The sequence below is a fragment of the Candidatus Nitrosotalea sinensis genome (genome assembly GCF_900143675.1).
Lineage (GTDB): Archaea > Thermoproteota > Nitrososphaeria > Nitrososphaerales > Nitrosopumilaceae > Nitrosotalea > Nitrosotalea sinensis.
Genome location: NZ_FRFC01000003.1, coordinates 57,672 through 114,278, shown reverse-complemented (window position 1 = coordinate 114,278; position 56,607 = coordinate 57,672). Strand labels below are relative to the sequence as shown.

Below are 56,607 nucleotides of genomic sequence, written 5' to 3'. Positions count from 1 at the left end.
AAATATGGAATATCCATCATATCAGTCAATGTGCCATTCACATACTATCCAACAGAGCAGGAAGCCAGAGAATTTATACACGGTTCCTAAAAGCAGCAAAGTATGCTTACAGTATTTGGTTCAATAGCATACGATACAATAAGAACTCCTAGGAAGGTTATCAAAAATGCATTAGGAGGAGCTGCAACATATGCTGCAATATCTGCAAGTTTCTTTGTCAAGCCTGGACTTATCGGAGTTGTAGGGCAAGACTTTCCAAAAAACTATCAAAAAATCCTCAATAATTTTGTTGACACCAAGGGAGTAGTTCATGCAAAAGGCAAGACTTTTCATTATGACGGAAGCTATGATGCAACTTTGAGCATACGTACAACAAACAAAACAGAACTGAATGTGTTAAAGGATTTCAAACCAACTGTTCCAGAAGAATATCGCAAGTCAGAGTTTGTATATCTTGCAAATAACGATCCAGTCCAAAATACAAAAATCTTGAAGGAATTTGGCAATGCCAAGTTCTCTATGTGTGATACGATAGAATTTTGGATATCAAGTAAGCGAAGCGATGTTATCAAAATGATGGGGGCAGTAGATTCTGTTGTTATCAATGATGAGGAAGCAAAATTGCTTACAAAGACCCACAACCTGATCAAGGCTGCAAAAAAGATCATGGAATGGGGCACGAGGTATGTAATAATAAAAAAAGGCGAACATGGTTCTTTGCTATTTTATGATGATGTTATATTTCCGTCACCTGCATTTTCAATGGAAGATATTGTAGATCCAACAGGTGCAGGAGATTCCTTTGCTGGAGGAATGATAGGATATCTAGCTAGTAAAAACAGTACAAAGATGTCGACTATTAGAGAAGCTGCAGTATATGGAAACATCATGGGTTCGTTTGCAGTAGAAAAATACGGGGTATACGGAATAACCGGATTAAAGAGATTAGACATTAAGAAAAGATTTGATAAATACAAGACCATGGTGCATTTCTGACAAAGGTTATAGATATCCAAATTAAAAAACAAGTCAATGGATGACAAGCTAGATACAATTTTCAGCATGCAGAAAAGTCTTGAAAAGATGATGAATCTTGAACGTTATCCAAAAGATACACAAGGAAAGATCTCTGCCTTGTGTACTGCAATAATTCATGAGGCGGTTGAACTTCAAATGAATACAAATTGGAAGTGGTGGAAAAAACCTACTCCATTTAATGAGGCAGCAGCACGTGAAGAACTGATAGATATTTGGCACTTTGTAGTTCAAGCATCTCTTGAGCTAAACATGACTCCAGAGGATATTTTAAAAGAATATCAAAAAAAGAATCAGATAAACAAGCAGAGACAGTTAGATGGTTACTGAGTTTTCTTTAAGGATTCAACAATGCCTGTCAATTTTGAGATACTAGTTTCACCTATTTTGTTGATAATTTTTACTTGGTTTTGAAATTCTAATACTTGTTTTTTTGTAAGTGTTAAAATTGGATGTGGACTTGATGAACCCATGATTCTGTGATTTTCATCAATACCATTTTTATGAAGACAGATAAGTGAGTCTCCAGATTTGTGTCCAAGTACTTCTTTGCCATAAAGTATCAATGTATCAATTTTTTTGTTTGACAACATAGATCTTACAAGTGCATCAATTCCCTTATTCTCAGATAATAATCTTCCAACTATTGCAACATCATTTATGATAGGGGATTTGGAAATGTCTTGCAACAATGTGATGCTGGATAGAGTACAAATGGCAATGTTAGATTTAGAATTACCAAAAAATACTTCTTCCTCTATTGGAAGTATAATTTTGCATATTTCTCCTGCAATTTCCTCAATCAGATTCATTTGATGATTTTATGTAGCACCTTAGATATATGATGCAAGTTATTTTCTGTAACAAGCGGATTTACTGGCAGACTAAGAACTGATTTGGCAGCCCATTCTGTGAGAGGAAGTTTGATGTCTTTTTTGTAAAAGGGAGTCTCGTGAACAGGTATTGGATAGTATGCAGTTGCACCTATTCCTTGTGAGTTTAGTTGTTTTATCAGCTTATTACGATTTTTTGTTGCAATTGTATAGAGATACCAATTTACTTCAACGTTGTCTCTCTCTTGAGGCAGAATTATGTTAAGATCAGATAAGAGCTCATTGAGAATGGTAGCATTTCTTTTTCTCTTTTCTAAGAATTTTGGAAGTTTTTTCATCTGTACTTTGGCTATAGCTGCACAGATTTCAGGCAGTCGGAGATTCAATCCAAGTATTCTTGTGTCATAACCATGAAGCATTCCGTGATTTCGTATCTTGCGCAATTTTTCAAAGATGTTTTTATCATCTGTAACAATTGCACCTCCTTCTCCAGAAGTCATAACTTTGGCAGCATACATGCTAAAACATCCCATTTTTGAAAATGTTCCTGATTGTTTCTTCTTATAGGTGGTTCCCAGAGATTGGCATGCATCTTCAACTATCTCTAGATTATGCTTGTCTGCGATTTCAGAAATTTCATCCATGTATGAAAAATTTCCGTACAAGTGTACTGGCATTATTACTTTAGATTTTTTTGTGATCTTCTTTTTGAGATCAATGGGGTCCATGGTATAGTTTTCTGGCCGGATGTCAACAAACACAGGCTTTGCTCCAACTGATAAAATCGAGTTGGCAGTTGCTACAAATGTAAAAGATGGTATCAAGACTTCATCTCCCTGCTTTACATCAAGAGCATAGAGTGCAGCTTGTAATGCGGCAGTTCCTGAATTTACCGCAATAGCATACTTTGACTTGACATATGAAGCTAAAAGATTTTCAAATTCTTGCACTCGTTTTCCGCCAGCATTTGCTGCAGATGTAAGAGATTTTTCAGTCAATACAGAACTTACTTCATTTATCTCATCTTTCTCGATGATTGGTGCATTTATTGGAATTTTCAATAATACAATAGAAAATTTTATACTATAATTAAACTTCCTGAATCAAAACCAATTTTTATATTTTAGAGTGCTCCACCGGTGATCAAATGAAGATTCACCTGCAAGAAAGCGATCCAAGTTACAAGATATTCTTGTATGTTTTCTATGTTAGCGCATTCATAATGTGCTCTATCACCATATTTGGATTCTATGCAATGATCCAGGAATGGCTAACCAAGGGCACGTATGTAATGGGTGAAGTCCTAGTTAAAACGGAATTTCCTACTCCACACTTTGCCAAGTTGATAACATGGTTATTTTTCTCGGCAATTATCAGTTGGTATTGTGTTTCACGAATAGGCTGGAAGAGAACGGTTACAGTATCCAAATGGAAGCTTGCCACTGTACAGCTTATGCTTTTAGGACTTGCAATAGTAACACTCTATGAAACAATTTACAATTTTATTTTATTAAACTCACAAATCACTGCAGGTCTAATCAGCGGAGGTACTCCAGATATTGACTCGCTTACAATTGCATACCCAGATCCACACAGACCCTGGAATTTGGTATTTGCTGCAAAGATGTTTCTTGCCGCCTTTTTGATAAGTGCACACGCATTTTATCTCAGTACACGCCCGAGAAAATCGATTCAAGAGCTTGATGCTTAAACTTATAGGAATACAGGTTGGAATCTTACTAGAATGGATGTTACAGAAAAAATCAGACTGGTAACTAGAGAACCTACAGAAGAAGTTGTAACCCAAGAAGAATTGTTGAATCTATTTAATACAAATTCTCATCCAAGGCACTACATTGGACTTGAGATTTCTGGTTTTATGCACCTTGGAAGTCTTATACTTACAGGATTTAAGATAAATGACTTTATCAAAGCTGGAGTACATTGTATTGTATTTCTAGCAGATTGGCATACATATCTTAACAACAAACTAGGAGGAGACTGGGAAAAAATCAGGATGGTGTCCAAGTACTATGCTGATGCATTCAAGATGTTTTGTCCTGGGGTTGAGATTATTGAAGGTTCACAACTTTATGAATCAAAAAAAGACTATTGGATGGATCTTGTCAAGTTTTCAAAAAATATGTCGCTTGAAAGAACAATGCGTTCACTTACAATAATGGGAAGAAGTACTGATAAAGACAAAATTGATCTGGGTCAACTTTTCTATCCTCCAATGCAAGCTGTAGATATTCATACAATGGATTTGGATATAGTTCATGCAGGAATGGATCAGAGAAAGATCCACATGCTTGTAAGAGAGATCTTTCCAAAGATGAAATGGAAGGTTCCAGTTGCTGTTCATCATCACATACTTGCAGGCCTTGGAGAACCAGAAGCTGTAGGTTCAGACCCCGATGCAGTATCAAGCAAGATGAGTAAATCAAAATCTGCCTCGGGAATATTTGTACATGATACAGATGAAGAGATTAATTCAAAATTCAAAAAAGCTTGGTGCCCAGAGGGGATTGTAGAGAAGAACCCTGTGCTTGAGATATCAAAACATATTGTTTTTCATGAGTTCAATGAGATGACAGTGGAACGCCCAGCCAAATTTGGTGGTAATGTGACATATACAAGCTATCAAGATTTAGAAAGTGATTTTGCACAGAAAAAATTGCATCCATCAGACCTAAAGTCCACAGTTTCCAGATATGTCACGGACATAATAAGGCCTATCAGGCAGAAAATTGTGTTAACAGAAGAGCTTTCAGAGGCAATAAAGAGAACTACTTGAGAGTCGGTCTTACATTTTTAGAAAAGAGATGCAACATCTCAAGCGATTTTGACACGCCTATAAAATTGACAATAAAGTAATTTATTCCAATTTTCATATATTGATGTAGATAGCTGCTAACTTCATCAGGGGTACCTAATGCAATGCTATCCTTTGAGCGTACAACAAATTCTGCAATTGATTCGTTTTTCTTTTTTAGCTTAGATACAATATCTTTTACATCATCTTTGTCTTTTCCAATCAATATTCTCAACAATACAGAATTCTCTATTTCTGCAGGATTTCTTTTTATCAATTTACAATTTTCTTGTAATAGTTTTATTTTTTCTTCTAAAATATCTGGAGTGCCAAAAGGATGATTGTATCTAGTAGCATGCCTTGCTGCAACTTTCATGAGCCTTTTTCCTGCACCACCTATCATGATTGGAGGATGAGGTTTCTGCATGGGTTTTGGTTGGCAAATTGCATTTTTTATTGAATAGTGTTTGCCTTTGAAGGTTGATTTTTGATTTTGCCACATTGTTTTGATTATGGTAATGGATTCGTCTAGTTGTTCTATTCTAGTAATTGGATCGTTAAAATCATAGCCGTATGCATTGTATTCATATTCAAACCATCCTGCTCCAATGCCGAATTCTAATCTGCCATTACTTATTGCGTCAAGTGTAGAAGTCATTTTTGCTAGCAATGATGGGTGTCGATAAGAATTGCAGGTAACTACCTGACCTATTCTAAGCTTTGATGTTATTGTGGATATTGCGGAGAGAAGTGTATAGGCCTCAAAAAAAGTCTCAGTACGGTTATCTATTGGATGAGGTACAAAGTGATCATATACATATCCTGCATCAAATCCAAGTTTTTCTGCAGTCAATGCAACATTTTTTGAGAATGAGAATTGTTCATGAGGATTTGTGGTAGGAAACTCATCTAGCCATCCTTGTGGTAATGTAAGTCCTATCTGGACTGATGCCATGTTATTTTCTTGTCTGCTGTGGCTCTGCTATATTGTATTTGGATGTATAACCACGTGGGTTTATCATTAGGTCTTTGTATCTGAAAGTAGAAGAATTTCCAACTATCACAGTGGTTATCATACCAAGCTTGTCACTATGTTCTTCCATATTCTCAAGATCTGTTAGAACAATTTCTTCAGATTCTCTAAATGCACCCTTGACAATTGCAACTGGAGTATTTGGAGACCTGTGTTTTAGAAGTAGTTTTCTAGTATCCTGTAATTGATGTATTCTTTTCTTACTTGCCGGATTGTATATGACAATAACAAAATCTCCTTGAGCTGCAGCTTCCACTCTTTTTGTTATAATTTCCCAAGGAACAAGAAGGTCACTCATGCTAACTACTGCAAAATCTGTCATAAGCGGTGAGCCAACTAGTGCAGCACATGAATTAAGAGATGAAACTCCTGGAACAATTTCTACACTTAGACCAGCTTTTCTATCCCATCCTTCTTCTGCCAAAATTTCATAGATTAGCCCTGCCATTCCATAGATTCCAGGATCCCCACTTGATACAAGAGAGACTATTTTTCCAGATTTGGCAAGATCAATACATTGATGAGCTCGTTCTACTTCTTGTGTCATTGCATACCTATGTACTTCTTTTCCTTCAATTAGATCTTCAACCAAATTGACATATGTCTCATATCCTACAATGGTATTACTTTCCTCAATTGCTTGTTTTGCTCGAAAAGTCATATGATCATGGTGTCCCGGTCCTACACCAACGATAAACAGCTTGCCGGTCATTCATTTTTGAAGGCTTTTAAAGTAAATTTATCCCTTTTGATAATTCTATGGACTTTTTACAATAGGACAATCAAGCATGTAATTCTTGCCTGAGGTTATTGCTTCTTGGATATCAATTGCGCCATTTGCTTTTTCAAAATCAATGTCATTTTTGGTCTCCAAGACTTCGGCAGTTTTAGGATCTTTCCATGTTATTATTGAAATTTTACAGAGAGGGCTATAATCAGAGTCTCCAAGTTGTGTACTAGAAATTCCCTCTTGGTATCCAAATGGTCCTGCACCTTGAATACCATTGGCAAAATGATAGACATCTCTTGCATATGAATCAAGAAAAGAGAGCACAGACACATTTGGAATCTTCATCGTTTGCGCAGGTCCTTGTGGAGTTCCAGAGGTGATAATATAGTAGATGGTCTTTCCATCTGGTCCCCATCCTCTATGCCCTACAAATGTAGCAGTCATGTTGTTTGTATTTACATCAAGTAATTGTCCTCCAACATATGCAACCTGATCTGACAATATTTTGTTGGATCTTATACCTAGATTACCTCCATCCCAAGATATTGCAGGAGTGTTAAGAATTGTATCAGTTGTAGTTAGTTTTACTTTTCCAGTCGTATTTGCATCAAGTATTGCCTTTGTAGAATTCAAAATAAATGGTCCTCGTCCTACATTCCAAGATACTTCAATTACTTTATTCAGTGGGCTGTATTGGTTATCAGATGGAATAGAGGACAAGACATCATCTTGATACCCACGTGTTCCATTTCCAGTGATTCCGTTGGTAAATATGAAAATATTACCAAATGACATTATAGGAACATGTGCAAGTGTGGGAGATAGTTGAACTTGCCAATTTTGTTTCTCTGAAATGTTATTTGCCACAAGAATATTGCTTGAATCAGTTATTACATAATACATGGTTTTACCATTAACTAGTCCTTCATGAAGCGGTATCTTTATTGGAGTTGTACTTTCTGCCATCTTGAGAGTATTATTTGCGGTAGGCATAATGGTAGACACTGGAATAACATCAGGAGTGGTTGTTCGTATCCACCCATCTACACTTGCAGTTACTGTAAATTGACTAGAGTTTACAGAATGAAGTCCAATTGCAGATCCTGTAAAATCTAAACTACCTCCACTAGAATTTTGATCAATTGTAGTAACAGCATATAGTGTATTACCATCTACAGTCCAGGTTGGTTGACCTGCAGAGTCAGTCTTGTCAATCTGATGTAAAATTACAACTTGGACTGGCATACTTGAGCTGTATGTAATGGAACCATGATAGATAGAACCTTTGTTAGGAGGCAATATTATTGCCATTTGTTCATTACCGTGTCCAACTCCTGGATCTTGTGAGGACGTTATTGTCTTAGTGAATTGAATTTTTTTTGTAGATCCGGCATTGGCAAGTTGATCATTGAATAATGATATTGAAGCGATCAAACCTCCAATGATAACAACAATAGATAAAAGTAAAATTCGATTCATAAGATATGATTATCTAATTTAGATAAATATGCTTTTAGAAATAATTCAGGTTTTATTTTCCAAGATTAAATTCGTCATGTAGTGCTTGAACTGCAGCATTACAGTCAGAGTCCTTTACTACAAATGCAATATTAAGTTCAGAAGAACCTTGCGCAATCATTATAACATTTACACCTTTTTTTGCTACCGCTGTAAAGACTTTGGAGGCAACTCCAGCAATTCCTCTCATTCCGGATCCTATAAGAGCAATTATTGAGACATCTACAGTAACATCAACTTTCTTGATGATTTTTCCTAGCAGATTCATTTCAAGTGCATTTACTGCTTTGTCTAAATCATTTTTCTTTACTATTATTGATATAGAAGACTCTGATGGACTTTGAGATATCATCATTATATTGACGCCTTCCTTTGCAAGTATGGAAAATATCGTGGCAGCAGTTCCTGGTGCACCAACCATACTTCCTCCTCTTACATCAATTAATCCAGTATGTCTTATGGTACTAACACACTTGACTGTCTTTTGAGTATCAGGTTGTGGGGTTGCAGTTACTAGGGTACCTGGATTGTCAACATTAAACGTATTTCGTATACGTAAAGGAATTTTTTTTGCAACTAGGGGTTCAAGTGCTCTTGGATGAATATACTTGGCACCAAATAATGCCATCTCCATTGCTTCAATGTATGATACTTCCTTGATCAGTTTTGCATTTTTTACAATTTTCGGATCTGTTGTCATTAGTCCATCTACATCACTCATTAACCAAACTTCATCTGCCTTGATACTTGATGCAATAATTGTAGCTGTATAATCAGATCCGCCCCTTCCAAATGTAGTTATGTTACCATGTTGATCTGCACCCGCAAATCCTCCAATTATTGCCATGATTTTCTTTTGTTGTAGATCATCTATTGTATGAGATACATGTAATCTAGTAGTATCCATCAGAGGTTTTGCTCCTCCAAAATGAGAATCAGTAACTATTCCAACATCTTTTCCTGTGAGTGGAACTGCCTTTATTCCAATTTCATTTAATGTAAAAGCTACCAAATTGATGGATAGTCTTTCTCCAAAAGAAATCATATAATCAGAAGAACGTGGAGTAACTTCTCCAAGTAGTAACATCCCATGTAACAGATCTTGGAATTCATCAAGATCTGTTTTCATCTTATTCATCAAATCTTTTTTTATTTTGGAGTTCTGGATACATTGATCTGCAACATCAGTATGCATTTTGATAATTTTCTTTGCTAATGAATTTGCGGCATCTTTGTTTCTGTTTTGAATCAAATTAGTAACTCGGATTAGGTCATCAGTAACTCCGCTAATTGCAGAAAACACTGGAATAATTTTATGTTCCTTGCTTAGTTTTTTTATTAAATTTGCCACATTTCGTATGTTTTGTGGAGAAGAGACGGATGTTCCACCAAATTTTAAAATGAGTTTCAAATCAGTATAACCTCGACTTGATATCCTTAAAATCTTTTATAGGCTTACTTTAGGCCTAATTTCTCTTAGATCATATAACAAGACTAGGCCAAACTATGCCATTTTTCTTACGAAGGTACTGTACAGTACTGTAATATACCATAAATTTTATTAGGTAAGAATGCAAATAACAACTGAAGATTTGGAATTACCTGTTGTTGATGCTGAATTTATTGAAGAAAATAAGAAACAAGTATCTAAAACAAGATCAAAAAATGGTGGACCTTATTCTAAATTTGAACGGGACAAAAGAAGACAGGAAGTATACAAGCTACATTTTGAGTATGGTTATTCTGCAAGAAAAATTTCAGAGTTGATGAAAATAAACAGAAATACAGTAAACGGTTACATTGATTATTGGTATACTAAAATATACAACAAAAGTAATATTCTGAATCCTGAAAATGTAATAATTTTCAATATGCAGCGACTGGAAGTTCAAAGAACTAGATTACGTGAACAACTAGACAAGGCAGAATCCTTTCAGGAGAGGCTTGCGCTGGAACGTTTGATATATGAAATTGATTGTAAGATTTTGCATATACATAATAAGTTAGGAGAATCTTCAAAACGAATAGTTGATCTTTCTGTAGGAGTAATTAACAAATGGCTGAAAGATAATAAGAAAGATAATCGGTTGTTGACGTTATTTGATAAAATATCGGTTTCAGACAAGGCAAAGGAAAAAATTACAAAGATAATAAAAGAAGACAAGATTAGACCAAGTATTTGAATACAGTTTTAAGATTACAAGCATTAAGATTTCATTTTTTGATTGAAAATGATTTCTAGATTAGCAATCTTACTGATATGTTAATGGAATTATTCATCGTTTTAATTCCATCTAACTAACTCGCTAAATAGCATTTTCCAATTTTTATTATAAACCATTAATATTTAAAAGAATTCTATAATATGAGAGAGTATGTTTGGAAAAAAAGATCAAAAAGGTAAAAAATCGATAGAAAAGAAACATGCAAACAATTTCTGGCACATCGTAGAGCGTAAATTAGAGGATCATGAGAAACGCGAGATGGAACTTTTCGGATATTGGTTTTTAATCCAGAATTCAATTAATAATGGAGGTATCAAAATTGTCAGAAGTTAGGATAAGAACAGAATTTGGTGAAGTTGTTATACCATACAATGAAGTATCAGATTTAGAAAAAGGCCTTGCAAACATAGATAAAGTTATAGAAATTGTAAATTCTAAAGTTGGTCACCTAAAGGGTAAAGAAAAACCAAAAGTAAAATTTGGCTTTGAAGATATTTACACAATTAATGATGATGGCTCTATCTCAATACTAAGACCAGGAACTAAAACTGAAAATATTGGAATAGTTTTGTATGCATACGATCCTAAACCTCTAAAGACAGATCTCATTACTCTGTTTAGCGGTGTGAAACAATCACAGGATTATATGAGAAATTCAAAATATTTCGATAAACTTGAACGTGGCTATTACAAACTCAATGCGGCTGGCCTTTCATGGATTATCAATGAGGTAGTTCCAAAATTGAAAAAACTAAACAATGGTAGTTAGATTATGGATTTATGGATTAAAGAAATAATTGAGCAGATTACTCTTGGAATTGCCCTCAAAGAAAGCACTTTAGATTCTAGCAATAGATTGGCATTGATTGTAATAGATAATGCTGTTGAATTCGGTTTAAAGTTTTATGCTAAAACTAATAGTCTCTTACAAAAGAAAGAATTAAGCTCAAATGATGCACTTTACAAGATTCTGGGAATTTTGGAAGGTAATAGAAAAGTTCCTTCTGATTTGAGCCAAAGAATAAAACAATTTCATGATACGAGAAATAATCTCTACCATGGTGCTGATATTACAACAGTTCTAGACAAAGTGATCAATGAGTATGTGAAAGATGCCAAGGAATTGTTTAGAATTCTCTTTAACATACAGATGACAGAATCTGAGTGGCAGAAATCTGTTCATAACGTAAGAAAAGAGCTTGCCAAGACTAATGTGTCATTAAAGGAACCTGTTTCATTCGACCCGGTAGAAATAGAAGGAAAACATCTTGTAAGAATAACAACTCCAGCAGAACCGAAAAATACCGAACAAATTATGCTTGTAATTTTTGGATATCAAGTTACTCGTGCCAGGACTCCATTAGATGATGAATTAAGACAATCTCTCATGTTAAGCGGATTTAGCATACCAGAGAATGTTTTAGCTGCGCGCTTATCGGAATTAAGGGGTAATGGTCATATTGAGAGAGGTGAATTAAGATTAAAAGGTAAAGGTGAATCCAAACTACGTAAAAAGTTTCTAGTCTGATTTATTATTCTGCCTTAATTTTGGAATTATCTTTTCTAGCACATCTTTTCGAGCTTCTGTTTCTAAGGTAAAAGAATCTCCATTCTCTATGAAATCTTTTTTATTCATGTAAGCCTTTGGGTTTGAAATCCCTGTAGAAGTTTTTACTTCGTTAGTTGAAAGACCTTTTTCAGAAAGGAAGACAGCCAGTTTTATCGCATCGCCTTTTTTCTTCGGAATTTTATTCAGGTGAACATTGCCAGAAGAATCTAATCTGTAAAGATCTTTGAATTCTTCAATCACTGTTGTTTCTACACGTAATATGTTAGGTACGCTTTTCGCTACAATATTTTCCAAGTCCTTAAAATCAATTTTAGATAATTGATTTTCAAGATCTTTGTTATCACTAAAATCTATTGCAACTTCTCCAACTTTTGTTTTAATTCTAATTTGTGCCATTATTTCCACCTTTCAACTCAGGTAAAATTTCATCCGTAACAAAGGATATCCCCTTATCACTTAATGCGTATCTTCCTTGCACTAGTCTTCTGAAATATTTTTTATTAGCTGTATTGTTTATGACATTTCTTGAGGGGTTTGTAACTCCACTGCTTAGGGTAATTTCTTCCAAAGTTGCCCCAGAAGGGCCATATGCATGTAAAACTAGACACACCTTCTTTACTTTCGAAGATGGAGATTTAATGAGCACGATATGGTTATTCTCAAAATCGCATATGCCTTCTAGATCTTTTCTTATTGCTTTCTTAGATTCAAATGAAACACCTAATCTTTCTTCAACAATCTTCGAAATCTCTTCATAATCCTCTAATCGTTCTTTTAGCTGGTCTTTGGTATCGAAATGTATGGCAAGTTCTACATCGCCTTTTTTGATCCGAAGCTCTTTCGACATGAATAATTCTCTGAATTGTTATTTACTTTAGCTTTTCTACAGACGTTCTGTTAATATCAAATTGGCAATGTATTTCTGCAATTTGAACTAGCTCTCCACTCTAGGAGCAAGATAGAAGTGGATTCTCCCTATGTTTGCTACTTTAAACTCTAGTCTAAGAGGCATTTTACTTGAATATTCACAGACTATTGTGCCTGCAACAGTGCCAACTGCCTTTACAATACTATTAAGATATTCTAAGCTATATGTTGCATTGCTGTCTTCTTTTACATCAATCTCTGGCATCTCAGGCATTCCTTTTTCAAGTGTTATTGTTGCCTCACCAGAATCACCTCTTCCTGAAAACTCTGCCTTTGTTGAACTAGCATTAATGGACAAATATTCAGAAACCACCTGAACGTCTCCAAGTATTTTGTCAAATTCAGCAGCCGTTACACCCACCTTGGCATTGTAAGTAATTTTTGGAAGTGGGGTATCAGTTGCAGAACTTTCAATCAATCTCATTTTGTATTTTTTATTTTTACCAATTGTAACAAGTAAAAGATTATCTTCAGATATGCTGATTTCTATATTGTCTTTTTTATCTGCCCTTTTGATGAGTTTTGAAAATTCATCTATTCTTACTCCGAATTTGACATCTGCATCACAAACATATTTTTCAAATGCAGAGTTAGGCCAAGCAATATCAATTAATGCTACATGTGACGGATCCATTCCTCTAAAAGCAATTCCTTCACCAGTGGCTTCGAATGTAGCTTCTTCAACAAGTGTAGATATAGCAGATATTACTGCCTTCCATTCTTCAGAACCCCCAGTCTTTGCAGAAAATACCAAACTTAATCACATCTCAAGAATGTCCAAGTTAAATCTTTATGCGTAATTGCGCCAGGTATAGCTGCATTTTATGCATCTGTAAAATTGTGTAGTTGGTTCATCAGCACTTCTTGTCTGAAGCATCCACCACACAGCTTCTCCATGTCCACATTTTTCACAATCAATCTTAATTGTAGGCAATGCTTCCTTTTTTTCTTCCTCATCTAAGACATTGATATTTGAAACACTTTCACTTTTTACTGCCTTAGTAGTCTTGCTTCCTTTTTCGCTGTACCCACACTTTGGACATACAAATTCAGAGTCAGAACTATCTATCTTTAATCTAGCCTGACACTTGGGACAGAATTTCATCTACTCACCTTTAATTTTAGAAAAAATTGCTTTTTTTAGTTCTTCAGTGTATTCCATGGCAGCCTTTGTTGCCTTTTCGATCTCTTTGACTGGATTGCCTTTTGAGGTGTTTACTCTCATTGCCAGTTGTTTTGTCAATGGGTGTTTCAATACTACACCTGCAAACTCTACAGTAGGATCCTTGAGCATCTCATATTGTACTATATAGAGAGTGCTGATATCGGATTTTCTTATGTCCAATTGAACTTCTTTTGGCGAAGATTTTTTCAGCTGAACATCCATGTTAGTCAAAAAAATACTTATTGAGGATATAAACCATCCCCAATCATTGACAAGCGATAAAAATTCAATAAGTGAAGTTTCTCTTGAGAAATCTTCAGACAAACCAAGAATAGAAGACAGTATTACACTAAACGTCAAGTTTTCTGTCACAGGAGCACTCAGAGAGGCCTTTACTGAGAAAAACTGGGAAAAAGCTTACAATAATCACGACAATACTTTCAAGCTAAGATACGGTGTCAAACTTCACACAAGCGGGCTAAGAAAGAAGGAAGTTGGAAAGCCATTAGACACATACAAGAAAGTTGCACTTTTTTGGACACGCAACCCAAAGCTTACTCAGATGGGCGAGAAGAAAATTTGGGTACAAATATCCAAAAATTTTGAACCATTGATTCCAAGTAGTCAATCTGAAGCTCAGCAGATGTTTCTTGATTTTGATGAAAAAATACAATTTAATGCATCAGAATTAGGAGTTGGAAAACACAAGATTGGGGCAGAGGTATATGTCTCCTGGTTCAAACATGATTATGCAGAGCCCTTTGATCAAACTGCACATTCTAAGGATATTGAGATAGAAGTTACCAAGTAGAGATCAAGGAATTCAAGTTTTTCAACTTGTGTTGCATATATGAAACAAGTAGCTTTTCTACTTGATGTATAAATGCAACTTGAGCCATTCTAGACTCAAATGGTGACAATAGAATGCTGTTGAAACTACTGGCATTTGTGTTTGTAGCTCTAGTATTTTTGGGTCTAGGTACAAGTGGAACCATTAATGCTGCGTTTGCAGGATATCACAAAGTAGAACAAAATCCAGCACTTCAACAAGTACAAAATAAAGCATTAAGCATAGAAAATTCAATACAAACTCAATTTGAAAATACAATCAAGTCAGATCTGCCAAGAAACTAGGGTCTGCCAGTCAAGTTTTTCATTTTTGTAAGCAATTATCCGTATTTTAAGAGATATAAATGGAAATTATGAGGGTATCAGTATGGCAAAATTTGACGGAATTAGAGGACAAGAATTACTTGAAGTTGAAGACAAATCAGAGAAAGAAAATGAAATAACCTTGATTTTCAAAGACAACAGGTATCTTTTCATCAAACTAGAAAACGGCAAGATGGTTACCACATCAATTCCAGAGTAGAATTACTTTTTTAGGAATTTATAGTATAGACCAATTGCTATCTCTTGAGATTCAGACTGGATTGAACCCGGTCTTTCTTTTCGTACTTTTTGTATAGCATCTTTTGCTGAGATTTTATGATATTTTACAAGATAACAAGCAAGAATTGTTCCAGTTCTTCCTATTCCTGCAGCACAGTGAACCATCACAGGTTCATTGTTAACAATTCTAGTTTGAATAAATTCAACTGCCTCATCAATTTGTTGCATATCAGGTGCTGAGAAATCTTCTGTTGGAACATGAAGATATTTTACATCTTTTACCCATTGTTCAGGAAGTGAGTCCTCGGTCATTGTGACAATAGATCGTACCCCTTGTTTTATTATCCAGTCAATTTCAGAAACAGAAGTAGGCATTCCACTTCCAGCAAGTTTGTCATCAATTAACCAGCTGAAATTGGTAGGTTTCTTGGCGATTTTGCCATGTACCTTTCTCCACAGATTTCCTGGTTTACTCACGGCGTGTTATAGTGTTATACCATATATGTAGAAAACGAAGTTTTGAATTAAAAATAATAAAAAGAGAAATTTTATGCGGACTTAATCGATTAACTCAGTCCAGCCCTTTACGAATACAGAGTTTCTGTAGAGTGGTACTGGTTGACCTGGAGTAAAGTCCATTGGTCTCATCCAGAAGATTGCCTTTGTTGGGCATACACCTATGCATGCACCATCTGAAATGCATCTTTCTGGATAAAATACAAATGCTTTACCTCTCTTCCAGCCTTCTACTGGTTTTACTCTTAATACGTCTGGGCCTAGTGATGTACAAATCTCTACACAGAGTGCACATCCTATGCACATTTGTTCGCCTATATCTGGAATAATTCCAACTGGCATGTGAGTACTTCTAGAAAAGATCTTAATATAACTTGCTGAAAAATGGCGTGTTATAACGGCGTTTGGGAATTTTATAACACCGTTAATTGTAGATCGACTCATTCTAAATCTTTAGAATATCAACTTCAGGATCGAGATGTTTTTTTATAATTTATTATTAATTCAAAGATCATGGGAAGTAAAATTCACTGTGCACATATTTTAGTCGAGAAGCTTAGTGTAGCACAAGATCTAAAGGCAAGAATTTCAAAAGGTGAAAGCTTTGCCAATCTTGCCAAAGAATTTTCAATCGATGTTTCAAAAAAAAGGGGCGGAGATTTGGGATTTTTTTCAAGAGGTGCAATGGTATCAGAATTTGAAAAAGCAGCTTTTGCTTTACAAAAAGGACAAGTCTCGGACATTGTAAAGACTCAATTTGGATATCACATAATAAAACGACTAGACTAGTGGGATCAGATTTGAAGGAATAACAAGTTTACACGAGTCACTTGGCATATTCAGAATTATTCCATCTTTACCATGCTCAAGAAGAATTTTCTTGTTATTTTTTGTTTCAACAAGACGTTTACCTGTAGGAGATAAGATCCATCCCTCCTCCTTTTTGTATCGGACCATACTTGCAACAACCAAATATGATTTAGTCATCTTTGCTATACTTGCAAGAAGCATGATGATGGACATGACGGTCTTGCCAACATTCTTGTTTTTGTTTAGCATATTGAATAAGCCATTAATGGAATCAACTATGATCATAGTCTGAGACAGACTAGCTTTGACCAGTATCTCATTGAGTATTTTATTCAGAGTCTCATCAGTGGGTTGAAACAAAGTCACGTTTTTTTGTGTCCCAAGTATCCCAGATACTACATATCCACTGTATAGCAAATCAAGGTCTAGATACAGAACATCGAGTTTTGTATCTTGAACCAGTTTTGAGATAAATCCAGCTTTTAAGAATGGATCAGAGTAAAATATCGAATTGATAAGATTTTGTTCCAGTATTGTTTGTAGGTTTAACCCAGATTGTAAGCCATCGCTAGGATTTTTAAACAATATAGAGACTAGTAGATTGTAATATAATAATGAATTTAGATTATTCCGAGGACTTTCCATACAAAGAAAGGATCTACCTAAACAATGCATCTACTTCCAGAATGCCAAGATCAAGTATTACTGCAATGAGTGATTTTCTCACAAAATATAGCGAGCTTGGACCAGATTCTGAGGCTTCAGATAGTTACGTAAGGGAAAGACTTGCTAGTCTTCGTAAAGAAATTTCTGAATTGATAAAATGTAGGCCAGAAGAAGTAGTTCTCACTCAAAGTGTAACGGATGGAATAAATTTTGTTGCAAACGGATTAAAACTAGATTCAAATTCTAATGTAGTCATACGTGGTTCTACTCATGAGCATCCTGCTAATCATTATCCATGGGTGCGGATGGGACAAAAAATTGATCTTAGAAATTTACCCATAGATGAAACTGGTTATTTTGAGTCGGATTCCTTTGTAAAAACTATTGATAAGAATACGGGCCTTGTGGTTCTCAGTCATGCATTGTTTAACACAGGAGCAATAATTTCGATTGAGGAGATTGGTAAAACACTTTCAGAGAGAGGCATACCCTATTTTGTTGATGCAGCACAAACTGTAGGATGTCTTACCGATGTTGATGTAAATAAAATAAAATGTAATTTTATGTCATTTAATGGTTCAAAATGGCTATGTGGACCAATGGGAATGGGTATCTTTTATTGTAAAAAAGATTCAGCAGATCTTATTGAACCGTTGCAAGTTGGTGGAGAATCTGCATTGTTTCATGAAAACAAAATAGTGCATAAAGAAATGCCTGCTAGATTTCAGGCTGGTTTTCGTAATTGGTCAGGCGTGGCTGGTCTGGAGGCATCAATAATTTATCTAAAAAAGATAGGAATATCGAAAATAAGAGAGAGTAACATAAAGCTGGCAAATCTACTACGAGATGAGCTTTCAAAAATAAGAGGTGCTACCTTGTATGGTCCAGAGGAACCAGAAAAACGTACTAGCATAGTGTCATTTTCAATTCAAGATCAAGATTCAAAGACATTAGTTGCACGGCTTGAAAAAATGAACATGATTCTTGCTGTAAGAGATATTTTTACCAAAAAGATTGTAAGAGCTTCTCCACATTTTTACAATACAGAATCAGAGATTCACAAGGTTATAGATGCTATAAAAAAGAACTAGAATTTCTCTTGTTCTTCAATTACCATCATAGTTAAGGTAGAGTAAACCTTGTCGATTTTTCTAATTTTATTTGTGATAATACTTCGTAAAAGATCCATTGAATCAGCGCTAATTTTGACTATAATATCATAAACTCCATACACGCCCTGAATCTCATATTTGATACCGCTTTCACTGCTAAGAATTTGTTTTATTTTTTGTATGATTTCAACATCAGAGCCTAGATCTGAATTAATCAGTATGTAAGTTGTTGGCATGTTCTAATTCTAGTTATACGATATTTAACCTTTGATTAAAAATTAGAGAAATGTGTTTTCTTTATTTTTAGAAAAAACACTCTAAATAACAAATTGAAATCTATTTTGTTTGTAATTCTTAGATAGACTGCCCGTAATTGCTATTTTAGCACCACAGAAGCTACAATTATTATTGTTATCAAGATGCCACCCTTGGATATCAAATCCATATCTTTTAACAACAATTTCTTTGCATTGAGGACAGTATGTGTTTTCAAGACGATGACCTGGAACATTTCCCAAGTAGGCATAATTGAGCCCAACTTCCTTGGCCACATCATAGTGTTTCTCAAGAGTGAGTATAGGTGTTGATTCAAATTCCATCATCTTGTAATCTGGATGGAATCTAAGAAAATGTATTGGCATATCAGGGCCAAATTCATCATAAATGAACCTGCAAAGTCTTTTGGCATATTCTATATTATCACCAACTCTCGGTACAATCAAGTCAGTTATTTCTACATGGATCTTTGTTTTCTTGTGAATTTCTTTTAGCGTATCAAATATTGGCCCTGGATCAGGAATTCCAATATATCTTCGTGAAAATTGAGGTTCTGCATTTCCTTTAAAATCAATTGTTATGCAATCTAGAAACTCATTCATCATGTTTACTGTTTCTGGAGTATCATAACCGTTTGAGACAAAGATATTGAATAATCCATTTTTTCTTGCAACTACTCCACAATCATGTGCAAATTCAATGAATATCGATGGTTGATTATACGTATATGCAATGCCATCAGATCCTGACTGTTTGGCTAGGTCAACTACCTGTTGCGGAGTCATATCAGTTCCTTCTATCTTTCGTCTCTGACTGATGTCATAGTTTTGGCAATATTTACAGAGCCAGTTACAACCAGTGGTAGCAATAGAAAATATGCTTGTTCCAGGCCTATAGTGAGTTACTGGTTTTTTTTCAATAGGATCCACATGACCTGTTATCACTTTGCCGTATGCAAGAAGGTCAAGTTTGCCATTATTGTTTGCTCTGATTCCACATAAACCAATTTGATCTCTTCCTATTTCGCAATACCTAGCACATGCTGTACATCTAACCTTGTCATTAGGTAACTTTTGATATAGAATTGCTTCCTTTGTCGTCAATGTACACCAGCTATTTTATCATATAATTGCTGATGTTATCTGTTTTTTAGATTTGTTTGGTCGCATTTTTTCTATCGCGTTTTCGAAATCTTCTTGAGTTACCTTGATTAGTTTGACGTCCTTTTCCTTCTTGTCTACATATCTTCGTATGGCTCTCATTGCTGCTCTGTTGCATATTCCTTCTATTTCTGCACCACTAAAGCCATCAGTCAACTTGACAAGTTTTGCAAAATCAATTTTCTCGGCAAGTGGTTTCTTTCTTGTGTGTATCTGAAATATGTTCTCACGTCCTTTTGCATCTGGTACTGGTACTTCAATGATCTTGTCAAATCTACCAGGACGCAATAATGCACTATCAATTAGATCAACCCTATTGGTAGCTCCAATTATCAACACATCATGCAATTCCTCAAGACCATCAATCTCAGTTAGAAGTTGTGATACTACTCTCTCTGTTACATTAGAGTCAGAGCTTCCAGAGCTTCTACTTGGAGCTAGCGAATCAAGCTCGTCTAGGAATATTATGCATGGTGCAGCTTGTCGTGCTTTTCTAAATACTTCACGAACTCCTTTTTCAGATTCTCCTACCCATTTTGAAAGCAATTCAGGGCCCTTGATACTTATGAAATTAGACTCTGATGTGTGTGCTACTGCCTTTGCAATCAATGTCTTTCCTGTTCCAGGAGGTCCATAGAGTAAGATTCCTTTAGGAGCTGCAACATCTGTATGTTCAAATGCCTCTCGGTGTTTTAATGGCCATTCTACTGCCTCATGAAGTTCCTCTTTTAGAGACTCCAGTCCACCTATATCATCCCATGATACATTTGGTACCTGAACTAGTACTTCTCTTAATGCAGATGGTCGTACTTCTTTTAGTGCATCTCTAAAATCATTTTCAGTAATGATAATTTTTTGAAGGATTTCAGCGGGAATTTTTTCTGCTTCTAGATCTAGATCAGGTAAAATTCTTCTAAGAGATCTCATTGCAGCTTCTTTTGCAAGAACTTCTAGATCTGCTCCAACAAAGCCATGAGTTACTTTAGCAATTTGTTCCAAGTTTACTTTATCTTCAATTGGCATTCCACGTGTATGTATGTGAAGGACTTCGGTTCTTCCCTCCTGATCTGGAATTCCAATCTCAATTTCTCTATCAAATCTGCCTGGCCTTCTTAATGCTGGATCTATAGAGTCTGGCCTGTTAGTTGCTGCAATTACAACTACCTTGCCTCTTGATTTCATTCCATCCATCAAGGTGAGAAGTTGTGATACAATTCTTTTTTCTACTTCGCCTGTTACTTCCTCTCTCTTTGGAGCAATTGAATCAATTTCATCAATGAATATTATACTTGGAGAATTTTCTTCAGCTTGTTTGAATATCTCACGTAGTCTTTCTTCACTTTCTCCATAGAATTTACCAATAATTTCTGGGCCGCTAATAGAAGTGAAATGTGAATTTGTTTCTCCTGCTACTGCTTTTGCCAATAATGTCTTTCCTGTTCCAGGAGGTCCATAGAGTAACACTCCCTTTGGTGCTTCTACCCCAAGTTTTTCAAATAATTCAGGATGTCTCATAGGAAGTTCTACCATTTCCCGTATTTTCTGAACCTCGTTCTTTAGGCCACCCAAGTCATCATATGTAATTCTTGGAATAGAGTTGTCAATTGCCTTGGTCATTGAGCCTAGTTTGAACTCGGTTTCTTCTGAAATGATGACTGGTTTTGAGCTAGGTGTAGTCCCACTTACAACAAGTTGTGTTTTTCCTCCCAACTGTGTAGTTACAATTAATGTATCGCCTGCAGTCAATACGTGACCTGTATAGTATGCCTGCATGTATTCTTGTAATCCCTCCTCACTTAGCTTTTCTATAGGTGAGAGTACAACCTGTTGTGCCTCCGCTGCATCCACCTTTCTTATTGTAATTTTTTCTCCTATGCCTGAACCGATATTGTGACGTGTAATTCCATCTATCTTTATAATTCCGGTACCATAATCGGGTGCATATCCAGACCATAGTTTTACATGGCTTTTTCTATTACCAACAAGTTCGAGAATTTGGCCTGTTTCCCATCCATTTTCTTCCACAATTTTAGGGTCCACTACGGCAATTCCTTTTCCAACGTGCCTTTGTGCGGCTTCTGCAATTTTTAATGTAATTTCATTCATAATTTGATCACCAAAAAATAGAGTTTATTCGACCGTTACCGTCCTTCCTTGCGGTCGATCCTCTTTAAGTTGGAACTTTACTTCTAAAATTCCATTAGAGTACGTTGCTTTGACAGAATCTTCGTCAACCTTTTGTTTAATCGGGATCTTGGTGTGATATTTTTTATCACCATTTTCTGCATCAAGATTTACTGTTCGTCCTACAACTTCGATCTTGATGTCTTTTTTTTCTACACCCGGCATCTCTGCAACAATTTTTAGAACTTTTTCTTTTTCATCTACGATGACGTCTACAAAAGGTTCTCGTACTTCTGATTTTTGACTAAGACCAGGTTTGACGTTACCATATTCTTTGACTACAGGTTTTCCATCAGGTCCCACTGTTAGGGAATATCCATAGTAGTAAGGACCAAATGTCTGCAAGTCATCAGACATCTTCATGTCATTCCAAATCTTGTCCAAACCCTTGAAGGGTCGCATCATTTTCTGGAAGAGTTGGTCAAACTCATCCCATTCATTCATGTCATAGTTATGCATACTATGTAATACATATGACATTATATAAAGATTATTGATTAACTAACTATTTCATTACATAAATTAATATAATTATGAATATAAATTACTCTCATGAGAGCTCCGAGTGTTTCAGTCCCTGACGCGGTCAGAGAGATAATTACAAGAAATAGATCCATTTATGACTGCATCAAGATGGGTTTGATAAATTACACATCACTTGCAATCAAACTCCAAAAAGAAGTCGAAGCCCAGGTAGGAGGACCAGTCAATCCAAATACAATTGTAGTTGCAATTAAAAGGTATGCAGATTCTTTTGAGAAAAAAGATGATATGCAAAATGAAACAGTATTAAAAAATGCAAGACTTTCTCTCAGGGATGGAATTGCAGACATTAGATTTTCTTCAGATGATTTTGAAATGAAAGACGCTGTAGATTTAATGGATAGATTCATGCAAATCGATCCAAATTATGAATTTTTTAGATCTACTGATTCTTTTAGATTTTTTACAGAAGATATAAGCGATGTACGAAAAATTCTAGAGTCTTTTTCATCACATAAAAATTTCTTTCAAACAGGACTAGCAAAAATAACCATAAGCATTCCCGAATCCGAACATAGTTCTGACGTAGTTTCGTACGTATCTGAGATTCTACACGATAATGGAATCGAGCTAGTTAATGCGTTTTTCGGACAAGACCACATAGTAGTGGTTCTTCATGAAGAGGATGCAGCAAGAGCATATCAAATTTTAAGAAGAGAAGTTTCTCGCTGATACTTAAATTCCAGTGGCTTCTGCCTTTGTTATTTCAAGATAAACCTTGTCTCCTACTGCAAGATTCAACTCCTTGTACTCGTGCATATCTAGTTTAATCGAGGTTACAGTATTAGATTGACCCATACCCCCAGACAACATTTTGTTTAGATTTTTCATCATATCATCCATACTTGTGAATCCCATTACACCTCCTGCACCAAATGGAGATGCAGGCGTGCTTTGTTCTCTGAAATCCTTAGAGGTAGAAAGTGATACTACCACATATGGAGAACCATCCGGTGATGCGTCTATTCTTACAACAATGTACTCTTTCTTCATATCCTAACTTCTCTGGTCTGCATATTTTACCTTTCGCTCAAATGTTACATTAGGGTACAATGAGAAACACTACTACCTTTTTTATCCCAGAAGATAACACTAATTGAGTACAATGCCAGAAGCCAAAAAAATTCTTGTTTTAGGAGGGGGATTTGCAGGAATAGAATGCGTAAGGAAACTAGAGGCATATTTTTCAAATAATAAGGAAGTTCAGATTAGCCTGGTAAGTGAAGACAACTTTTTCTTATTTACTCCAATGCTACCGCAAGTAGCTTCTGGAACAATTGAGACAAGACATATTGTAATTCCAGTTCGAACATTACTAAAAAGAACCAAGTTCTACGAGGCGGGAGTTAAGAGTATTGATCCTCATAAAAAAATAGTAGACCTAAGTGGTACAAAAGAAAAACGTGGAATTTCCTTACAGTATGATTATCTAGTCTTGGCCCTTGGCAGCCAGACAAATTTCTTTGGAATGGACAATCTGGAAAAGCTTGCATATTCTATGAAAACTCTCAATGATGCAGTAGTGTTACGAAACAGAGCTATTGATATGCTTGAGCAGGCAGACAATGAAACTGATCCTGCCCTCAAGAAAAGTTTACTTACTTTTGTAATTGTTGGTGGAGGATTTGCGGGAATAGAAACAGCTGGAGAATTAATGGACTTGCTTCATGACGCAAGAAAATATTATCCTAATATTCAAAAAACTGACATTCGAGTTACAGTTCTTGAAGCAATGCCTGCCATACTTCCTGGATTTAATGAAAAGCTTGCCAAGTTTGCATTAGAGAAGTTACATCAACGTGGAATTGAGGTAATGGTAAACACAAAACTTTCTAATTTTTCAGGTGATGAAGTACTGATTGAGGATTCTCGCCCACAAACTGATCCAGTCAAGCAATATTCAATGAATGCAATACAGACAAAAACTCTAGTATGGACTGCGGGTGTGACACCTGTAGATATCATAAAAAAATCTGTTTTTAAAACCAACCGAGGTGGAATTGTAGTCAATGAATTTCTTCAATCAGTAGACTTTCCAGAAGTCTTTGCTGTAGGTGATTGTAGCTATTTGATTGATCCTAATACAAAACGTCCTCTTCCACCAACTGCTCAAAATGCAGAATCAGAAGCAGAAATTGTTGCAAAAAATCTATACGCTTTGATTACAAACAAAGAGAAAGAAAAATTTGTCTACACATCAAAGGGCCAAATGGCCGTAATAGGAAAACGAAGTGCTATTGCAAGTATATTTGGAATTCATTTACATGGATTTTTTGCATGGTTGCTTTGGAGAACAATATATCTTTCAAAAATACCACGTCTTGATAAAAAAATAAGAATTTTTCTTGATTGGACAATAGACCTTTTCTTTGATAGAGATATTGCAAGATTGAAAGTTATGCGTGATAAACCTATTGAAGAATTTACAGAACTTGATGAAGTAGATGATGTTTGGTAAAAATAGAATCTAACATCAGTGAAATATATTGAACGGTGTAAGACTGCATTCATGGGCAAAGTCTTTGCTGTAGGTGTAGGGCCAGGTTCACCAAAGTATGTTACAGAAATAGTAAAAGAGATTGTACTTGGTGCAGATATTGTAATTGGTTACAAATACACACTAAAAACGATAGAAACCTTGTTGCAAAACAAGGAGATATACGAAATCACTATGAAAGACCAAGAAGAGGCATATCAAAAAGTATCAAAGATATTAGGAAATAAGACTTGTGTAGTGCCATTTACTGGTGATGTTAATTTTTCCGAATCAGAGGTAGTGGACAGATTAATTGAGATTTTTGGAGACGTACAAATCGTTCCAGGCATTAGTTCAACACAAGTAGCAGCGTCAAAGGCCAGGGTTCCAACAGACAAAAGCAAGGTCATAACTATGCATATTTCTACAAGCATAGAGGAAAAAAAATTAGAGCTTCAAAAGGCACTCATTGATGGTTTTAGTGTAATACTTGTTCCAAGACCTTGGCCAAAGGAGCCCTCCAAACATTTCATGCAGTCAGAGATAGCAATTTACTTGAGAGAACATGGATTTGATACCTCAAACATGAAAGTACATGTTTTTGAATTTTTAACCACTGAAAAAGAGACGCATTTCATTGGAAAGGTAAGAGATTTGGAAGGAAAAGAATTCTCTGACTTGTCAGTAATGGTTTTTGATCAGACAAAGTTGGAATCATATATCAACTTCAAATAATTTAGTGCTGTCCCGGATTATGAGATGGTGCGCCAATCGTATATGACTGAGTTGGCGGCATTGAGATAATTACACCATTCATCCAAGTATATTGAGGATCATAGAATCGGATTATTCCTGTGTCATTTACTATAACAGTAAATGTTTGACCTGGTGGAATCAGGTTACTTGTTATTTTTCCATCAGGTTTGAATGGGTTGATATTATCTTGTGTACTGGTACCACTAAAAATTGTATGTGCTATGGAATCATTATTGGTCCAGACAATTGGTGTACCTGGAACAATTTGTATCGTATCTGGTGTATAGTAGGTATTGTATTGATTATACGTTTGAGCAGTTGCAGTTCCCTTTTGATTTGATGAGCCTGCATTTATGCTAATTTGTACTGGAGGGATTTGACTAGTAATTGGAGGTGATGATATAACAATTCCATTTATCCATGTAAAGGAAGGATCGAAGAATTGTGTAGAACCGGTATTACTTATTGTTATTGACCAATGTTGTCCAGGAGCTATGTTTCCACTGTCAATTTTTCCGTCAGATACAAACTGTGGTACTTTGGGAGGTGCTGATCCTTTTGATCCGCCCTGAGTTGTAGTAAGTAGTTGACCACTCATTATTCTATGTGGAACAGAATCATTGTTGGTCCAGACAATTGTTGTTCCAGGAGTAATTTGTAATGAGGATGGTAAAAGGAATTGTCCATTGTTAAGATTTGATGCTCCTGAAACAATATTCATTTGAACGGTTTTTGCTGAAGTTGTTGATTGTGAAAGTGGTGCAATAATTCCTACCATGAATTGGTAATTAGGATCAAAGAATGTAATGTCTCCAGCTGTTTGATTTTGTGGAATACTATAACGTGTAGCAATTCTAGGATCTAAAGACTGGGTAGTATCAAAGCTTGTAATGGTAAATTGGAATGATTGACCTGGCATGATTATTCCACTGTCAATTTTTCCGTCAGATGTAAAGACTGGAGTGGTTTGATTTGTTGTAATTGCTTTTGCTATACCACTCATTATTCTATGTGGAACAGAATCATTGTTGGTCCAGACAATTGTTGTTCCACTTGATACCTGAATATAGCTTGATGGAGAATAATGTACTTGATTATTGATATCAGATGCGCCATATACAATGTTGATGTTTACCTTAGGTGATGATGGAGTAATAGTGGTTGAAGTTGAGGTTGTAGTTGATTGAGTGGTTGCAGTATTTGCAGCTAATACTTTAGCACTGTAGCTTACTTTTAGTGTTTCAGAACTAGTAATCTTTCCAGTTATAGTATAGACAGAACCGTCTGGGTTACTGTCAATTATTCTTCCAAACAAATTAAGATGTATCACATTTCCAGTTTCATCCTGTGCATCTCCTTGTATGACAAAATACTTTCCATCGCGCAAGATTGAGGTTTGCCAGGTGCCAGAATTGAGATAATGTGCATCTGCTATTGTAATAAGACCATTATCTAGTGTAGATTGCATAGTACTACCACTCTTTGCACCCATAGTTAGCTGCAACGCTATAGTTGAATCAAAAATTGTTTTAGAGCCAGAAAGATATCCTGAAGCATCAATCAAGTATTTGTTATTAGTAGAGAAATCAGAATATGCACTTGGCAAATACAAAACAAGTCCTGTAATTACCATTAACAGTAATACGTATTTCATTAGATTACTCATCCTTTATTGCATATTTAATTACTGGGTATAATTTATCAAACAATTAGTCAATTCCCGGTTGATGGGGGATAACAATCTACGATTTTGGGGTAATCACACTTGAACCAAAATGTTGAATCATTGAATATTCAATGAATCCTCCTGCAAGCAATAAGGCTAGAACAATTCCTATTTCTATAGCAGTATTGCGAATTTCAGATTTTAGGGGTTTTTTTCTTATTATTACAAGTATTAGCAAAAGACTTCTAGACATCCCAATAGAATAGGCAACAAGTTCCATAACTCCAAATGGAGATAGATAGAGTAAAGCTAATGGAGGAATTTTTGCTAGTGCGGGAGTTGTGGTTACTAGTGCTTCAAATGCAACACCTGTAGACCAAGCTGCAAATGAGCCCCATGCTAGGCCAAATCCTGGAATAAACATAGGTAAAGCAACAGATGCATTGTGTTCAAAGATCCCAATTGCGTCTATTCCCTCAACAACTTTTTGAAATTCTTTGAGAAATGTTTGTGATTCTTCATCAGATAGTTTACTTTGAGTTCCAATTAAATACGATAAAGAGAAAATTCCAATAAAAATCAGAAATACTAGAGCTCGTTTATTGCTGAACAATAATTCCATTTTCAAACGAACTATATTTGAGGTTGGTGGTTGGATCAGATTTAATTAAAAGTCATATTATGAGACCTTGTTGAAAGAAGAAGTATCCTCTGCAATTACCTATGCGTTAAGTAAAGGATTTCAGATTCATCCTGACGCATTTAAGATATTAGAAAAAATTGATGTTAAGGAGCTTCAGAATATAATCAAGCAGATAGTTAGGGAGAAAGCTAAACAGAATTTGTTTTTGATTAATCAGAGCGATCTTAAAATGTTTGTAGAATCAGAGATTGATGAAAGCGTAGAGAATAATCATGTAATTTTATTTGACCCTACAAGCAAGGTCACATCAGCAGAAGGAATAGAGGGTTTTCACGCATTATTTCGGGATAGATATTCAAAACTACTTAAAATAATGATGCAGAGATCACAATCAAAAAAATTAACTCCTATTTCGAATGTGACAAACGGCAAGTTAGATGATGATATCTACATTGCAGGTTTACTCATGGATAGACGAATAGAAAGAGATGTTACCAAACTAGTCATAGATGATCCCTCAGGCTCTATAGAATTGTTAATTTTCAATAAAGAGATACAAGAAACAGCAAATTCTTTACTAATTGATCAATTTATCATGGTCTCAATTGCAAGTGGAAAAAATGGAGGATTCTTTGTAAAAGAGATTATTGTGCCTGATATACCTGATCATATATCAAATCGTTCCAAGACTGAGAGCTATGCTGTGTTTATCTCAGATTTGCATGTAGGCAGTAAATTTTTCATGGAGAAAGAGTTTACAGAATTTGTTTCTTGGCTTTCAAGCCCTGATCCTATAGCAAGAAAAGTCAAGTTTGTTTTGGTAGGAGGCGATGTTATTGATGGGATAGGCATATTCCCCAATCAAGACAAGGAACTTTTGCTTTTAGACGTAGACAAACAGATGGCAAAGGCTGCAGAGCTTTTGGACAAGATCCCAAAACACATCAAGGTCTTTATCATTCCAGGAAACCACGATCCAGGAAGAAGAGCACTCCCACAGCCTGCAATTCCAGAGAAACATAACATGCACCTTTGGAATAGAGAGAATTTTTTCATGTTAGGTAATCCATCAATGATTGAGTTAAACGGTGTAAAGATACTGATGTTTCATGGTCAGAGTCTTGATGATGTAGTTGGTAGCACTCCTGGATTAAGTTATGCGCAACCTGCAAAAGCTATGAGGGTTTTGCTCAAAACAAGACATTTGAGTCCAATCTATGGTAAGAGAACTCCAATTGCACCAGAACTTGAGGATTTGATGGTAATATCAGAAGTTCCTGACATATACCATTCCGGACACATACATGTTGTTGATCTTGATATGTACAAAGGAACATTAATTGTAAATTCCGGAGCTTGGCAAAGTCAGACTCCATTTCAAGCCAGTGTTGGAATCAGCCCTACTCCAGGAATAGCAATCATAGTAAATCTAGCTACAATGAAGGTTTTTACAAAAGATTTTACAGAAAATTCAGGCTAAATTCTTTATTTAATGTGGAACACAAGCAAGCTGGCTATTTGGTGGAGTTTGACATATTCCTGAAATTTCATCACCATGTGGTGATGTAAATGAACATTGATTCCCTATTGTTTTGTTGCTGCATGCATCTATAGCCTCTTGGGGTGGGGTTCTCGGATTATTTTGATTTTGCCCATCTTGTATTGTACTTTGATTTGATGTATTTTGGTTTGGTGTGTTTTGGTTTTGTTCGCTAATTACCATGTACTCTGCAGGTTTGCCTCTAAAACAACTGGCAGAATAGGGAAAATCATATGTCATTACATAATGATATGTTACTACCGGGACACCGTTTTCAATAATTTCACTTGTAATTCCATGGCATTCATCTAGATCATCTGTTGTTAGATACTTGTCATTTGATACCTTTGGCCCAGTTATTGGAAATCCGTCAAGCGCATAACCAAGAATTGTTTTTTCACTAGGATCTTTAAAACAGGAACTCAAACCATGATAGTGATACATTCCCTTTTCTTGAGGATGTCCATTGCATGAATCTTGGCCCTCATGTGCCTGTGCATCTCTAAGTTCTGCATCAAAACCATCAAAGAGCGGAACTCCAGATAACATGATTCCGACCTCGCCTCCCATGCAATATGGAGTATCAGAATATGTTGGATTTGCTGGGAGTTTGTCAGTAAAGGATTGTACTAGAATTGAATTTGGATTTTGATCATACTTGCTAATTGCATCATTTGGAGATATTGGGAAATTGCCCGTAGTGTTACCAATTGGTAAATCATTTCCTGACAAAATTCTCGTATCGCCTAAAACTGTATCAGAGAATACTGCATTTGGCCAGGAAACTGAGCCACTTACAGAAGGCTTTTGTAGAAAGTTCCAAGTGTCACCATTAATCCAAGGCCCTGTTCCTGAGGCACCTCGTCCCATTGGAGGGATGTGACATAGGTAGATGAATCCCTTTTGTGGGCCCGTAGTGACGTATTTGCCATCACCCAGCTGTATGTTTCCATCTGCATATTTGTTGCCGGCCATGGTGAGAAGATTTTTGTCGGACAATAATACTTGGGTTGTGGCAAGACTGTTCGTGTAATTTGTAATAGAATTATCTACAGGTTTTGAGTGTGTACCTTTTTGCACAAAAAATTGTATTGTTTTTACAAAATCATTGTTTGATATATTTCCTGATGCCCACTCTTTTGTGTTGTTTACCCAGTCTGGAGTTTGTTGAGTGTTTGTTAAAGTTTGATTTTGTATAGGTATTTGGATTATCCCTTTTTGGGCTAGATATTGAATACCTGAGATAAACTCATAATCAGTGATCTGCCCTTGCGACCACCACTTTGCATTATTTTTTAACCAAGAAGGTATGTAATTTTCTTGTCCAGTTGCATCGGACAAAAATAGTATGCTACATGTGATGGAAACTGCAATTAATAATATAATTAACAGATTCAATTAACACAATTCTTTTTCTCAAATACATAAGTCTTCAAATTTATCATTATAGCAAGTCTTCCAATACCAGATCATCCTTGAATGCTTTTTTTACAGTTTCTGGGTTAAGGGTAAGAGAAAATTTTTTGGTTCTACCATGCATTCCCTGATGGATTATTTTTCCTGAGATCAACCCAGTCATTTCTATCTCACTTAGCATCTGTGTAACTCGTCTCTGTGTAAGTTCTTTTTGTCGTGTTGTTTTGCATAGGTTCTTGTATGATTGGTATATCTCTCCGGTAGTGCTTCCATTTGCCTTCATTACTGATAAGATCAAGAGCTTTTCATGTAATGGATATGAGTTTAGAGCAGTTGTCTCCTTATCCTCTTCCATCTTTTGTGCAGCACGTCTGATGTGCTCATCTTTTACCATATCTGATTGTTCACGCTCGGCAATCTCACCTGCAATGCGTAATAGGTCAATTGCACGCCTTGCATCTCCATGTTCTTGGCCAGACATGGCAGCACAGAGGTTTATTGCTGATTGTTCTATGGTGTTAGGGATAAAGGCCGCCCTGATACGTTCTTCTAATATCTCCTTGATCTGGCTTACTGTATAATTAGTAAAGACAATTTCTTCCTCGCTGAGGCTGCTGAGTACACGTGGGTCTAGTCTTTCTTTGAAAGTAAGGTCGTTTGAGATTCCAATTAGGGTTAGTGAGCCTTTCTTTAATCGCTCATTTGCTCTTGTTAATGAGTAGAAGACATCCTTGCCAGATTTTGATACAAGTTCTGCCAGGTAATCAATCTCATCTATTACAAATACTGTGTTCAATGTATTATTTTCTATTGCTGATATAATACGATTAAAAATTTCACTAATTGAAAGACCTGTTGTAGGAAACTCTTTTTCTTTACCTTTTTCTATTAATTGCCTACCGAGTTTTATTAGTAGTCCATAGAGTGTAGTCTCTTCCTTTGCATTTGCATATAGTAATTGTATTGGAAATGAAGCCTCGTTTACTCTATCTTGTATTTTATTTAGTACTTTTTTGACTACTAGTGTTTTACCTGTACCTGGTTTACCATAAACTAGTAGATTTGATGGACGAGCCTTTTTTAGTAGAGGTAAGAGTGATTGGGTCACTTTTTTCTGCTCGTCTTCTCTATGTAAAATTACATCAGGAATAAATGTAAAATGTAATACTTCTCTATTTTTGAATAAGGATTTTCCACTCTGTGCATCATCTAATAATTTATCAATTGGATCGATCATTTACCCAGACACCACCATTTCTTCTCTGTTAACATATTGACATTACTAAATTAATTAGATTAGAATTGAAGAACTAAACTTGATTTAGTATATCATTAATTATTTTTATTTTCTCTTAAAAAAATTTTTTTAATAAAGCTAGAGTGGAAGGATAGGTGTGTGGGTCTTCCTAGATTGAAGTTAACATTCTGTGAAGTATCTGTTAACTTTTAACCAGAAAAGACCAAAAATGACCCCATTATTTCCACTCCAGGCGTGAAGATGGTCCTTAACATTGTTAACAAGCCAAATCCTACCCCATTATTTCCACTCCAGGCGTGAATTTAGGGTCTAATTGAATATAAAGGCTATAGAGGGTGTTAACATGAGTAAAAGGGTCATTCGTGAGCCAGGCAGTGAACGTTAACAAACCTACTAGTTAACAATTCTTCTATGATCTGTTCAAGTGTTAATGAGTTAACCGGATCGATCACATTGGCTCGAAAACGAATTAGGATAGACTTGGAGGACTCGGATGGCGCCAAGTATAACTTTAGCCTGGAGGGCAACGTAACCCGGGAGAAGATGCTAAAAATATTTGAGTTAATGGACCTTATGAATATTGAAGAACAGGGAGATGCGGCTCAACTTGATTCTATAGGGGCCAAGATCTGGAATTTAGTGGATAAACACTACCCAATTGGCAAGTTTACATCATCAATGATACTTGAAAAATATGAAGATGAATACGGTGAACCAATAAAACTAAGCGTGATCTCTACATATCTTTCTAGATTTGCAAACAAAGGCAAGGTGGCCAGGGAGAAGAATGGTAAGGAATGGGCCTACCAAGTACTAAAGATAACACAAAGGGAGAAGAATTCAACCTGAGATTGTTACCTTTTTTACTACTAGATGATCACCATCTATTGCGACTTTAACATAATCTCCCTTTTGAAGCTCTAGAAATTTCCTAAAATCTTTTGGAATGGAGATGGTGCCAGCCGTGGTAATTTTGATTAATTGTTCATCAGGCATGATATTAAATTATAATAACAATAATTTAAGATTTTACAATTATATAATATTATGAAATAATAATGATTTTCTACGACTTTGACAAAAACTTGGTGTAAAAATTAAATCAAAAAAGAAAAGACGATTAGTAAAGAACTTGATTTTAATGATCTAAAAACGGGACAGATTACCAGAAATTACTGAGCCGGGGCCATCTTGACAATACCAATCTTTGTCAAACCCTTATCAGTTATCTTGTAGGAAAATGGCTTGGTTGACATGTCTCTTTCCACCAAACCCTCCTCAAAGAGCTTCTTTAACATACGTGATGTATGCTCTCTGGTCCTTCCTATTGTGACTTGGATATCACGTGATGTCATAGGTTTCTCTGTGATTAATCTCAGAATGTGTTCTGTAGCATTATTGAACTGCATATTCTGAATTCTTTCCTTTGGTTTCTCTTCTTTGACAACAATTGGCTCTTCTGGCTGTATTTTTTGTTCTTTTGGCTTGGAAATTTGTGCCTGGGGGATTTCCTGTGTTTCCTGTGTAATTTCTAATGAATCTAAACGAATTTTCATATCGATAAGTAAATTTTCATAATATTGTAGGCGTTCTGCTACAATTTTTGCATCTTCGGTCTTTGATGCTAGTCTTGGTTTGATCTTGTTGTATGCTGTAATTGCTACCAAACCCCCAAAAAATGATGCAAATATGCCTAAAATGACTCCTACATCAGGAATGTCTACTAACATCACACATTAGGGCTAAATGATGTGATTTATCATATTTGGGTAAAATTATTTCACACCTTACACATCAATATCAAACACACATTATCACATGGTATCACATCCTGTATGGCAGTTTGTGCCTAATTTTTGAAGCCAAATCACAGTTTACATGTTCTTTGTAACAATACTCGTATCACAGACATGATTTCTTCCTCCCGTTCGGGGAAAATATCACTACTTTTTATCACAGAAACCTGCTCAGAAAGGCGATTTATCACATCAATATCATCATCATCAAGTACTCCTAGGCCTTTTAGAAGAATCCACGAGTAGCATAGTGCAGTAAACTTGTCTTCACACTGGGCTACTTGTCGATAGAATGCCCCTTTACTAATAGTAAATTGAGCGTCAACAAGATTTTTCCGTTTTGCAATAATTTCAATTTGTCTTTCAGTAAATAATGATTTTTTTATAATTTCTCTAATAATATTACTAAAATTATCATCTGGAAGTTTGCTCATAGCTATACAAATCTGTATTACTATATTCAATTAAACTTTTAATCAATAGGCATTCCACCCTCCTTATGGAAAAGACAGAAAATTATCTTCATACGGCTAGGAAGAAGAATGGAACTCTTCTCTTCGTACTAATTGATTCTGAAAACTCTGCAGGGCAATCTGCTTCATCATTAGCAAAGGAGGCAGAAAAGAATGGGGCATCTGCAATACTAATTGGAGGCTCATCAGCAACTGATCAGTTAACCATGACTGAAACCGTATCAAGCATCAAAAAAGCAGTCAAGATTCCAGTAATTCTCTTTCCAGGCAATGTTACAGGAGTGGTTCCTGGGGCTGATGCAATTCTCTTCAGTTCACTCTTGAATTCAGATAATCCGTACTTTATTTCACAGGCACAAGCATTAGGTGCACCAAGCGTGCTTCGATTTGGCCTTGAGCCTTTGCCTACTGCATATATCATCATTGGAGAAGGAACCACTGTCTGGCACGTTGGTTCTGTACGAACAATTCCCTTTGACAAGCCCGGACTTGCAGTTATGTACGCACTCTCCGCCCAATTCATGGGAATGAGATTTGTATATCTGGAAGCAGGTTCTGGAGCCAAATCCAATGTACAACCTGAGATGATCGCTGCTGTAAGGAAGCTTTTCAAAGGATTTCTCATAGTTGGAGGAGGTATTCGTAGCCCAGAGACTGCCAAAGAAGTAGCAAAAGCAGGAGCAGATGCCATTGTGATTGGAACTTTTATTGAAAAGGGCGGCAGTTTCAAGACAATATCCGATATCGTAAAAACCATCCAATCTGTAAGGAAATAACATGTCTGAGAACCTTGCATTGAGACTCAAAGAAGTCCCAATGCCCCAAGACTATTTTGCTTATTATTCAAAAATATCTGAAGAGGTATTTGCTATATTTGAACAAGCAGCATCTGCCAAAGCCACACTTTCTGATTCTTCTGGGATGGTAGAACCAAAGATTGCTTTTGACTTGGCAGATCGTGTATCAAAAATGCACGATATCGATGTCACTGATGACCTACGATATTTAATTCAAAATACTACAAAAGAACTTGCTGCCCTACAGCTTGCAGAAAATATAGCTCAAGGAAAATATTCTGGACCTGACACGGATTTACAAGAAAAACTCGATCTTGCAGTACGTGTGGCCTTAGCCATAGTTACAGAAGGAGTCACTATTGCACCGCTTCAAGGCATAAGTGAGGTCCAGATAAAAAAAAATGCAGACGGCTCTGAATATCTATCTGTATCATTTGCTGGTCCAATCAGGTCAGCAGGAGGAACAGAGGCAGCTTCTACTATGCTTATTGCAGATCATGTAAGAAAGATAGCCGGACTTGCAAAATATCAAGCAAATTCTTTTGATGATGAGACGGGCAGATTTGTAGAAGAGTTAAGAGTATACGAAAGAGAAGTTGGCAGCTTCCAATTCCATGTTCCTGATCAAGATGTGACCAGTGTCATATCTAATCTTCCAGTCGAGCTTGATGGTGTAGATACCGACCTTGTGGAGATTGTAAGTCATAGGAATATGGTTCGAATAGGGACCAATAGGGTGAGAGGTGGTGCTCTTCGTGTACTAAATGATGGTCTGATTGGCAGGTCTCGCAAACTTCTCAAACTCATAGAACTCTACAAACTTGATGGTTGGGACTGGCTCAAGGACCTAAAGGGAGCAATCCAGACAGGAGATGAGGATGCAGCAGCTCACAGAATGAGAGAGGTAATCACAGGAAGATCAGTTCTCTCCATGCCTAAAAAACTTGGGGGATTCAGGCTACGCTATGGCCGTGCCTGCAATACTGGTTTTGCCTCAATTGGCATACATCCTGTGGTTGCAGAGATACTTGATCATACCATAGCTGTAGGCACGCAGATCAAACTAGATGTGCCAGGAAAAGCCTCAACAGTGGCATTTGTGGACTCGATAGATACCCCAATTGTCAGGCTTACTAATGGAAATGTTGTAAAAATAAGAGACACAGCCCATGGAATTCATCTAAAACCACACATTGAAAAAATTCTACATCTTGGAGACATTCTGATAAGTTATGGTGATTTTTTGGAAAATAATGCAGAGCTCATACCAACTGGATATGTAGAGGAATTTTGGGCAAAGGAACTTCAAGACAAGGTAACCAAGTATGAACCAAATGACACTGAACTCCTAAGTTATGTAAACAAAGTACCGGACTTGGAAGAAGCATTTAGGATATCATTAAATTTTGGCATTGGCCTTCATCCGCATTATCTGTACTATTGGGATCAAATTACAATCGAAGAATTTGAAAAACTCCTAAAACCCATCAAATTCGAGTCTGATCTTGTAGTATATCCATATGAAATAAAAGAAATTTTAGAAAAACTAGGGGTTCCACATGAAGTTGCTGATACTACACTGCTTTTGAAAGATGTAGAAGCTAGAGTATTTTTTTATCTATTGTTTAGAAAACAAATCCAGATTGAAAATGGCCTTTCTGTACCTCAAATCATAACAAATTCATCCGGAATCAAGATACCAAATAAATTTTCAACCTCTATTGGAGTAAGAGTGGGAAGACCAGAAAAGGCCTCACTGAGGAAAATGAAGCCTCCGGTACATACTCTATTTCCTGTAGGAAACAAGGGAGGTGCATCACGTGATTTACTAAAAGCTGCAAAGCAACCAAACTTTTACTGCAACATATACAATAGATTTTGTAAAAACTGTAACATGCCATCTATTAGTATATCATGTGCTAAATGTAATACAAAAACAAGTGTGATCTTTACATGTCTCAAGTGCAGGGATGAGCTTGAGACTAATTATTGCCCCAAGTGCAAATCTAGAGCACGAGTACACCTATACCGCTCATTTCCTCTCAAAGATTTACTGTATCTTGCACAAGAAAGAACCGGATATAGGGCTCAAGAACCATTCAAGGGGGTAAAAGAGCTGATAAACCAAGATAGAGTGCCTGAACCACTTGAAAAGGGTCTGATAAGACAAAGTCTTGGATTAAATGTCTTCAAAGATGGAACAATTAGATTTGATGCTACTAATGCACCACTCTCACATTTCAAACCGTCCTGGATTGGCACAACACCGCAAAAACTTGTTGAACTTGGATACACGCATGATGCAGATGGTAATCCTCTTGTAAGCTCAGACCAACTTGTGGAGCTAAGGGTTCAAGATGTAATAATACCAAAAGAATGTGGAGAAAGTCTTGTTTCTGTTTGCCAATACATTGACAGGGAACTTGCAAAACTTTTTGGACGTCAATCATTCTACAATGTGAAAAATACTAATGACTTGGTGGGGCAGCTCATTATTGGTCTTGCTCCTCATACATCTGTAGGTATTGTAGGAAGAATAATTGGATACACCAATACTCAAGTCTGTCTTGGAACTGCAGTCTGGCATTCTGCAAAAAGACGTGATGCTGATGGAGATGCTGATTCTATTATGTTATTGATGGATAGTTTGCTAAACTTTTCAAGATTGTTTCTATCAGACAGGATTGGTGGACTTATGGATGCACCATTGCTTGTACAGCCAATTGTGATTCCTCAAGAGGTACAAAGGCAGGCACATAACTTTGAAGTGGTCAAAGAATACCCGCTCTCATTTTTTGAAGCTACTCTTAGAAAAGAAAAAGCAAGTGAGATAAAAGATGTCGAGATTTTAAAATCAAGATTAGAAACAGAAAGACAATTTTTTGATCATGATTTCACACATACAACATCTACACTTACCACATCAAAATCAAGAAGCGCATATTCTACTCTTGGTTCACTTCTTGAAAAACTTGACATGCAGATTAGAACTGCAGATATCATTAATGCAGTTGATCCAAGTGAAGTCGTATCTATGGTGATGACAACACACCTGCTTCCTGATATCATGGGTAATCTCAGGGCATATTCTGGCCAATCTTTTAGATGTACTGCGTGTGGAGCAAGCTATAGGAGAATTCCTCTTGTTGGCAAATGCCTGGAATGCGATAATAAACTAATCCAAACTATGACTAGACCTTCCGTACAAAAATATTTGAAACTTGCACGAAGAATGCTCAACAAGTATACAATATCTCCATATCTTAGGAGTCGTGTATTATCTCTCTTAGATGAACTAGAATTGGTATTTGGAAAAGAAGAGAGTAGCCAGTCTATTCTTACAGACTTTGCCTAGCGAATCTTGATGTAATCATATCCGCCATGCTTGCTCTCAAAACAATAGCGAACTTTTTGAAAGTCTTTTCTAAACTTCTTAACCTCTAAAGCAATTTTCTTCTTGTCTTTTTTATCTATGACTACTTTTTTGATAAATTCTGCAACTTGTTTCATGTTTGATTCCTTCATTCCAAGACGTGTAAGCTCTGCAACACCAAGTCGCATTCCTCCTGGGTGGAAATAGTTGCGTCCTGCCTTTATGTCTCCTGGTATGAGCTGTCTGTTTACAATGATGTTTGCTTTTTCCAAGTCCGCTTCAATTGTTCCACCATCTCCAAATGAGAGAACGTTTACTACTATCTGATGAGATTTTGTAAATCCTCGTTTTTCTCCAAGAACTGTAAAACCAGATGAATTAAGTGCCTCTGCAAGGGCCTTGGCATTTTTTATCACTTGAACAGCATATTTTTTGCCGAACTCTAGCATCTCTGCATATGCAATTGCTTTTCCAGCCATGTGGTGCAGATGGTGATTACTAGTCATTCCTGGGAATGTTGCCTTTTTGATACTTTCACCGTATTTTTCAAATGAACAAACCATTCCACCTTGTGGACCAAACAAAGTCTTATGTGTACTCATTGTCATTGCATCTGCGCCTTCTCTTAGGGGATCCTGAAATTGTCCACCTGCAATAAGACCAGCTACATGTGCACCGTCATAATTGACAAACATGTTGTAACTTTTCAAAAAGTCCGCAAGTTCCTTTACTGGATGCGGAAATAGGAAAACAGAGCCACCAAACATTGCTAGCTTTGGAATCTTTCCTGCCTTTTCAAGTTCTTTGACCTTTTCTTTTGTCTTGTCAACATCAATAGTCATCTCTTCGGCATCAAATGGATAAAACTCAATGTCCAACCCATGCACAAGTCCTGCAGTTCCTGCATGTTCCTTTTTTCCATGTGATATGTGACCACCAGAGGGAATGGATGGAGCCATCATGGTATCTCCTGGATTTGAAAATGCAGAATAAATGGCAAGATTAGCTACAACACCAGAGATTGGTCTTACATCAACAAACTCTGCCTTGAATAATTTTTTTGCAAGTTCCATACACTTGAACTCTACCTCATCAATGTAGATGCATCCAGCGTATACTCGCTCACCAGGCCAGCCTTCTGCATATCTATTAGCAAAGTCTGATATTGTTGCCTCACGTACTGCAGGGCTAGTTACATTTTCACTTGCAATTAGAGGAATAGAGTTAGCAAACCATTGGTTGTGAGTCTTGAGCATTGAAAGCACTTCATTATAAGACGAGCGCGGCGAAGAACGAGACATGTCTAGTTCCTTCAGTTTTCCTAATTTAAAAACATCGTTCGTGGTTGAAAATTATCTGTTTGAAGTGTAAAGGCTTTTGATCTCATAAGACATAATAAGGGAAAATCGGCCTTTTGCAAATATGTCGATACAGTCTTCCGCTGGCGGTATACCAGTAGTTATTCTAAAAGAAGGTGCCCAACAGACCAAGGGTCGTGATGCACAGAAAAACAATATCACTGCAGCAAAATTAATTGCAGAAATTGTTCACTCAAGTCTTGGTCCACGAGGAATGGACAAGATGCTTGTTGATTCACTGGGAGATGTTACAATTACAAACGACGGTGCTACAATACTCAAGGAAATTGATGTACAACATCCAGCTGCAAAAATGTTGGTGGAGATATCAAAAGCAACCGATAACGAAGTAGGAGATGGAACAACATCTGCTGTAGTTCTTGCAGGTTCCCTATTGGAAAATGCTGAATCCTTAATTTTACAAGATGTTCATCCAACAATAATTGTTGATGGTTATAGAAAAGCTGCACAAAAGGCAGTAGAACTTTTAGAAAAAATTGCAGACAAGGTATCTGCAACAGACAAGGATGCACTTGAAAGAATTGCAAGAACATCAATGCAAACAAAGCTTGTACGAAGAGATTCTGCAAACTTGGCTGAAATGATAGTAAAATCTGTAATTGCTGTTGCAGAAAAGAAAGATGATGGTCAATACCTAGTAGATATTGATGACATCAAAGTAGAAAAGAAAGCAGGTGGTTCTATCAAGGATTGTGCCATCATCAAAGGTATAGTTCTTGACAAAGAAATTGTGCACAGCGGAATGCCAAAGCGAATTGACCATGCAAAGATTGCTCTAGTTAACAATGCACTTGAGATAGACAAGACAGAATTTGATGCCAAAATAAATATTACAAACCCACAACAAATGAAATCATTTCTTGATGAAGAACAAAAAATGATCAAAAACATGGTAGACAAGGTTATTGCTTCTGGCGCAAATGTATTGTTCTGCCAAAAAGGAATTGATGATATGGCACAGCACTATCTTGCAAAAGCTGGAATACTTACAGTTAGAAGAATTAAAGAAAGTGACATGACAAAACTTGCAAAGGCAACAGGTGCCAGAATTATAAGCAATTTTGATGATTTGTTTGAGAAAGACCTCGGTTCTGCTGAATCAGTAGAAGAGAGAAAAGTAGAGACAGACAGATGGGTCTTTGTTGAAGGCTGTAAACATCCAAAAGCAGTAACATTGCTTCTACGAGGTGGCTCACAAAGAGTTGTAGATGAAGTTGAAAGGTCAGTTCATGATGCATTAATGGTTGTAAAAGATGTAATGGAAAAACCATTGATAGTTGCAGGAGGAGGAGCACCAGAAACTTATGCTGCAACAAAGCTTCGAGAATGGGCAAAGACACTTGAAGGCAGAGAACAACTTGCAGTAGAAAAATTTGCAGATTCCTTAGAAGTTATCCCAATCACACTTGCTGAAAATGCTGGAATGGATCCAATTGATACATTAGCATCATTAAGATCAAAGCAACTCAAAGGAAACAAATGGACAGGCATAGACGTAATGAAGGGCCAAGTTTCCAGTATGCATGCAAGCGATATCTTTGAACCACTCTCTGTCAAGATCCAGATAATTACATGCGCAACAGAAGCAGCATCGATGATACTGAGAATCGATGATGTTATCGCAACCGCAAAATCTGCAGGTGGACCACCACCAGGAGCTGAAGGCATGGGTATGGGTGGAATGGGCGGTATGGGAGGCATGGGCGGTATGGGTGGTATGGGTATGCCACCTATGGATATGTAATAACAAACTCTCCACATTCTTCCTAAATTTTGACAGTACCTTTATTTGACTAATATCAAGTACAAATTTCATGCAGTTGGGTGGAACCAAAATTCTAACTGGTGCAAGATATGTCTATCTTGTAGCATTCTTTGCATTGCTCTCTGGAATGTTCTATCCTATAATCACACATGGTAGCTGGGATCCAGTAATATCTGGAACATTGATTCTCTTTGTAGGTCTTGCAGGAACAGTATCAATATACAAAGCAGCAACTACTGACAGACACAAGAAAGCCTATCTCATAATAGGACTTGCCATCACATCATTGGCATTATTCCTTGTGTATGGCGCAATCGGCAAGGTCTAGCCATTAAAATTCAGATTCTTCTAATTGTACACACACGTAACTGAATTTTTCTATCTAGATGTCAAAGTAGAGATAAAACTCATGTGGATGAGGTCTGATTGAAACTTCATGATCATCTGCTCTTTCTACCTCAATTAGTTTGTCCACAGTTTCATTTGAAAATACAGGCGAGAGGAACTTTCTATCACTTTCTAACTCATCAAGTGCTTCTCCTAATGTAGCAGGCAAGTCTCCAATTCCTTTTGCAGTTCTCTGAGCCTTGGTCATCTTGTAAATATCTTCATACACTGGATCTCCAGGATCCATCTTCTTTTTGATTCCATCTAGTCCTGCTGCTTGTACTGCAGCAAATACTAGATATGGATTTGATGACGGATCAGGTGCTCTAAATTCAATTCTCTTTATTTTAGAATATTTTTCTCCCTTGAAGTGTGAAGGAATTCTAATTATTGCTGATCTGTTACTTGGACTCCATGCAATATACACTGGTGCCTCATATCCCGGAACCAATCTGTGATACGAGTTTGTTGTAGGTGCAACAATTGCAGATAACGCCTTTGCATGATTCATGATTCCTCCACAATAGTATCTTGCAGTTTGACTTACCTCTTCCTTGTCATCTTTATCGTAAAACATGTTTTTGCCATCTTTCCACAAGCTGACATTTGTGTGCATTCCAGAACCTGCATCCATTGAGATTGGTTTTGGCATCATTGTGGCAACCTTGTCGTATTTTTTAGCAATATTTCTTATGACATACTTGTATGTCTGAGCGCCGTCTGCAGCATTTGTCAATGTATCATATCGTATGTCTATCTCACATTGTCCTGCAGTTGCTACTTCATGATGATGATTATCGCACAAGATTCCAAAATATTCATTGAGACATTCAACACAGTCATTTCTGAATTCTGTAAGAGTGTCTGCTGGTGTGCTTGGATAGTATCCCTTCTTTAGTGCCATTGGATATCCCTTGCCGTCCTGGCTCCATGGTGCCTCCTTTGATTCGATTGAGTATGACTGACCTTTGTATGGAGTCAAAACATCCCAATTGATTTTATCAAATACAAAGAACTCTACCTCTGGACCCCAATAGCTGTTGTCAAAACCCTGGGTTTTTAGATATTTTTCCGTCTTCTGTGCAATTCCTCTTGGGTCTGCCTCTAATCTTCCCTTGTCCCTGCCCCAGTATACATCACAGATTAATCTGGCAGTCTTTGCATTTTCCATCCAAGGTATTATTGCAAAAGTAGTTGGATCTGGTTTGAGGACCATGTCCGAGTCCTCAATTGAGGCAAATCCCACAATTGAAGAACCATCTAGTTTGGGAAGTCCATCTTGCATTTGTTGTGGAGTAAACAGGTTTGCAGAAATTGTTGTATGATGGAACCTTCCTCTAAGGCCAGTAAACTGTAAATCGATAAATTTTATCTGATCATGCTTTATTTTTGAGAAAACATCTTCGGCAGAATAAGAAATCGGTACTGGCTCTCCACCAATCACTTTATATGGCAATTTTGCACCTTGATCATAACACAAAGGGGTCTATGATTTAAGTATTGTTGGGTATGGAAATGTCGGAAACAAAAAAAATTGATGTAAATTCATTGTATGCCACTCTTCTTCGTGAAATAGAGAACGATACGGTTCAAGAGGTAGATCCTAAACTATATCATAACATTGCAGAATTTCTCGGCAACATCAAGAATCATGATTATGATGGAATTGAATCAAAAATTACTGAATCACTTGTAAAAATGATAAATGAAATGACTACATTGCTTTTGAAAATAAGAATTGAAAAAGCTACATCTCTAGATGATATTGACTATTCTAATCTTCTTGATGAGGAAAGATTTGTTCTAGACTCTGAAGATGAGATGAGACAAAGAAAAGATACAGTTCTATCTGCCACATTAAATGGAAGATTGAAACTTCTTGAGACAGTGGGAGAAAACCATAGGGCACGATCAATTGTTGTACGATTTCTCAAGCCCATAGATCAGATAATGGGAACTGATCTGCAATCATATGGACCATTTGACGCAGAAGATGTTGCTACGCTACCATTTGAAAATGCTCTCTCTCTGATTAGTAAAAAAGTGGCAATAAAGGTAAGCTGGGAAGACTAGAAATTAGACCAATTGATTTTGTAAAATTGCATGCATAATGGAATAGACCTAGACGTCTACTTTGAGATTATCCTGTACCCTGTTGCAGGCCTGTTTATTATTGAAATGATATGCAGGATGGTAAAGATTGCAAATTGGGTAAAGCTTCTCACACAGGCAGTAATGTGTGTAGGCTTTGGTATTGCATATCTTACAATGCATGTTGCACATTGGCTTACAGCTGGGGTACTTCTTGCACTTGCAATAGCGCTATTTTATCAGGCAAGACGATCAAAACTTGATCCACAAAAAGCACTGTACTAGTTAAAATCTTCCAAAAATTCTCTTGATGAAACTTTGCCTTCCGATCCCTTTTGTTCTTTGGATCTTTTTCTCTCCAAACTTTTTTGATCGTATTTGAAACAACTTGACACATCGATGGGCCTCTGGAAGTCTATGTTCTGCACAAAACTTGTCTTTGCAATAACTACACTCAAAAGGCAAGTCTTGCTTTTCACCACAATAAGCACAGTCAAACTGTTCCATAGTTGTATTCGTCTGCGATCCTAAATTAGTGTTAGTCATAAAAGATACTTGAGAATTAATTGATAAAACTTATTTACGCAATACTGCATGATGAAAAATAGTTCTAATTATGATAAAAGATCAAGTAGCTGTAATAACTGGTGCCAGCAGCGGAATTGGATATGCCACTGCACTTGCAATAGCAAAGGCAGGCGCAAAGGTTGCAATTGGTGCACGAAGATCTGAAAAACTAGAACATCTCAAAAAAGAAATTGAAAAAATTGGTGGAGAATGCATTTCAGTATCATGTGATGTTACAAAACGTAGTGATTGTGAAAATTTAGTAAATGCTGCAATAAAAAAATGGAACAAAATAGACATATTGGTAAATAATGCCGGCCTGATGCCGTTAAGCTTTGTGAAAAATCTAAAGATAGACGAATGGGAACAAATGATTGATGTAAACATCAAGGGTGTAATGTACTGTACATCTGCCGCAATTCCTCACATGATAAAACAGAATTCTGGTCATATAGTAAATATTTCATCAATTGCAGGAAGAGTTGTCTTTCCTGCTGGCAGTGTTTACTGTGCAACCAAGTTTGCAGTATGGGCATTTAGTGAAGGTCTTAGACAAGAATTATCTGTCAGAAATAATATTCGAGTAACAACAATAGAACCTGGCATTGTAGATACAGAACTCACAAATACCATCACTGACAAGTCTCTTGAATCATTTGTAAAACACTCTAAAACAATTCAATCTCTCAAGGCTGAAGACATTGCAAATTCAATAATCTTTGCACTCCAGTCTCCGCCTCACATGAATGTAAATGAGATCACTATAAGACCGACTACACAAGAAAAATAGGGTTTTGCTCTTTTGAGACCGATAAACATTGTAATTTTGGGCGGGGGATTTGGTGGTCTTGCTGCTGCAAATGAATTGCGCGAAAATCTCACACAAGATACAAGAATTACAATTATTGACAAAAAAGATTGGTTCATGATGGACCTTGTCAAGTTATGGATAATCAACGGCACAAGAAATTTCGAATCTTCAAAAAGATCCTTGGAAAATGTAACAAAAAAAGGAATTGAATTTGTAAATGAAGCTGTATTGAAAATAGATCCTACAAACAAGGCAGTTAGAACAAAATACAGACAATTTCATTACGATTATCTCATCATTGCACTTGGGGTAGAGCTTGCACCTGAACAGATCCCAGGCCTTAAGGAAAATGGCTTTATTCTTTATGATATCAATGATGTTCCAAAAATACGTGACACAATAAGAAATATGAAATCAGGTAAGATTGTGATGGCAATCACAGGTCTGCCGTACAAATGCCCTCCTGCACCATTTGAGGCAGCTCTTTTGATAAGGTCAGTACTTGAAGAGACTGGTGCTAGTGATGCAGTTCAAATGGATTTTTACAGCCCCACCCCTATAACACTTCCAGCAGGCGGTCCAAAAGTTAGCGAAGATATACTGCAAATACTGGAATCTAAAAAGATAAAATTTCATGGAAACCACAAAACAGTTTCCGTAGAACCAAACAAGATAAAATTTGAAAATGGTGAAACCAATTTTGATATACTGATTTCTGTTCCTCCACACAAGATTCCTTCAGTTGTTATCGAATCTGGTTTTGCAGAAATTGGCAAGTTTGTGTCAGTAGATAAGACATGCAAAACAAACTATGACCGAGTCTATGCAATTGGAGATGTAAATCAGATAATGGTAACTGATAAAATTGCTGTACCAAAAGCAGGAATTTTTGCAGAGACAGAAGGAATAACTGTTGCAAGAAATATCATCTCACAAATAAAACACGAACTAGAGCATGATAAATTTGATGGCAAGGGAGGATGTTTTCTTGAAACTGGCAAGAGAATAGCAGGATACATTCAGGTTGACATGTTTGCAACGCCTGATCCTCTTACTGAATTAAAATCTGCAACACCGGAACATTTTGCAGAAAAAGAAAAGTTTGAGCAAGATCGATTGAAAAAGTGGCTTTAGATTTTTATTCAAATTTCTTGACAACAATTTAGATCCTACAATTTAATAATTTGGATAATTGCCAGCACCTTTAGGGGCCGTTGTCTAGCTTGGTTATGATGCTAGCCTGGGGTGCTAGAGGTCGCCGGTTCAAGTCCGGCCGGCCCCACCAGTTTTTTGTCATAATTTCCAATCCACTTGCTAATGCCAAGTTGTCAAACCCATTTTTTGTAGAATTACATACATAGCCAGCTCATGGGAAAACGCAAATTCACTATCGATCTTGGTAACGAGAAGATCGAGGTCGAAGGGCATCAACACAAGAATGTTGCAATCAAGTACCTCATGAAGAGGCGTAGATCCTTACTTATGACTAGAGACAAGAACAAAGTTGAGAAGCTCTTCGAACAAGTACCACAAACAATTTCCATAGTGGGTGGCCATTTGATAAAATCCTACAAGATAAACTGGGAAAGAGAAGGCACAACAGAATTTGAGGGTTCAAGATTTGTCTTTACTCTTACTGACTTGCCTGACAAATCTGTGCACACTGTTGCCAGCTAATTTTCCCATTGCGTCCTTTTTGATGTATGATGAAAATTTACATGTATCATGGTTGGTATCTTGGAAATCCCAATACATCATGATATGATTTTGGAATCATTGATTTTGACAGGAGCAGCAAGTCGCTTGCAGCTGAATCAAGAACATATGTTACTGCCCAATCCTCTTCGTTTCTAATAGATCTGCCAAATCCTTGAAGCAATTTTGTTAATGTCTGTGATTTGTACCACAAGGGAAACTTTTGCATCTTGATTTTAGTTCGTTTTTCACTCAAGTTTGGATATGGCACTTTGGCTATTATCTGAAACCTTGACAGATCATCTTTGAGATCTACTCCTTCCCACAATGATGATGAAAGCAAAACACCATTCTCATCGCGAGAATGTTCCTGCAGTACCTCATCTTGTGTCATACCGTTCTCATTTCTACTGTGGCATATTCTTATTCTGCGTCTATTTTTCTCAGAAAGATTGTTTTTGATATCAGCACATCTCTTTTCTGAAGAAGTAAGTATCAGGCCTCTCTCAGAGTCATGCTGAGATAATATGTCATCAATTTTTTTTATGACTGCAAGTTCATCGTCTTTGCTAGATGAATAGCTTAGTTTTCTTGTATTTAGGAAATTGATTCTTCTCTTGTCTGGAGGAAATGGAGATCTGGGGGTGTCTACAAATCCAACTTTTGATGGTTCAAGTCCAGCGTTCTCACAAAAACTGTCTTTGTCTATGGTAGCAGACATGAAAATCTGGTGCTCTATGTCAAAGAAAGTCTTGACATACTTGGAAATGTCAAGAGGCTTGATGGAAACTGATCTGAAATTTCCTCTTTCATCTTTGAATGGATCGTTTACCACAAAATTATTTTTGTTAGAGTACATTTCTGCATGAGCATTTGCTACCTTTTCATATCTTGATTCTAGTTTTGCAAGCAAGACATAATCAGGATTTAGTGCAAACGATCTGCTTTCTTGCAACTTGCGTAGCTGGTCTGAATATGATCTCGCCAAATCATCAAGTAATTGCACTATCATGCCAATTTCAGTCAAATCATATGCATTTGGATTTATGCCACACTCGTTAAGATAGATGTTGTAAATGTCTACTCCTATGAATTGTATAATCTGGTCCTCTATCTTATGTGCCTCATCAAATATTGCTATTGGTTTTGTAACATATTCAGAATATGACTTTCTGTTGAATTTCATTAACTGAAAATATGATGCATAATTCCAGATGGAGTGTGGTGATGTCAATGCACGATATTTTTGGGAATAATAATGGCAAAGGTCACCTGTAACAGCTTCCGGTTCTCCAAGTTTTGGTTTGAACCTGCATACATCTCTGATCTTTTTTCCGTCCTTCATGGTTGTCTCCTCGCATAGACCTTTCTCACATGTAAGGTTCCTCTGGATTGCACTTTTTGTATCTGACAGGGCAATTGATTCCTGCTCCATCAATCTCAGGCAAGCGAAATTTGACTTGCCCTTTACAGGCATGAGAAATTTTAGGTCCTTAGAGTACTGGTCCTGTAGTTGTTTTGATGCTGTGACTATGAATGAGCTACCATAATATCGTGCAAGTGTTGCTGCAATCAATGACTTGCCAACACCCGTAGGAGCAGAAAGTATGATTGTTTTGTATCCTGATTTGATCTTTTGTTCTATTCCTTGCAGTATCTCCTTTTGTATCTCTCTTGGTTTGAATTCCTCTGGAAAGTGTTCTAGGACAGTAGTCATCTTGCTTTCGTCGATAAGACACTGAAACTACAATACTTAATCGCTTGCAGTGTGATATTTTACTCATTTTTTGTTAGTATGATTTATGATTCATATATTAAACAAATATCTATTTGATTAGAAAATATTACTAAATTTTCTTTTTTGATAGTCAAAACCTTTTCTTTTTTGATGATGTCAACTTGTTAGAATCTGCCGATTTATTAATTGAATATTTTGATTTTCTATATATTTCTAAATTATATTCATAACATGCTCTACGAGCTCCAATAATTTGGAAGATGAACATCATAAGATATACCAAAAAAATGAAATATCCAATAGGCGCCAATACTCCTCCCGGTGATAATACTAATGACCAACCAGATGCAAATAGAATTAGTGAGAATATTAGATATGCAATACCAGTTCCAATTTTTCCTGCATAAATGTGGCCTATTCCTTGAAGTCCAATTAACCCTAAGACAAGAGAAAGAACTAATGCGGTATTCTGATTCAACCCTTCGCTTTGAATTGTTTCTTGAACATTTTGCTCCTCTTGCACCTTGTTTAATTTCTCTGTAATTTCTTTTAGCATATCTTTGGATTTTTCAGATTCACTTGCATCAAGTGTTTTTTGTAATGTGTTAAACTCATCTATTGTTATCTCTCCTCTTGCAAGTCTCTCTCTCAGAATTGAAATAGCATCATCATTCGAATGAGATGTTTGTATATTAGAGGCCTGTTCATCTAGTTCCTCTGTGAGGAAGAGATACTTTGAAATTAAATCATCTAGATATTTCTGATCGGATAAATACAAATCATTTCCTTTTTTCAATCTCTCAATAATGCTAGTTAATCTCAAATTATCTCCTACATTCATATCTAAAAGCTTCTCTGCTTGCTTAATCAATTCTTCAAACAATATCTGTTTTATTCATTTACTAATAATTAAACATAAAATTCATGACGAGTACATTTAGTTTGTTATTATCTATCTGCAGTAATAATATTCTTGAAGGACATTTTCTTAAAATTGATATTTAAGATACTCTATATTTCATGTAAAATGAGACACTTTATTACTAGATTATTATCAGTGATAAATTATATTATAAATTAACATAATCATTAATAGTTCTAGTTTTCTCAATTGTCATGTTTTCGTTTTTCCTTTTTTTGATTTTTCTTGATGTTCAGTCTTGATTTGTTTTTTAGCGCATCGTACTCTTCTTTGAGTCTTGTAGTGTAGATGGTAAGTGCATGCATCGCAAAATTTGTCAGGTCATTAAAATACATCAATTTTGCAGCTAACAATGAAATATTTTTTGCATCATTGTCAGCTTCTAGGTCCTTATATTTTGCATATGTTGTGTTATAGTGTTCTAGCCATTTGTTATACCCTGCATTTAGTTCCTCTAATGTAAGATTTCCAGATTCTTCTAACCATTCTTTGAATCTCTGACGATCCTTCTCAACTAGTTGTAATATTCCATCAAAATCCATTTTGTTATATCATACCAAGTCATGCATAATTAAAGTTGCAACAATGTATCATCAAACATTATCAAATTTTTGCAGACTCTTCCAAAGATACCAAGTGGCAACAGTCCTATAGGGTCTCCATCCCTGGCCGATCTCTTCAATCTCACTTGGTTTTGGAGTCTCAGGCAATGAAAACAACAACTGGACGCCTTTTCTCAGCCCAAGATCACCTACAGGAAAGATATCTTGTCTTCCAAGTGAGAAGATAAGAAACATCTCTGCAGTCCACCTGCCTATTCCCTTTACTTGGGTAAGCTGGGATATTACTTCCTCATTACTCATCTTTGAAAGTGAACTCATGTCCAGTATTCCTTCGTCTACATGTCTTGCCAGATCTTTTAGGTACTCTATCTTCATACCTGAAAGGCCAATTTTGCGAAGCTTTGATTTTCTTGTGGCAAGAACCTCCGATGCAGTTGGAAAACTAGGATAAAGTTCCTTGAATCTCTTAAAGATTGCATCTGCTGCGCTTGTTGCAAGCTGTTGAGAAATTATTGATTCTACCAGTACTGCAAAGTGGTGATTTTTTTTCTTTAGCTTGTATTCACCCACTCTGTCAATTATGGTTGCCAATGCTTGGTCCTTTCTTAGAAATGATATTGGATCGTCTTTTTTCATGTCTAGATAGGCTCTGGATGTATGGTAATTACCGCATTTTTTATTTGATTTTTAATTTGGCTTTCCATGTCTGATACTATGTCATGCACTTCCTCAATGGTAAGATTTTTTTCAAAAGAACAATCAATATCAACTTTGAATATGTCTTGTAGATGTAATGTAATCACTCGGCCAATTTTCTTCACTTTTGGATATTTCTTTATGATTTCTTTAACTTGTTCTTCTATTGTAATGTCTTCTACCGGAATGCTTTGGGGAATTGAGACATATGGTTCCAAGTGAATAGTTATGTGATTTATGTTCGAAACTGATTTTTTTATTTGGTCCTCTATCTCATCTGATACCCCATGTGCATCTTCAAGCGACATGTTTCTGTCAACCATCACGTGCAAGCTTATGAATATTCCATTGTCTGACGAAAATGCACTTACATTGTGAATGCCGCGCACACCCTGTACTGAAGATGCAATTTTGTTTATCATGTAATCGGCGGGAACATCTTTCCATGTTGGCTCAAAGTGTACAGTTACATTCGAATTTGCAATTGCCTTTTTGATATTTTTTTCTACATTGGCACTAATTTTGTGAGCTTCTTCAAAACTTGACGCGGCAGAAAGTGATATGGTAATCTCTGTGAATATATCGCTACCAGATCTGCGTATCTGAACTGACTCTGTTTTCATTACACCTGCAGTGTTATTGACTATGTCTTGTACTTTTTTTACCATGCTTACAGGTACGGCATCAGTCAACTCAAGGCCGCTTTGATGGATAAGCTTCAGGCTTAGTACTGCAAGCAAACCTCCTAGGATTAACGCTGCAACATAGTCACCTTGGTAGAATCCTATCATGACAAATACAATTCCAACCAATGCTACACTGGTTGCTCCCATGTCCATGAGGGCATGGTACAGGTCTACTCTTAGTGAAGAGCCATCTGTTTTTTTAAGAGCCCTTTTGAGCACTAGTATCCTAAAGAAGATGGACCCTAGTGCGTATACTGCGGCTATAATTGCTAAAACTCCTGGCAAAACTTCTGGCTTTGGCTCGTAGAATCTTGAAATGGATTCGTAGACAAAAAATAATGATATTACAAGAATTATAATTCCTGCAACAAAGCTACCCATCGTCTCAATCTTTCCATGGCCATAAGTGTGTTCTCTGTCCGGTGGCTTGGTAGACCACTTGGTAGCTACAAGCAAGACCATGGTTACAATGGAATCAAGTATGGCATGTACACTGTCTGTGACAAGTGCAAGACTGTTAGAATAAACTCCTATCAAAAATTCTACTGCAAATGCAGAAAGTATAACCGCAAGTGAAATTTTTAACGCATTTGTCTTTATGTCCTGGACACTCAATTCTTGTCCAGCCCCAACATGTCTAGTATGTCTTCAAAGTTTTCCCGTGACTGATCATGCTTATATTTCTTGAGAGGGCCTATCATTTTCTTCTTGTCTGGTATCTTGATGATGTTTTTGACAATACTTGAAAGAGCAGATCCTATGAATATTGACTGGGTTGCAGCAGTAACATTGGAGGTTCTCCTGTTTGTACTGGAGCTCTCAAAATCAATTATGCATGGGGACTTTCCAACAATGACATGCTTGTGGATGTAACTCAGCTCTCCATGATCAAGATGAATAGTATCCAATGTGTGACAATCCTCCAGTACATTTTTTATGACAGATCTTAGTTTTGCAGCACTTCCCTTGCCCTTTAGGTCTCTTACCCAATCAGTTATCTTTTGACCTTGAATGTACTCCATAACCATGAAATTTCTACTTGTTGACACAAATTTTGGGCCAACTCCTGCCTTGTTTGCAATCTTTAGCAGCCTTGCTTCGCTTTTCATCTCAGGTCTGCTGGAATCTGTCCTGCGAATCTTTAATGCAACATATTTTTTGCCAAGTTTTGCTATAACTACAACTCCCACGTATCCCTTGCCCAAGACATGAATTTTACCAAGCATTGTTGGTCCCTCAAACAAAATTCCAGAAATACCGAGTTTTTTCAGTTCTGCATGTCTTTTTGCAAGTTCTCCCTTTGTAGCCTTTGGGTACCCTAGTATGAGAGAGTATGGCTCTCTGACAAGCTTACTTGCTGGAACCAAAGATGAGTTCATTGGTAGAGGTTAACTCTGCCAGCGCCTTTTTAATGGATTTGCTTGCAACCCTGTGACCCTCTATTACGCTAAAGCCGCGTTTCATGTCTGCATCAATTCCATTTGGGATGCCTGCCTTTGAGAGATTTTTCTTCAATAATGCTTGGAGGAATTTTTTTGCATCATGGAACTCTCTTTGCTGCAACGACAAAATTTTTGCATTGTCATCAATCCAGGTAAGCTTGTTTTTTGAATTTCTTAAAATAAAGTTCTCTGACTCGGGTCTTCGGAATACATCTGGGCCATTTTTGACCATGAACTTTTCAATTGTTGTAGAATGTAGCAAAAATAGCATTGCAGCCTCTGATTTTTCGTCTACTATTGCGCCTTTCTGCAATACTTGGAATCCCCCAAGTTCCAGCTGCACTGCAAGTGCAGTTGCACCCCTTTTAGCTTGTCCCCAAATTATGTCAGGACTTCTCCACTTGTAGTTGAACTTGACTACAAGCGTGTTTCGTAAATTTTGTAAATTCTGTATTTGTCTTTTACCATTGAAAAATTCAAGTGATGGTTTTTTTAGATATGCTCTTGCAGCAAGTATGAATCTGCCCAAATTTTGTGGCGATATTGCAGTACCAAGATTTCTATTGCTGTCTATTGGGTCTATCAATACCAATGCAGTATCAAATTTTTTAGTTGGATTTCCTATCACCTGGCCGTGCGCAAAGTTGGCAGCAGCCTCCAACACCTTGATAAAACTTCCATAGTGATATATCAAAACTTCTGAGACATACCCTCCAAGTCCTTCCTTGGCAATTTCTGCACCGTAAATGTCAACACCTCTAAGAAATTTTTTGAGTAACCTAACTTCGTTTTTCTTTTCTGAATCTAACTTCTCAAGTATGAATCTAGTGTGAAATGATGATCTGTCTGCAGCGCTTTTCCATTGTCCTATCTCTACGTCATAACATGGTACAACATTCACCTTTGTATTTCTAATCTCTGCCTCTACATACGGATGCTCTGAATATCTTACATATGGGGAAAATTTTTTCATGGAATCGAAGCCAATTTTTTTCCCAATAGCTTCAAACTGTTCCACGGGAATCTCTTTTTTTATCTTGACAAAGATATCAAGGTCTAAAGTTCCCTTGAGCCAAGTCCCTTTTGCATATGAACCTCCAAGCTCAACTTCAGTAACTTCGGAATTTTTTGCCGCCTCCTTTTTTACAAGTTCCACAAGTTCCTCTGCGATTTTTCTTATCTTTTCTTCTTCCTGCCTTGTAGGAATGGCAATCTTTCTTGCCTGATCTAGTACGTTTCTCATTTTGCTAAAACCACCTGCAAGTCAGAATATATCGGTCCACTAGGGGTTAAGATGCTTTGCTTGAACTTTAATTCTGTGATGGTGTGCTTTCCAAGATCCACATCCTTGAACCTCTCAATTGTCTTTGAGATGTCATCTATTCTGTTTTTTACTCGAAATATTGTAAGATGTGCCTTAAATGGCTTGTCAGACTTGAATCCAAGCGGCCCAAGTTTTTTCTCTACCTGAACTGCAAGCTCTACAAGCTGGGATGCCGACACATCATCAACTCCAATCCATATGACTCGTGGAGACCTGGAATTTGGAAATGCCCCAACATGGGTGAACTTTACCTCAATTGGCTTGAACGAAATGGTAGACAAGGCATTTTTTACACTTGTTGCAGCCTCTTCAGTTATCTCTCCAAGAAAAAGCAATGTAAAGTGCATATTTTTTTTGTTTACAGCGGTTGCCTTGATTTTAAACTCTGATTGAATTTTGGCAATTGCATCAAGAATACTGTCATCCTGAATCTCCACAGCAACAAAGGTGCGCATCAATGAAATTGCAGTTTGTGGCATCTATAATAATTTCCGGTAGCTTCATAGACTGGAGAATAAAGTTGATGGATGTGAAACTAATTGTCTGTCTTACAGGGATGCCAGGTGCTGGCAAGACCACAATTGCTGAGGGCCTCAAACCAAAAGGGTTTGAAAAAATTACAATGGGCGATGCAGTAAGAGCAGAAGCAACACGAAGAAAGATAGATCCAACAGGTGCAAATCTCGGAAAATTAATGCTTGAGCTTCGAGAAAAAAATGGACCGGGAGCTGTTGCAGAACTAATCAAAGATGATATACAAAATTCCAAATCTGATGTTGTTCTTGTAGATGGAGTACGATCTCTTGCAGAAGTAAATGTTTTAAAAAAAATTGGCACAGTAAAGATACTTGCAATTCATGCATCAGGTGACACAAGATACAAGTTCCTCACAGAACGGGGCAGGACTGATGCTCCATCTGATCGTGAAGATTTTACAAAAAGAGATTCTAGAGAGATAGGAGTGGGAATGAGTGAATCTATCGCACTTGCAGATGAGACAATATCTAACAACAATATGACAATTGAAGAGCTTGTCAACACTGCTTACAATGTAATTAAAGGCTGGATGAATTGAAGGCTCCAAACATTTCCTGCAAGATTGAGGGCTATGCTGCTGTAAACCCATCAGAAGATCCAGAAAAGGTACAACTTGCAGTGTCTCAAGTCTTGCCTGATGTAGTATATCAGTACAAGGAGGGAAGCATCAAAGCAACATCAAATGACATAAAATGTCTGCAAAAAATTCAGGAATCAATCAAAAAACACCGAAGCAACCGTGTCTATAGGAGGCAGATGAGATTTAACACAAAGGGGGATACCACCTGGTTTTATCTCAACAAGCAGGCGGCATTTGTTGACGTTATAGCAATCTGTGAGGAGGCAGAAGAGTCTGCAATGGGACCAATCAAGATAATACTTCATTCCAAGAATATTGAGAAAATAGTTGACTGGCTTGCGCCTGAAACCCTAGAATAACTGGATAATTTTATAACACTTGCTCAAATAGTATGCATTTGAACTTTTTTATGAAAATCTCAAGACACAAAATCTCTTGATAGGAAAACTCGTAATCATTGGAATAATAATTGCCGTCATAGCAATCTTGGTACCAAATGCATCCAAGATGTTTAGCGCCCATTCACTTGATGAGGTAAAGGAAAGAATTGACAGAGCTACAAGTGACAAGCAAGACAACCTTACTGCATCCAATACCAACAAGACAGTAGACACAAACAATATTCATACCAGTCTAGTTCCAAACACAAACTCTAGTGGTACAACAGTGTATCAGCTTGCTCCACAATTCGTGACACGACAAAACTATATAGGCCAGGTA

At 36.7% G+C, this 56,607-nt stretch carries 67 protein-coding genes and 1 tRNA gene (2 of these 68 running past the window's edge); 31 read left to right on the top strand and 37 right to left on the bottom strand.

What is annotated here, in order from left to right:
* The 3 genes in view from NSIN_RS02170 to NSIN_RS02160 are tightly spaced (at most 36 nt apart) and all read left to right on the top strand, a layout consistent with a single transcriptional unit that may run on beyond the window.
* Window positions 1-90 carry the final stretch of a hypothetical protein gene (locus tag NSIN_RS02170; RefSeq protein ID WP_101009187.1) on the top strand. Its footprint begins 384 nt before the window's first position, so 90 of the gene's 474 nt are visible here — the last part of the coding sequence; its start codon lies beyond the left edge, outside the window; the stop codon is at window positions 88-90.
* 12 nt (window positions 91-102) lie between these two features.
* Window positions 103-996, top strand: coding sequence for a PfkB family carbohydrate kinase (locus tag NSIN_RS02165; RefSeq protein WP_101009186.1), 894 nt, complete (start codon window positions 103-105; stop codon window positions 994-996).
* Window positions 997-1,032: 36 nt separating this feature from the next.
* Window positions 1,033-1,365: a dUTPase gene (locus NSIN_RS02160; protein ID WP_101009185.1), complete on the top strand. Its 333-nt coding sequence runs from the start codon at window positions 1,033-1,035 to the stop codon at window positions 1,363-1,365.
* Here NSIN_RS02160 and NSIN_RS02155 read toward each other — a convergent pair.
* Both NSIN_RS02155 and NSIN_RS02150 read right to left on the bottom strand, forming a co-directional pair.
* On the bottom strand, window positions 1,359-1,847 hold the full coding sequence (locus NSIN_RS02155; RefSeq protein ID WP_101009184.1) for a tetrahydromethanopterin S-methyltransferase subunit A: 489 nt from the start codon (window positions 1,845-1,847) through the stop codon (window positions 1,359-1,361). The two genes, NSIN_RS02160 and NSIN_RS02155, sit on opposite strands and share 7 nt — an antisense overlap.
* Window positions 1,844-2,929: a DegT/DnrJ/EryC1/StrS family aminotransferase gene (locus NSIN_RS02150; protein ID WP_101009183.1), complete on the bottom strand. Its 1,086-nt coding sequence runs from the start codon at window positions 2,927-2,929 to the stop codon at window positions 1,844-1,846. The genes NSIN_RS02155 and NSIN_RS02150 overlap by 4 nt, the downstream gene beginning before the upstream one ends.
* A gap of 86 nt (window positions 2,930-3,015) precedes the next feature.
* Here NSIN_RS02150 and NSIN_RS02145 point away from each other — a divergent pair, with 86 nt between their 5' ends.
* Window positions 3,016-3,579, top strand: coding sequence for a hypothetical protein (locus NSIN_RS02145; protein WP_101009182.1), 564 nt, complete (start codon window positions 3,016-3,018; stop codon window positions 3,577-3,579).
* Window positions 3,580-3,612: 33 nt separating this feature from the next.
* The gene (locus tag NSIN_RS02140; protein WP_101009181.1) at window positions 3,613-4,665 is read left to right on the top strand and encodes a tyrosine--tRNA ligase; all 1,053 of its coding nucleotides are present in this window, start codon (window positions 3,613-3,615) and stop codon (window positions 4,663-4,665) included.
* Here NSIN_RS02140 and NSIN_RS02135 read toward each other — a convergent pair.
* From NSIN_RS02135 to NSIN_RS02120, 4 genes are read right to left on the bottom strand one after another with little or no spacing between them, the layout of a single operon-like run.
* A complete protein-coding gene (locus NSIN_RS02135) occupies window positions 4,658-5,638 on the bottom strand; it encodes a TIGR03560 family F420-dependent LLM class oxidoreductase (protein WP_101009180.1) in 981 nt (326 codons plus the stop codon). The two genes, NSIN_RS02140 and NSIN_RS02135, sit on opposite strands and share 8 nt — an antisense overlap.
* Before the next feature lies 1 nt (window position 5,639).
* A complete protein-coding gene (cobJ, locus tag NSIN_RS02130; protein ID WP_101009179.1) occupies window positions 5,640-6,428 on the bottom strand; it encodes a precorrin-3B C(17)-methyltransferase in 789 nt (262 codons plus the stop codon).
* Window positions 6,429-6,473: 45 nt separating this feature from the next.
* Complete coding sequence (locus NSIN_RS02125) at window positions 6,474-7,925, bottom strand: DUF7482 domain-containing protein (RefSeq protein WP_101009178.1); 1,452 nt, start codon at window positions 7,923-7,925, stop codon at window positions 6,474-6,476.
* Between the two features lie 52 nt (window positions 7,926-7,977).
* A complete protein-coding gene (locus tag NSIN_RS02120) occupies window positions 7,978-9,375 on the bottom strand; it encodes an aspartate kinase (RefSeq protein WP_101009177.1) in 1,398 nt (465 codons plus the stop codon).
* Window positions 9,376-9,535: 160 nt separating this feature from the next.
* Between NSIN_RS02120 and NSIN_RS02115 the strand changes: the two genes are divergently transcribed.
* The 3 genes from NSIN_RS02115 (at window position 9,536) to NSIN_RS02105 (ending at window position 11,717) form a co-directional block, all read left to right on the top strand.
* Window positions 9,536-10,147: a hypothetical protein gene (locus NSIN_RS02115; protein ID WP_101009176.1), complete on the top strand. Its 612-nt coding sequence runs from the start codon at window positions 9,536-9,538 to the stop codon at window positions 10,145-10,147.
* Between the two features lie 361 nt (window positions 10,148-10,508).
* Window positions 10,509-10,958, top strand: coding sequence for a hypothetical protein (locus NSIN_RS02110; RefSeq protein ID WP_133124032.1), 450 nt, complete (start codon window positions 10,509-10,511; stop codon window positions 10,956-10,958).
* A gap of 3 nt (window positions 10,959-10,961) precedes the next feature.
* Entirely contained in the window at window positions 10,962-11,717 is a 756-nt protein-coding gene (locus NSIN_RS02105; protein WP_101009173.1) for a hypothetical protein, read from the top strand.
* Here NSIN_RS02105 and NSIN_RS02100 read toward each other — a convergent pair.
* The 5 genes from NSIN_RS02100 to NSIN_RS02080 all read right to left on the bottom strand — a co-directional run bounded on the left by NSIN_RS02100 (window position 11,709) and on the right by NSIN_RS02080 (window position 14,073).
* Window positions 11,709-12,155, bottom strand: coding sequence for a hypothetical protein (locus NSIN_RS02100; RefSeq protein ID WP_101009172.1), 447 nt, complete (start codon window positions 12,153-12,155; stop codon window positions 11,709-11,711). The two genes, NSIN_RS02105 and NSIN_RS02100, sit on opposite strands and share 9 nt — an antisense overlap.
* Window positions 12,142-12,606, bottom strand: coding sequence for a hypothetical protein (locus NSIN_RS02095; RefSeq protein WP_101009171.1), 465 nt, complete (start codon window positions 12,604-12,606; stop codon window positions 12,142-12,144). The genes NSIN_RS02100 and NSIN_RS02095 overlap by 14 nt, the downstream gene beginning before the upstream one ends.
* Before the next feature lie 87 nt (window positions 12,607-12,693).
* Entirely contained in the window at window positions 12,694-13,440 is a 747-nt protein-coding gene (pcn, locus tag NSIN_RS02090) for a proliferating cell nuclear antigen (pcna) (protein WP_101009170.1), read from the bottom strand.
* A gap of 36 nt (window positions 13,441-13,476) precedes the next feature.
* Window positions 13,477-13,791 carry a transcription factor S gene (locus tag NSIN_RS02085; RefSeq protein WP_101009169.1) on the bottom strand — a complete coding sequence of 105 codons (315 nt, stop codon included), beginning with the start codon at window positions 13,789-13,791 and terminating at the stop codon, window positions 13,477-13,479.
* The gene (locus NSIN_RS02080) at window positions 13,792-14,073 is read right to left on the bottom strand and encodes an RpoL/Rpb11 RNA polymerase subunit family protein (protein ID WP_101009168.1); all 282 of its coding nucleotides are present in this window, start codon (window positions 14,071-14,073) and stop codon (window positions 13,792-13,794) included. It lies immediately after the preceding gene.
* A 46-nt stretch (window positions 14,074-14,119) separates the two neighbouring features.
* On the opposite strand from NSIN_RS02080, the gene NSIN_RS02075 reads away from it, so the two are divergent.
* From NSIN_RS02075 to NSIN_RS09380, 3 genes are all read left to right on the top strand, one after another.
* Entirely contained in the window at window positions 14,120-14,662 is a 543-nt protein-coding gene (locus NSIN_RS02075; RefSeq protein ID WP_245871875.1) for a hypothetical protein, read from the top strand.
* 113 nt (window positions 14,663-14,775) lie between these two features.
* Entirely contained in the window at window positions 14,776-14,985 is a 210-nt protein-coding gene (locus tag NSIN_RS02070; RefSeq protein WP_101009166.1) for a hypothetical protein, read from the top strand.
* 82 nt (window positions 14,986-15,067) lie between these two features.
* Complete coding sequence (locus NSIN_RS09380; protein ID WP_165775222.1) at window positions 15,068-15,223, top strand: hypothetical protein; 156 nt, start codon at window positions 15,068-15,070, stop codon at window positions 15,221-15,223.
* Window positions 15,224-15,225: 2 nt separating this feature from the next.
* Here the strand turns inward: NSIN_RS09380 and NSIN_RS02065 are convergent, their stop codons facing one another.
* Both NSIN_RS02065 and NSIN_RS02060 read right to left on the bottom strand, forming a co-directional pair.
* Window positions 15,226-15,720: a dual specificity protein phosphatase 23 gene (locus NSIN_RS02065; protein WP_101009165.1), complete on the bottom strand. Its 495-nt coding sequence runs from the start codon at window positions 15,718-15,720 to the stop codon at window positions 15,226-15,228.
* A gap of 81 nt (window positions 15,721-15,801) precedes the next feature.
* Window positions 15,802-16,101, bottom strand: coding sequence for an NADH-quinone oxidoreductase subunit I (locus tag NSIN_RS02060; protein ID WP_101009164.1), 300 nt, complete (start codon window positions 16,099-16,101; stop codon window positions 15,802-15,804).
* A 171-nt stretch (window positions 16,102-16,272) separates the two neighbouring features.
* Between NSIN_RS02060 and NSIN_RS02055 the strand changes: the two genes are divergently transcribed.
* Window positions 16,273-16,548 (top strand): peptidylprolyl isomerase, encoded by a 276-nt coding sequence (locus NSIN_RS02055; RefSeq protein WP_101009163.1) that lies wholly within the window; start codon window positions 16,273-16,275, stop codon window positions 16,546-16,548.
* Here the strand turns inward: NSIN_RS02055 and NSIN_RS02050 are convergent.
* Complete coding sequence (locus NSIN_RS02050) at window positions 16,540-17,154, bottom strand: hypothetical protein (protein ID WP_101009162.1); 615 nt, start codon at window positions 17,152-17,154, stop codon at window positions 16,540-16,542. The genes NSIN_RS02055 and NSIN_RS02050 overlap by 9 nt on opposite strands.
* Before the next feature lie 29 nt (window positions 17,155-17,183).
* On the opposite strand from NSIN_RS02050, the gene NSIN_RS02045 reads away from it, so the two are divergent.
* Window positions 17,184-18,326, top strand: coding sequence for an aminotransferase class V-fold PLP-dependent enzyme (locus NSIN_RS02045; RefSeq protein ID WP_101009161.1), 1,143 nt, complete (start codon window positions 17,184-17,186; stop codon window positions 18,324-18,326).
* Here the strand turns inward: NSIN_RS02045 and NSIN_RS02040 are convergent.
* The 4 genes from NSIN_RS02040 to hsp20 form a co-directional block, all read right to left on the bottom strand.
* The gene (locus NSIN_RS02040; protein WP_101009160.1) at window positions 18,323-18,583 is read right to left on the bottom strand and encodes an Lrp/AsnC ligand binding domain-containing protein; all 261 of its coding nucleotides are present in this window, start codon (window positions 18,581-18,583) and stop codon (window positions 18,323-18,325) included. The two genes, NSIN_RS02045 and NSIN_RS02040, sit on opposite strands and share 4 nt — an antisense overlap.
* 81 nt (window positions 18,584-18,664) lie before the next feature.
* A complete protein-coding gene (gene amrS / locus NSIN_RS02035; protein ID WP_101009159.1) occupies window positions 18,665-19,726 on the bottom strand; it encodes an AmmeMemoRadiSam system radical SAM enzyme in 1,062 nt (353 codons plus the stop codon).
* Window positions 19,727-19,744: 18 nt separating this feature from the next.
* Entirely contained in the window at window positions 19,745-21,889 is a 2,145-nt protein-coding gene (locus NSIN_RS02030; RefSeq protein ID WP_101009158.1) for a CDC48 family AAA ATPase, read from the bottom strand.
* Between the two features lie 24 nt (window positions 21,890-21,913).
* Window positions 21,914-22,426, bottom strand: coding sequence for an archaeal heat shock protein Hsp20 (hsp20, locus tag NSIN_RS02025; RefSeq protein ID WP_245871874.1), 513 nt, complete (start codon window positions 22,424-22,426; stop codon window positions 21,914-21,916).
* Between the two features lie 93 nt (window positions 22,427-22,519).
* Between hsp20 and NSIN_RS02020 the strand changes: the two genes are divergently transcribed.
* Entirely contained in the window at window positions 22,520-23,182 is a 663-nt protein-coding gene (locus NSIN_RS02020) for a hypothetical protein (protein ID WP_101009157.1), read from the top strand.
* 3 nt (window positions 23,183-23,185) lie between these two features.
* Here the strand turns inward: NSIN_RS02020 and NSIN_RS02015 are convergent, their stop codons facing one another.
* Window positions 23,186-23,503 carry a hypothetical protein gene (locus NSIN_RS02015; protein ID WP_101009156.1) on the bottom strand — a complete coding sequence of 106 codons (318 nt, stop codon included), beginning with the start codon at window positions 23,501-23,503 and terminating at the stop codon, window positions 23,186-23,188.
* Window positions 23,504-23,615: 112 nt separating this feature from the next.
* Between NSIN_RS02015 and NSIN_RS02010 the strand changes: the two genes are divergently transcribed.
* A complete protein-coding gene (locus NSIN_RS02010; protein WP_101009959.1) occupies window positions 23,616-24,968 on the top strand; it encodes an NAD(P)/FAD-dependent oxidoreductase in 1,353 nt (450 codons plus the stop codon).
* 51 nt (window positions 24,969-25,019) lie between these two features.
* Window positions 25,020-25,721 carry an SAM-dependent methyltransferase gene (locus NSIN_RS02005; protein WP_101009155.1) on the top strand — a complete coding sequence of 234 codons (702 nt, stop codon included), beginning with the start codon at window positions 25,020-25,022 and terminating at the stop codon, window positions 25,719-25,721.
* A 1-nt stretch (window position 25,722) separates the two neighbouring features.
* Here the strand turns inward: NSIN_RS02005 and NSIN_RS02000 are convergent, their stop codons facing one another.
* Complete coding sequence (locus NSIN_RS02000; RefSeq protein ID WP_133124031.1) at window positions 25,723-27,396, bottom strand: cupredoxin domain-containing protein; 1,674 nt, start codon at window positions 27,394-27,396, stop codon at window positions 25,723-25,725.
* 88 nt (window positions 27,397-27,484) lie between these two features.
* Window positions 27,485-27,982 carry a stage II sporulation protein M gene (locus tag NSIN_RS01995; protein ID WP_101009957.1) on the bottom strand — a complete coding sequence of 166 codons (498 nt, stop codon included), beginning with the start codon at window positions 27,980-27,982 and terminating at the stop codon, window positions 27,485-27,487.
* A 118-nt stretch (window positions 27,983-28,100) separates the two neighbouring features.
* On the opposite strand from NSIN_RS01995, the gene NSIN_RS01990 reads away from it, so the two are divergent.
* Window positions 28,101-29,531 (top strand): DNA-directed DNA polymerase II small subunit, encoded by a 1,431-nt coding sequence (locus NSIN_RS01990; RefSeq protein ID WP_101009153.1) that lies wholly within the window; start codon window positions 28,101-28,103, stop codon window positions 29,529-29,531.
* A gap of 9 nt (window positions 29,532-29,540) precedes the next feature.
* On the opposite strand, the gene NSIN_RS01985 is transcribed toward NSIN_RS01990, so the two are convergent.
* Both NSIN_RS01985 and NSIN_RS01980 read right to left on the bottom strand, forming a co-directional pair.
* Window positions 29,541-30,989, bottom strand: coding sequence for a YHYH protein (locus NSIN_RS01985; protein ID WP_133124030.1), 1,449 nt, complete (start codon window positions 30,987-30,989; stop codon window positions 29,541-29,543).
* Between the two features lie 46 nt (window positions 30,990-31,035).
* The gene (locus NSIN_RS01980) at window positions 31,036-32,244 is read right to left on the bottom strand and encodes a Cdc6/Cdc18 family protein (RefSeq protein WP_101009151.1); all 1,209 of its coding nucleotides are present in this window, start codon (window positions 32,242-32,244) and stop codon (window positions 31,036-31,038) included.
* A gap of 474 nt (window positions 32,245-32,718) precedes the next feature.
* Here NSIN_RS01980 and NSIN_RS01975 point away from each other — a divergent pair, with 474 nt between their 5' ends.
* The gene (locus NSIN_RS01975) at window positions 32,719-33,114 is read left to right on the top strand and encodes a hypothetical protein (RefSeq protein ID WP_101009150.1); all 396 of its coding nucleotides are present in this window, start codon (window positions 32,719-32,721) and stop codon (window positions 33,112-33,114) included.
* Here the strand turns inward: NSIN_RS01975 and NSIN_RS01970 are convergent.
* The 3 genes from NSIN_RS01970 to NSIN_RS01960 form a co-directional block, all read right to left on the bottom strand.
* The gene (locus NSIN_RS01970; RefSeq protein WP_101009149.1) at window positions 33,106-33,261 is read right to left on the bottom strand and encodes an AbrB/MazE/SpoVT family DNA-binding domain-containing protein; all 156 of its coding nucleotides are present in this window, start codon (window positions 33,259-33,261) and stop codon (window positions 33,106-33,108) included. The genes NSIN_RS01975 and NSIN_RS01970 overlap by 9 nt on opposite strands.
* Window positions 33,262-33,437: 176 nt before the next feature.
* On the bottom strand, window positions 33,438-33,995 hold the full coding sequence (locus NSIN_RS01965) for a winged helix DNA-binding protein (protein WP_101009148.1): 558 nt from the start codon (window positions 33,993-33,995) through the stop codon (window positions 33,438-33,440).
* 137 nt (window positions 33,996-34,132) lie between these two features.
* Window positions 34,133-34,495 (bottom strand): hypothetical protein, encoded by a 363-nt coding sequence (locus NSIN_RS01960; RefSeq protein WP_101009955.1) that lies wholly within the window; start codon window positions 34,493-34,495, stop codon window positions 34,133-34,135.
* Between the two features lie 65 nt (window positions 34,496-34,560).
* On the opposite strand from NSIN_RS01960, the gene NSIN_RS01955 reads away from it, so the two are divergent.
* On the top strand, window positions 34,561-35,310 hold the full coding sequence (locus NSIN_RS01955; protein WP_101009147.1) for a geranylgeranylglyceryl/heptaprenylglyceryl phosphate synthase: 750 nt from the start codon (window positions 34,561-34,563) through the stop codon (window positions 35,308-35,310).
* Window position 35,311: 1 nt separating this feature from the next.
* Window positions 35,312-38,686 (top strand): DNA polymerase II large subunit, encoded by a 3,375-nt coding sequence (locus NSIN_RS01950; RefSeq protein ID WP_101009146.1) that lies wholly within the window; start codon window positions 35,312-35,314, stop codon window positions 38,684-38,686.
* Here the strand turns inward: NSIN_RS01950 and NSIN_RS01945 are convergent.
* Window positions 38,683-40,005 carry a serine hydroxymethyltransferase gene (locus NSIN_RS01945; RefSeq protein WP_101009145.1) on the bottom strand — a complete coding sequence of 441 codons (1,323 nt, stop codon included), beginning with the start codon at window positions 40,003-40,005 and terminating at the stop codon, window positions 38,683-38,685. The genes NSIN_RS01950 and NSIN_RS01945 overlap by 4 nt on opposite strands.
* Before the next feature lie 121 nt (window positions 40,006-40,126).
* Between NSIN_RS01945 and thsB the strand changes: the two genes are divergently transcribed.
* Both thsB and NSIN_RS01935 read left to right on the top strand, forming a co-directional pair.
* Window positions 40,127-41,827 (top strand): thermosome subunit beta, encoded by a 1,701-nt coding sequence (gene thsB / locus NSIN_RS01940; RefSeq protein WP_101009144.1) that lies wholly within the window; start codon window positions 40,127-40,129, stop codon window positions 41,825-41,827.
* Window positions 41,828-41,897: 70 nt separating this feature from the next.
* A complete protein-coding gene (locus tag NSIN_RS01935; protein ID WP_101009143.1) occupies window positions 41,898-42,176 on the top strand; it encodes a hypothetical protein in 279 nt (92 codons plus the stop codon).
* Between the two features lie 54 nt (window positions 42,177-42,230).
* Here the strand turns inward: NSIN_RS01935 and glnA are convergent, their stop codons facing one another.
* Complete coding sequence (glnA, locus tag NSIN_RS01930) at window positions 42,231-43,691, bottom strand: type I glutamate--ammonia ligase (protein WP_101009953.1); 1,461 nt, start codon at window positions 43,689-43,691, stop codon at window positions 42,231-42,233.
* 59 nt (window positions 43,692-43,750) lie between these two features.
* On the opposite strand from glnA, the gene NSIN_RS01925 reads away from it, so the two are divergent.
* Both NSIN_RS01925 and NSIN_RS01920 read left to right on the top strand, forming a co-directional pair.
* Window positions 43,751-44,308: a DNA replication complex subunit Gins51 gene (locus NSIN_RS01925; protein WP_101009951.1), complete on the top strand. Its 558-nt coding sequence runs from the start codon at window positions 43,751-43,753 to the stop codon at window positions 44,306-44,308.
* 30 nt (window positions 44,309-44,338) lie between these two features.
* Entirely contained in the window at window positions 44,339-44,611 is a 273-nt protein-coding gene (locus NSIN_RS01920) for a hypothetical protein (RefSeq protein WP_101009142.1), read from the top strand.
* Here NSIN_RS01920 and NSIN_RS01915 read toward each other — a convergent pair whose 3' ends face one another.
* Complete coding sequence (locus NSIN_RS01915) at window positions 44,612-44,833, bottom strand: AN1-type zinc finger domain-containing protein (RefSeq protein WP_101009141.1); 222 nt, start codon at window positions 44,831-44,833, stop codon at window positions 44,612-44,614.
* Between the two features lie 109 nt (window positions 44,834-44,942).
* Here NSIN_RS01915 and NSIN_RS01910 point away from each other — a divergent pair, with 109 nt between their 5' ends.
* From NSIN_RS01910 to NSIN_RS01895, 4 genes are all read left to right on the top strand, one after another.
* Window positions 44,943-45,683 (top strand): SDR family oxidoreductase, encoded by a 741-nt coding sequence (locus NSIN_RS01910; RefSeq protein WP_101009140.1) that lies wholly within the window; start codon window positions 44,943-44,945, stop codon window positions 45,681-45,683.
* A 12-nt stretch (window positions 45,684-45,695) separates the two neighbouring features.
* On the top strand, window positions 45,696-46,838 hold the full coding sequence (locus NSIN_RS01905; protein ID WP_101009139.1) for an NAD(P)/FAD-dependent oxidoreductase: 1,143 nt from the start codon (window positions 45,696-45,698) through the stop codon (window positions 46,836-46,838).
* 73 nt (window positions 46,839-46,911) lie between these two features.
* Window positions 46,912-46,989 (top strand) — tRNA-Pro (locus tag NSIN_RS01900).
* An 83-nt stretch (window positions 46,990-47,072) separates the two neighbouring features.
* Window positions 47,073-47,381, top strand: coding sequence for a hypothetical protein (locus NSIN_RS01895; protein ID WP_101009138.1), 309 nt, complete (start codon window positions 47,073-47,075; stop codon window positions 47,379-47,381).
* A 46-nt stretch (window positions 47,382-47,427) separates the two neighbouring features.
* Here the strand turns inward: NSIN_RS01895 and NSIN_RS01890 are convergent, their stop codons facing one another.
* The 8 genes from NSIN_RS01890 to thpR form a co-directional block, all read right to left on the bottom strand.
* Complete coding sequence (locus NSIN_RS01890; RefSeq protein WP_101009137.1) at window positions 47,428-49,116, bottom strand: helicase C-terminal domain-containing protein; 1,689 nt, start codon at window positions 49,114-49,116, stop codon at window positions 47,428-47,430.
* 151 nt (window positions 49,117-49,267) lie between these two features.
* Window positions 49,268-50,020 carry an SHOCT domain-containing protein gene (locus NSIN_RS01885; RefSeq protein ID WP_101009136.1) on the bottom strand — a complete coding sequence of 251 codons (753 nt, stop codon included), beginning with the start codon at window positions 50,018-50,020 and terminating at the stop codon, window positions 49,268-49,270.
* Between the two features lie 224 nt (window positions 50,021-50,244).
* Window positions 50,245-50,601 (bottom strand): hypothetical protein, encoded by a 357-nt coding sequence (locus NSIN_RS01880; protein ID WP_101009135.1) that lies wholly within the window; start codon window positions 50,599-50,601, stop codon window positions 50,245-50,247.
* A gap of 51 nt (window positions 50,602-50,652) precedes the next feature.
* Complete coding sequence (locus tag NSIN_RS01875; RefSeq protein WP_101009134.1) at window positions 50,653-51,258, bottom strand: DNA-3-methyladenine glycosylase family protein; 606 nt, start codon at window positions 51,256-51,258, stop codon at window positions 50,653-50,655.
* Window positions 51,259-51,260: 2 nt separating this feature from the next.
* Entirely contained in the window at window positions 51,261-52,619 is a 1,359-nt protein-coding gene (locus NSIN_RS01870) for a cation diffusion facilitator family transporter (protein ID WP_101009133.1), read from the bottom strand.
* Window positions 52,616-53,383 carry an RIO1 family regulatory kinase/ATPase domain-containing protein gene (locus NSIN_RS01865; protein WP_101009132.1) on the bottom strand — a complete coding sequence of 256 codons (768 nt, stop codon included), beginning with the start codon at window positions 53,381-53,383 and terminating at the stop codon, window positions 52,616-52,618. The genes NSIN_RS01870 and NSIN_RS01865 overlap by 4 nt, the downstream gene beginning before the upstream one ends.
* Window positions 53,355-54,689, bottom strand: coding sequence for a CCA tRNA nucleotidyltransferase (cca, locus tag NSIN_RS01860; RefSeq protein WP_101009131.1), 1,335 nt, complete (start codon window positions 54,687-54,689; stop codon window positions 53,355-53,357). The genes NSIN_RS01865 and cca overlap by 29 nt, the downstream gene beginning before the upstream one ends.
* Window positions 54,686-55,249 (bottom strand): RNA 2',3'-cyclic phosphodiesterase, encoded by a 564-nt coding sequence (gene thpR / locus NSIN_RS01855; protein ID WP_101009130.1) that lies wholly within the window; start codon window positions 55,247-55,249, stop codon window positions 54,686-54,688. Before thpR ends, cca begins: the two co-directional genes overlap by 4 nt.
* A 44-nt stretch (window positions 55,250-55,293) precedes the next feature.
* Between thpR and NSIN_RS01850 the strand changes: the two genes are divergently transcribed.
* The 3 genes from NSIN_RS01850 to NSIN_RS01840 all read left to right on the top strand — a co-directional run.
* Window positions 55,294-55,845 carry an AAA family ATPase gene (locus NSIN_RS01850; RefSeq protein ID WP_101009129.1) on the top strand — a complete coding sequence of 184 codons (552 nt, stop codon included), beginning with the start codon at window positions 55,294-55,296 and terminating at the stop codon, window positions 55,843-55,845.
* Window positions 55,842-56,246 carry an RNA-binding domain-containing protein gene (locus tag NSIN_RS01845; protein WP_101009128.1) on the top strand — a complete coding sequence of 135 codons (405 nt, stop codon included), beginning with the start codon at window positions 55,842-55,844 and terminating at the stop codon, window positions 56,244-56,246. The genes NSIN_RS01850 and NSIN_RS01845 overlap by 4 nt, the downstream gene beginning before the upstream one ends.
* Window positions 56,247-56,322: 76 nt before the next feature.
* Window positions 56,323-56,607 carry the start of a hypothetical protein gene (locus tag NSIN_RS01840; RefSeq protein ID WP_101009127.1) on the top strand. 618 nt of this gene lie beyond the right edge of the window, so 285 of the gene's 903 nt are visible here — the first part of the coding sequence; its start codon is at window positions 56,323-56,325; its stop codon lies beyond the right edge, outside the window.

Coding starts and splice junctions, on each gene's coding strand:
- cobJ (WP_101009179.1), bottom strand. CDS start 6,428: ATGACCGGCAAGCTGTTTATCGTTGGTGTAGGACCGGGACACCATGAT.
- NSIN_RS01890 (WP_101009137.1), bottom strand. CDS start 49,116: ATGACTACTGTCCTAGAACACTTTCCAGAGGAATTCAAACCAAGAGAG.
- NSIN_RS02040 (WP_101009160.1), bottom strand. CDS start 18,583: ATGCCAACAACTTACATACTGATTAATTCAGATCTAGGCTCTGATGTT.
- NSIN_RS02005 (WP_101009155.1), top strand. CDS start 25,020: ATGGGCAAAGTCTTTGCTGTAGGTGTAGGGCCAGGTTCACCAAAGTAT.
- NSIN_RS02100 (WP_101009172.1), bottom strand. CDS start 12,155: ATGGCACAAATTAGAATTAAAACAAAAGTTGGAGAAGTTGCAATAGAT.
- NSIN_RS02155 (WP_101009184.1), bottom strand. CDS start 1,847: ATGAATCTGATTGAGGAAATTGCAGGAGAAATATGCAAAATTATACTT.
- NSIN_RS02105 (WP_101009173.1), top strand. CDS start 10,962: ATGGATTTATGGATTAAAGAAATAATTGAGCAGATTACTCTTGGAATT.
- NSIN_RS01895 (WP_101009138.1), top strand. CDS start 47,073: ATGGGAAAACGCAAATTCACTATCGATCTTGGTAACGAGAAGATCGAG.
- NSIN_RS01965 (WP_101009148.1), bottom strand. CDS start 33,995: ATGTTAGTAGACATTCCTGATGTAGGAGTCATTTTAGGCATATTTGCA.
- NSIN_RS01960 (WP_101009955.1), bottom strand. CDS start 34,495: ATGAGCAAACTTCCAGATGATAATTTTAGTAATATTATTAGAGAAATT.
- NSIN_RS01970 (WP_101009149.1), bottom strand. CDS start 33,261: ATGCCTGATGAACAATTAATCAAAATTACCACGGCTGGCACCATCTCC.
- NSIN_RS01955 (WP_101009147.1), top strand. CDS start 34,561: ATGGAAAAGACAGAAAATTATCTTCATACGGCTAGGAAGAAGAATGGA.
- NSIN_RS09380 (WP_165775222.1), top strand. CDS start 15,068: ATGGCAAAATTTGACGGAATTAGAGGACAAGAATTACTTGAAGTTGAA.
- hsp20 (WP_245871874.1), bottom strand. CDS start 22,426: ATGCATAACTATGACATGAATGAATGGGATGAGTTTGACCAACTCTTC.
- NSIN_RS02085 (WP_101009169.1), bottom strand. CDS start 13,791: ATGAAATTCTGTCCCAAGTGTCAGGCTAGATTAAAGATAGATAGTTCT.
- NSIN_RS02165 (WP_101009186.1), top strand. CDS start 103: ATGCTTACAGTATTTGGTTCAATAGCATACGATACAATAAGAACTCCT.
- NSIN_RS02160 (WP_101009185.1), top strand. CDS start 1,033: ATGGATGACAAGCTAGATACAATTTTCAGCATGCAGAAAAGTCTTGAA.
- NSIN_RS01935 (WP_101009143.1), top strand. CDS start 41,898: ATGCAGTTGGGTGGAACCAAAATTCTAACTGGTGCAAGATATGTCTAT.
- NSIN_RS01875 (WP_101009134.1), bottom strand. CDS start 51,258: ATGAAAAAAGACGATCCAATATCATTTCTAAGAAAGGACCAAGCATTG.
- cca (WP_101009131.1), bottom strand. CDS start 54,689: ATGAGAAACGTACTAGATCAGGCAAGAAAGATTGCCATTCCTACAAGG.
- NSIN_RS02080 (WP_101009168.1), bottom strand. CDS start 14,073: ATGGATGTTCAGCTGAAAAAATCTTCGCCAAAAGAAGTTCAATTGGAC.
- NSIN_RS02145 (WP_101009182.1), top strand. CDS start 3,016: ATGAAGATTCACCTGCAAGAAAGCGATCCAAGTTACAAGATATTCTTG.
- NSIN_RS01920 (WP_101009142.1), top strand. CDS start 44,339: ATGCATAATGGAATAGACCTAGACGTCTACTTTGAGATTATCCTGTAC.
- NSIN_RS01880 (WP_101009135.1), bottom strand. CDS start 50,601: ATGGATTTTGATGGAATATTACAACTAGTTGAGAAGGATCGTCAGAGA.
- NSIN_RS02010 (WP_101009959.1), top strand. CDS start 23,616: ATGCCAGAAGCCAAAAAAATTCTTGTTTTAGGAGGGGGATTTGCAGGA.
- NSIN_RS02115 (WP_101009176.1), top strand. CDS start 9,536: ATGCAAATAACAACTGAAGATTTGGAATTACCTGTTGTTGATGCTGAA.
- thsB (WP_101009144.1), top strand. CDS start 40,127: ATGTCGATACAGTCTTCCGCTGGCGGTATACCAGTAGTTATTCTAAAA.
- NSIN_RS01865 (WP_101009132.1), bottom strand. CDS start 53,383: ATGAACTCATCTTTGGTTCCAGCAAGTAAGCTTGTCAGAGAGCCATAC.
- NSIN_RS02020 (WP_101009157.1), top strand. CDS start 22,520: ATGAGAGCTCCGAGTGTTTCAGTCCCTGACGCGGTCAGAGAGATAATT.
- NSIN_RS02055 (WP_101009163.1), top strand. CDS start 16,273: ATGGGAAGTAAAATTCACTGTGCACATATTTTAGTCGAGAAGCTTAGT.
- NSIN_RS02060 (WP_101009164.1), bottom strand. CDS start 16,101: ATGCCAGTTGGAATTATTCCAGATATAGGCGAACAAATGTGCATAGGA.
- NSIN_RS01980 (WP_101009151.1), bottom strand. CDS start 32,244: ATGATCGATCCAATTGATAAATTATTAGATGATGCACAGAGTGGAAAA.
- NSIN_RS02070 (WP_101009166.1), top strand. CDS start 14,776: ATGCTGTTGAAACTACTGGCATTTGTGTTTGTAGCTCTAGTATTTTTG.
- NSIN_RS02015 (WP_101009156.1), bottom strand. CDS start 23,503: ATGAAGAAAGAGTACATTGTTGTAAGAATAGACGCATCACCGGATGGT.
- NSIN_RS02045 (WP_101009161.1), top strand. CDS start 17,184: ATGAATTTAGATTATTCCGAGGACTTTCCATACAAAGAAAGGATCTAC.
- NSIN_RS02140 (WP_101009181.1), top strand. CDS start 3,613: ATGGATGTTACAGAAAAAATCAGACTGGTAACTAGAGAACCTACAGAA.
- NSIN_RS01850 (WP_101009129.1), top strand. CDS start 55,294: ATGGATGTGAAACTAATTGTCTGTCTTACAGGGATGCCAGGTGCTGGC.
- thpR (WP_101009130.1), bottom strand. CDS start 55,249: ATGCCACAAACTGCAATTTCATTGATGCGCACCTTTGTTGCTGTGGAG.
- NSIN_RS02030 (WP_101009158.1), bottom strand. CDS start 21,889: ATGAATGAAATTACATTAAAAATTGCAGAAGCCGCACAAAGGCACGTT.
- NSIN_RS01950 (WP_101009146.1), top strand. CDS start 35,312: ATGTCTGAGAACCTTGCATTGAGACTCAAAGAAGTCCCAATGCCCCAA.
- NSIN_RS01945 (WP_101009145.1), bottom strand. CDS start 40,005: ATGTCTCGTTCTTCGCCGCGCTCGTCTTATAATGAAGTGCTTTCAATG.
- NSIN_RS02095 (WP_101009171.1), bottom strand. CDS start 12,606: ATGTCGAAAGAGCTTCGGATCAAAAAAGGCGATGTAGAACTTGCCATA.
- NSIN_RS02000 (WP_133124031.1), bottom strand. CDS start 27,396: ATGAAATACGTATTACTGTTAATGGTAATTACAGGACTTGTTTTGTAT.
- NSIN_RS01910 (WP_101009140.1), top strand. CDS start 44,943: ATGATAAAAGATCAAGTAGCTGTAATAACTGGTGCCAGCAGCGGAATT.
- NSIN_RS01915 (WP_101009141.1), bottom strand. CDS start 44,833: ATGGAACAGTTTGACTGTGCTTATTGTGGTGAAAAGCAAGACTTGCCT.
- NSIN_RS02125 (WP_101009178.1), bottom strand. CDS start 7,925: ATGAATCGAATTTTACTTTTATCTATTGTTGTTATCATTGGAGGTTTG.
- NSIN_RS02135 (WP_101009180.1), bottom strand. CDS start 5,638: ATGGCATCAGTCCAGATAGGACTTACATTACCACAAGGATGGCTAGAT.
- NSIN_RS01925 (WP_101009951.1), top strand. CDS start 43,751: ATGTCGGAAACAAAAAAAATTGATGTAAATTCATTGTATGCCACTCTT.